This is a genomic window from Ignatzschineria sp. PL_is040, assembly GCF_055813795.1.
Window position 1 is genome coordinate 807,132 of the sequence record NZ_JBVPGU010000001.1, and the last position, 45,808, is coordinate 852,939.

The window sequence follows — 45,808 nt, forward strand, 5'->3', positions numbered from 1 at the left end:
TGAGTAAATGTAGAGGGCATCACTGTTTCCTCTCTACGGAGGAAGGTTTGATTGCCGGCTCATTGATAATTCTATTTCTGTTTTTTACACATTTAAAAACCTTACGGGCAATAGATTATTAAAGTATCTAAAGAGAAAGCGCTACAATGCAGAGATCTTATGATACAACTCGCTAACAGCAGATCTTATTTCAACCGTAATCGACATTAACCATTTTAATTAACCTTATTAGGAGCAATTTTATCGGTCGCCCGCTTTTTTAGCAGAGAGAGAAAGAGGCATTAGTTCAAAAGCCTCCACGAATCTTCTCCCGGCACCCCATTGATTTTTAAAACTTAACTGATCAAATACCTGAATAGTTAAGAAGCACTAGGGGAATCTTTTAAAAATCACTATTGGAAAATTACCACTATAAGATCTTATTAAAATGATTAAAAGAGATTATGAAATGAGATTAGTTGTTAACGCAGGAATAAATATTACCTATAGGTCGTGATATTAACCGTTAAGTGTTAATCTCATCATAACTACACTCACTAACAAAAAGGGCCCCCTATGGAACTAGATCCGATAGTGTTAGCGCGAATACAGTTCGCAATCAATATCTCCTTTCATATTATCTTTCCAAGTATCAATATTGCACTTGCTTGGATACTCCTCTTCTTTAAACTGCGATTTGAAAAGACCAATGATCAATCTTGGTTAGATGCATATAATTTCTGGGTGAAGATATTTGCATTAAGTTTTGCCATTGGCGTTGTTACCGGTGTAACAATGAGTTTCCAATTTGGTACCAACTGGCCAGGATTTATGGAGCATGTCGGGAATATCGCAGGTCCACTCTTAGGTTATGAGGTATTAACAGCATTCTTCTTAGAAGCCACCTTCTTAGGTGTCATGCTTTTTGGCCAAAAAAGAGTCTCTCCCTTTATTCACAACTTAGCAACCTTCTTAGTTGCGGTGGGAACGACCTTCTCCGCCTTCTGGATTATCGCTCTTAACTCATGGATGCAGACCCCTGCCGGCTATGAGATGATCGATGGTGTTGCGCATGTGACAAGCTGGTGGGATGCAATCTTTAACCCCTCATTCCTGACGCGTTTAGCTCATATGTTACTTGCTTCAGGCTTAACAGCAGCTTTCTTAATTGCGGGAATCTCAGCTTATAAGATTGTTAAGGGAGATCCTTCTAAGTCGAGCCGTCGCTCACTCAATGCAGGTGTCATTATTGCGGCGATCTTAATCCCGATTCAGATCTTTGTCGGTGACCAATCAGGACTTTTAGTCTTAAAACATCAACCTGACAAACTTGCAGCGATCGAAGCTGTTTGGGAGACTGAATCTCCGATGGCATTCAACGTTATTGCCTTCCCTAATGAGGAGACCCGTAGTAACGATTTTGCACTTCAGATCCCCCATTTAGGTAGTATTATTCTTACCCACTCTCTTGATGGTAAAGTTTTAGGACTTAATGAGTTTAAAGAGCATCCACCCGTTGCGATTGTATTCTGGAGCTTTAGAATCATGGTCGGCGTTGGTCTCTTAATGTTACTCACATCATGGATTGGTGCGGTCCAGTTGATGCGTCGCAAAAAAATTGGACCTAAGATGCTCAAAGTCTTTATCGGTATGACCTTCTCCGGTTGGGTTGCGGTTCTCTTTGGTTGGTATACTACCGAGATTGGTCGTCAGCCTTGGATTGTTTACAACCTGATTAAGACAGCAGATGCCGCAGCGCCACATGGTCCTACTGTGATGATCTCATCCTTACTCATCTATTGTTTAATCTACATCTTCGTTCTTGTGAGCTATCTTGCAGTGCTCTTCTATCTCACAAACAAGACTGTTAAAAACAATATCGCTGCAGAAACACAAGGAGCATAATTATGGTTATGGATGCTGCAACAATACTTCCCGTTATCTTTGCGGGCCTAATGGCTGCCGCGGTCTTCTTCTATATCATCTTCGATGGTTATGATCTCGGCGTTGGTCTGCTCTTCCCTTTTATGAAAGAGCGTAGTGATCGCGATAAGATGGTGGCAACGGTAGACCCTTTCTGGGATGCTAATGAGACCTGGATCGTTCTTGGAATTGGGGTGATCTTTATCGCCTTCCCGAAAGCGTATGGTGATATTTTAGTATCGCTCTACATCCCTACCGTCTTGATGTTAGGTGGGTTAATCCTCCGTGGTGCTGCCTTTGACTTTAGAAATACGGCACCTAAACATCGTCAACCGATGTGGGATGCACTCTTCTGTTTTGGCGCCTATCTTGCAACCATGTCGCAAGGTATTATGATCGGCCTCTATGCAACAGGGCTTGAGCATACCATGGTTAACTGGATCTTTGCGGTCTGTGTCGGTATCGCACTCTGCTTTGGCTATGCGCTTTTAGGCTCTGCATGGCTGATCTTTAAATCTGATGGTCACGTTCGCCTCTTTGCCGCAAAAGCGATTCGTCGCTCCATCGTGTTGGCTTTCTTAGCGATCGTTTTAGTCTCATTAGCGATGCCATATACTAGCGATGCGATCTTTAAGAAGTGGTTTACTATTCCAAACCTCTACTATTTAGCGCCAATCCCACTGCTCTGCGTCATTTTTGCCTTCATTATCTTTAGAAGTCTTAAATTTATTGAGCAAGATACAACCTACAAACGTGATTGGGTCCCCTACTTTCTTGCAGTATTGATTGTATTGTGTACCTTTATCGGTTTTGGCTACAGTATCTTCCCCGATATTATTATTGGAAAACTCAATATCTGGGAAGCAAGTGCTGCACCTAAATCATTAGAATTCACCCTCTGGGGAGTTGCGATTGTTTTACCACTGATTCTTCTCTACACATTCTATGTGCATAAGATCTTCGGTGGGAAAATCCTTCACGATGAGCAGACTGGCTACTAATTAGCGAAAATAGATATTGATATATCTACAGAAGAGGAGATAAAATGATCTCCTCTTTTTTATCGAAAAATAAATTCTCCTCACACAATGCAATACCACTTATTTTCTTAAAAGATCTGTCAAAATAGCAAAGGCTGAACGCTGCCGGATTTCACTATCGCAAAATTCCAAAAATCACGCACCGGCAGTTGGTGATCTTCTATCGCCGGCACCTATTGTTTAACGGCTATTTAATCACTATTTAAAAGTTGTTTAAATCATGTTTAATTATTTTCTCGGCATTAAAAATGCCAAACTGCGGGCATGCACCAGTGAAAAGAACAAGATGGTGGGCTCCCGCCCCTCCAATACCCCTCTTAAGAATGATTCATCAAAATAGCAAATGCTGAACGCTGCCGGATCTCACTATCGCGCAGCTCCAAGAATCACGCGCCGGCAGTTGGCGATTTTCTATCGCCGGCACCTATTGTTTAACGGCTATTTAATAACTATTTAAAAGTTATTTAAATCATGTTTAATTATTTTCTCGGCATTAAAAATGCCAAACCGCGGGCATGCACCGGTGAAAAGAACAAGATGGTGGGCTCCCGCCCCTCCAATACCCCTCTTAAGAATGATTCATCAAAATAGCAAAGGCTGAACGCTGCCGGATTTCACTATCGCGAAATTCCAAAAATCACGTGCCGGCAGTTGGCGATCTTCTATCGCCGGCACCTATTGTTTAACGGCTATTTAATAACTATTTAAAAGTTATTTAAATCATGTTTAATTATTTTCTCGGCATTGAAAATGCCAAACTGCGGGCATGCACAGATGAAAAGAACAAGATGGTGGGCTCCCGCCCCTCCAAAAACTCTCTTATAGAATCAAATAACAAATAAAGAAACAGAAGCTGTTGAACTTTATTCTTTTACTGCTGAATATCACACTATCAAAAAAGCGATATATCCAAAGACATATCGCTCTTTTATCATTTTGATTACAATCTTTCTGATCATGCTGAATGATCTATGACTGAATCTGTAACTGATTCCTTCTATTTCACTCTTAATAAATTAAGATTAAACCATGATTAAATAGAAGTTAAATACAGATTAGTTACGATTCATTGCGTTAAGATCTTCATAAGCAACTAAAACACGCTTCACGAGACTCTCTTGACCTTTACGTAACCAAGCACGTGGATCATAGTAAGATTTGTTAGGACCAAATGGATCTTCAGGGTTTCCTAACTGACTTTGGAGATAGCCTTCATTCGCTTTATAGTAGTCAAGAACGCCTTCCCACGTTGCCCATTGAGTATCAGTATCAATATTCATCTTAATGACACCATAGCTAATCGCTTCACGAATATCTTCTAAACTTGAACCTGATCCACCGTGGAAGACAAAATCGAGATGTTTTGCCGGAAGATTGAACTTCTCAGAGACATATTTTTGTGAGTTATCTAAGATTTCTGGTTTTAACTCAACATTTCCTGGCTTATAAACACCATGAACGTTACCGAATGATGCCGCAATTGTGAAGTGTGGACTCACTTTGCTCAACTCTTCATAAGCATAAGCAACATGTTCTGGTTGAGTATAGAGCAGCGCATTATCCACTGAAGTGTTATCAACGCCATCCTCTTCACCACCGGTAATACCTAACTCGATCTCAAGGGTCATTCCTAATTTATCGAGACGCTTAAGATACTCCACACAAGTTGCAATATTATCTTCTAATGACTCTTCTGATAAATCAATCATATGTGAGGAGAAGAGTGGCTTACCTGTCTCTTCAAAGAATTTTTCACCTGCTTCAAGAAGACCATCAATCCATGGGAGCAATTTTCTTGCCGCGTGGTCGGTATGAAGAATGACCGGTACACCATAAGCTTCTGCCATTGTGTGAACATGTTTCGCGCCTGATACAGCCCCTAAAACAGCGGCCTCATGACCACCATATCCTGAAAGCTTCAATCCACGACCGGCATAAAATTGTGCTCCACCATTGGAGAACTGGATAATCACAGGAGAGTTAGCTTTAGCCGCCGCCTCTAAAACCCCATTAATTGATTCTGTATTGACAACATTAATCGCCGGCAATGCGAAATTATTCTCTTTAGCAATTGCAAATACCTTTCGGACATCATCACCAAAGAGTACGCCTGGTTTCACCACATCAAGGACTTTAGCCATACTACAATTCTCCTACAAATAGTTTAAAAACAGCCTTATTCTACCCCGTCTAAGCTTCTAAATCTACCTATCCTAATGCTTAATTTTCCCTAAAGAGAATCCTCTATTTTCCAAAAGAGTTCAGAAAACAGATCTCAAAATAGATCTTGAATCTACACTCAATCTCCTGCCGAAAGCAAGCATTAAAGTCGGACTCAAAATCGATACCGAATATCGATCAGTGCTGAATCGATAGATAAAAAAAATGAGCTGTAGAAAATTGCTATAACGCTACAGCTCATCTTCATTTTATCTCGCTTTTATCCCGCATCTACCTTACTTTTATCACTTCGATAGAAGGGATCATCTAACTACTTTTGCGCATTAAACTACGGTGCCACTACCAAGCCATCTTTAATAAACATCTGCCGTAGATTCTCTATCGCCTGCGCTGTTCTCTCATCATCGACAATGAGACCAAAGCGAACATATCCTTCGCCTCCCTTACCAAAACCGATGCCGGGCGCTACCGCAACAGATGCCTCTTTAATCAACTTCTCTGCAAACTTCATCGATCCCATTTCACGATAAGCATCAGGAATCTTAGCCCAAAGAAACATCGATGCTTTAGGCTTTTTAACATCCCAGCCGATCGATGAGAGTCCATCACACAATAGGTCACGTCGTGCCTGATAGCGTAGACGAACCTCTTCAACACACTCTTGCGGACCGGTGAGCGCTGCAACAGCAGCATGTTGAATCGGTGCAAAAGAGCCATAATCGAGATATGATTTAATCTTTGTCAAAGCACCAATCAAGGTTGGATTACCCACCATAAATCCGACACGCCAACCTGCCATATTGTAACTTTTAGAGAGCGTATAAGATTCAACAGCAATATCGATAGCACCTTCTACCTGTAAGATGGAGGGGGCTTGATAATCATCAAAAGAGAGATCAGCGTACGCTAAATCATGCACAATCCAGATACCATGCTCTTTTGCTAAAGCGACCATCCGCTCAAAAAAGGCTAGATCGACACACTCAGATGTTGGATTTGAAGGGTAGTTGAGAAAGAGCATCTTCGGCTTAACCGGACTATTCTCAATTGCAGCTCGAAGATTAGCTTCAAAATCATCTTCAGGACCCGCAGGAACATGAATCACAGTAGCGCCGGCAATAATCGGACCATAGGGATGGATAGGATAGGCAGGATCAGGTACTAAAACAACGTCCCCTTTATCTAATACTGCTAAGGTCAGATCCGCGAGCCCCTCTTTAGAACCGATAGTATAGATCGCTTCACGATTAGGATCTAAAGTGACTTGATACTTACGCTGATACCAATCACAAATCGCTCCTCTAACGGGAGCAATTCCTTTTGAGGCTGAATATCGATGATTGGCACCTTCTTTTGCCGCTGCTGTTAATGCATCAACAATATGCGCAGGGGTTGGCTGATCGGGATTTCCCATCCCAAAATCAATAACATCTTTTCCTGCTGCCGCAGCTTCTGCCTTTAGCTCATCAATCACACTAAAGACATAAGGAGGGAGTAGTTCAAGACGCTTGAACTCAGTAGAAGGTTGCTTTGACATGATATTCCTCATCAATAAAACAGAATAATAAAATGGTGTATAAATTGGGTGGTCTACAATTAGTGTTATAAAAATGATAGGTTCGACAGCAGTGATCAATAGACTCGAGCTCAGAGACTGACATCGATATTGACAGAGTCGATATCGACACAGCATTAATGCATTGAATTTAAATGAAATGATCTCTCAACATTTATTGAGAGCCTCATTAAATCTCATATCAGCCTTATATCAGTCTTATCTAAGGTACATATCAGTAAACCTTATATAAGGCTAAGGCTCACTCAAATCTTGAAAAGTTTCTGTTGAACGCTTTATTATTATCGAACATTAAAAAGAGGGACTCTAAATGGGAGTGCCTCTATCGCAAATTACTAGTGATTATCGAAGTTGTCAATCATCTGATAAAGACAATTTATTTTGTAAATAAATTCCCACTCAATTCTTTCCCAAAAACGACTTCCCAAAATAGAAAAAAATTGATTTTTAACGATATTCCTCGTTTGCCAAAAGAATCAAATCTCCTACTTCATAAAATAAATTAACTCAAAAAATAATCAAAAAGTGCGTTATAATACAGCCCTCGAAAGTAGATAATCTCAATAGAATCGCCCTACCCTCAAGATCATATTTGAGGCTTCGCTGGGCATCAATGATAAAAGAAAGTGAAAATGATAGATAAATTAAGAAACATAGCCATCATCGCCCACGTTGACCATGGTAAAACAACCCTGGTTGACCAACTCCTCAGAAGTTCAGGAACTTTTGGTGAGCGTGAAGAGGTTGCGGATCGCGTCATGGATTCGAACCAAATCGAAAAAGAGCGAGGAATTACGATCCTCTCTAAAAATACCGCTATCAACTGGAATGGGTACCGTATCAATATCGTAGATACTCCAGGACATGCGGATTTTGGTGGCGAAGTTGAGCGTGTTCTCTCGATGGTTGACTCGGTATTACTCCTCGTTGACTCAGTAGAGGGCCCCATGCCTCAAACCCGCTTTGTAACACAAAAAGCGTTTGCGATGGGTTTTAAACCGATCGTTGTCATCAATAAAATTGACCGACCTGGCGCACGTCCTGATTGGGTATTAGATCAAACATTTGAACTCTTCGATAATCTTGGTGCTACAGATGAGCAACTCGACTTCCCGGTTGTCTATGCATCAGGAATTAATGGCTATGCCGGACTGACTGATGATGTTCGTAGTGGTGACTTTGAGCCTCTTTTCCAAGCAATTATTGATCATGTACCTGCACCTGATGTTGAGGTTGATGCACCTTTTCAATTACAGGTTTCATCACTCGATTATAACTCTTATGTCGGAGTAATCGGTGTTGGTCGTATTAAACGTGGTAAAGTTCATAAAAATATGAACGTGACTGTTATCGATCGTGAAGGCAAAAAACGTAATGGTAAAATTCAACAGATCTTAGGTTTCCACGGCCTTAATAAAATTGAGTTTGAATCAGCACAAGCAGGTGACATCATCAGCTTTACCGGGCTCGACCCCCTCTTTATCTCAGATACAATCTGTGATCCACAACATGTCGAAGCGTTACCACCTTTAGCCGTCGACGAGCCAACCGTTTCGATGATGATTCAGGTCAACACTTCACCTTTTGCGGGTAAAGAAGGTAAGTTTGTCACCTCACGCCAAATTAAAGAGCGTCTTGAAGAGGAACTCATCCATAACGTTGCTCTTCGTGTTGAAGCAACAGATAATGCCGATGTCTTTAAAGTATCGGGTCGTGGAGAACTTCACCTCTCTGTTCTTATTGAAAATATGCGTCGTGAAGGTTATGAGATGGCTGTCGGTCGTCCACAAGTCATTATTCGTGAAGAAGATGGCGTTAAGATGGAACCCTATGAAACATTGATGTTTGATATTGAAGAGCAACATCAAGGTGACATTATGGAGCAGATGGGGAACCGTTTTGCTGAATTGCAAAATATGGTGCCGGACGGTAAAGGACGTATTCGTCTCGAATATATGATTCCTTCACGCGGATTGATCGGTTTCCAAACAGAGTTTATGACCTTAACAAGCGGTACAGGACTGATGTTCCATAACTTCGATCATTACGGTCCACTTAAAAAAGGATCTGTCGGTCAGAGAAAAAATGGTGTCTTAATCTCTAATGGGCAAGGTAAAGCGCTTGCTTATGCCCTCTTCAACCTACAAGAGCGCGGACGCCTCTTTGCAAGTCATGGAGATGAGATCTATGAAGGTCAAGTGATCGGTATTCATAGCCGTGATAACGACCTCGTCGTCAATGCGTTAAGAGCAAAGCAACTAACCAATATTCGTGCTGCCGGAACCGATGAAGCATTAACATTAACAACACCGGTAAAATTAACCTTAGAGCGCGCTATTGAATTTATCGATGATGATGAGTTAGTAGAAGTAACGCCAAAATCGATCCGTATCCGCAAGCGCTACCTTACAGAAGCGGATCGCCGTAAGCATCAACGCGCAACAAAAGATATCTAAAGGATATCTAGAAAAAGGCTAGAAGAGGGCTAAAAAAGCGATATAAAAGATAACCGGCTCTCATTAAAAGCTGATCTCTAATGATCATATTTCAACTTTGAAAAATCAAAAAAGAGATCAGAAAGCAAATTAAAACCGCTCATTCATTGATCGGTTTTTTTATTTATTAATAGGGATAACGTCTGCTAAAAATTCCATTTCAATTCAACAAGTTACATTAAAATAGATTTTCTATCCCCTTTATCCCACAACTATGATCAAGTTGTCCTAATAGTTATCCACAGAAAATGTGCATATCTCCCCAAAAAAAGGGATAACTCATCTTAACAAGAGATTCACATTTTAAAAGTTTAAAGTTGAGATCAGAAAAAACCAAAATAGATTTTGCTTATTTTTTAAGCAAATAAGGACGGATTAATCACAGGTTGAAAACCCTCTATTTCCAAGGCTTTTGAGAGTTATCGACTTTATCCCACAGCTATGATCAAGTTGTCCTAATAGTTATCCACAGAAAATGTGCATATCCCCACAACTTATCCAAAAAGGGTTTTGTTACCCCTCTTTTTAACTCTTTTAGCCTTTTATGGCTCTTCACCTCTCTTTTCCGCTCTATTAGATAGAGAACCGCTCTGCTCAATCAACGGTTAATAGCTCCCGAATCGCTTGAAAATCATTACAAAGAAGAACAATATCGATACCGGCAGAAAAACAACGATCAACCTTCTCTTTTACAGAGCCCAAATGGCTCGCTCCTCCCATATCGAGATCATCACTAATAATGGCGCCCTGAAAAGCGAGCTCCTCACGAAGATATCGGAGCCACTTCTCTGAAGAGATAACACTATTATCAGCATCGAGTGCCGTAAAGATAATATGTGCCGGCATCAATGCCTCTATGCCAGCATCAATCAACGCCCGAAAAGGTTTAAGATCTCGCTCTTCTAAGAGCGTTAAAGGCCGATCATCTTGCGCAATAGCAACATGGGTATCGATATTGACAAAACCATGCCCTGGAAAGTGTTTGGCAACACCAACCGATCCTGCCGCCCTCACTCCTCGATAAAAAGCGAGAACAAGCTCAGTCACAACGGAAGGATCATCATGAAAAGCACGATCACCAATGGCAGGATTAACGCCATAATCGATATCACAAACAGGGGCATAACTAAAGTCAACACCTACCGCGATAAGCTCTGATGCCATGATCGATCCCAGTTGATAAGCTTCAGAAAGTGCGGCTTCTCTTGATTGATCATAAAGCCTCCCTAACTCGCGCATAGGGGGCAGTTGAGTAAAGCCGTCACGAAAACGTTGGACACGTCCTCCCTCATGATCAACAGAGATCAACAGCTCAGGATTAATCCCCCGTATCTCAGCTGTTAATGCTGTCAGTTGCGGCTTATCTTGATAATTACGGCTAAAGAGTATTACGCCGGCAACATCTTTATGCGCTAGCCATCTCCTCTCCTCTGTTGTCAATTTAAGACCTGAGAGTCCGATAAAGAGTCTCTTTTTTAATGCTAACAGCCTTGATCTTATCGAAGAGACAATCTCTCCTTTCAACGCCGGATCCTCTCTATCTGCTACCGTCTTCTCCTTTCTCATGCTCTTTTTCACACTCTCTTCTTTCATCTTCTCTCCCACCCTTTTTCAAGTTTTTTTGATATCTCGTCTAATCACAACCCTGCCTGCACTCGCCGAAATCTAAAGTTCGATCGATTCTACAAGATAATCGATCTCCTCTTGTGTAAATCCTGAACGGAGACGTGCTTCAATATTAAAGGGAGGCTTTAAAGTCTGTCCATACTCTTCAATCAAGGAGAAAAAGGTCTCTTTGGGCGGTAAATCTCGATCTTTACAGAGATAACGATACCAGTGATTTCCCACCAAGACATGGGACTCCTCCTCTTGAAGGATAATTTTTAGCAGAGCAACAACCTCATCTTGACCATTGAGTGTAAGGCGCTCAATAATTCCCGGCGTAACATCTAATCCTCTCGCCTCTAAAACTCGCGGCACTAATGCCATCCGAATAAGGGGATCATGCGCCGTTCTTTCTGCAGAATCCCAGAGTCCATTATGTGCCTCATAAGCACCATAAAAAGAACCTTCTGACTCTAAATATTGCGCTAACATCCGAAAATGGCGCACTTCATCTTTCGCGACCAACAACCAATCATGATAAAACTGCGCCGGCATCTGCCGAAAACGGTAAGCGGCATCAAGCCCAAGATTAATCGCATTAAACTCGATATGACAGATAGCATGAACGAGCGCTAAAACACCTGCTTTAGAACCTAAGCGCCGGCGTGGCACCTCTTGAGGCGAAACTAAACGAGGAAGTTCAGGTCGTCCTGCAGGAATCACTCCCAGGACATCTTGATCGGGATAAGGCTCTATCTCCCCACTTAATAACTGATCATAGAGCTGATCAACCTTTTCACACTTTTCTTCAGCATCTGTTGTATAGAGCGCATCCTCTACAACCGCATAAAAATCTCTCTTTACCATCGCTCACTTAACTCGCTTATCCTGCTAACTCACAATATTGCTTCATGACTACATTGCTTCATGACTAGCATAGCTATATTCCTATATTCCTATATTGCAAATAATTTCTAGATGCTCTCTAGAGACCTTCTCCATATCCGCATCTAATCTTCCATAATGCCAATCCTATCCCTTATGAGATATCGCCAATATCCTCTTCCGGCAGATCCACCGCAAGACCAAAATATTGATGACAGAGCTGTGTGGCAACACGCCCTCGAGGCGTACGCATAATAAACCCTTCCTGAATCAAGAAAGGTTCAATCATATCTTCTAATGTTCCCTTCTCTTCACCTAAGGCCGCCGCTAAAGTATCGATACCTACAGGCCCACCATCAAATTTTTCCACAATCAGGCGAAGAAAATTACGGTCATGCTCATCTAACCCGGCATTATCGATATCGAGCATTGCTAATGCTGATCGGGCGATCTCAATGGTAATATCGCCATCTGCTTCAACCTCTGCCACATCGCGCACGCGACGTAAGAGGCGATTAGCAATTCTCGGTGTTCCACGAGAGCGACGTCCAATCTCATAGGCGCCCTCCTCAGTAATGGACGCCCCCAATAAACGCGCTGATCGTTTTACAATCTCTGTTAACTCTTGATGGGTATAGAACATTAAGCGAGATACAATCCCAAAGCGATCACGCAGTGGTGAGGAGAGAAGTCCTGCTCGCGTTGTAGCACCAATAAGTGTAAATGCGGGAAGATCGATCTTAACCGAACGCGCCGCCGGTCCCTCACCAATCATGATATCGAGCTGATAATCCTCCATTGCCGGATAGAGCACCTCTTCTACCGCAGGATTGAGGCGATGGATCTCATCGATAAAGAGAATATCGTTATCCTCTAAACTCGTTAAAATTGCGGCAAGATCACCCGCTTTTTCTAAAATAGGACCTGAGGTCTGCTTTAAACCAACGCCCATCTCATGAGCAATAATATGGGCGAGCGTTGTCTTTCCTAAACCTGGAGGACCAAAAAGCAAGACGTGATCGAGCGCCTCTTCACGCTTAACTGCTGCCTGAATAAAGATACTCAACTGCTTGCGAATCGGTGCTTGTCCGGTATAGTCTGCCAATTTTTTAGGACGAATCGCACGATCTATCACCTTCTCTTCCGCTAAGGGTTGATCACTCACTATTAACCGATCTGACTCTAACATCTATACCTCTTTCTCTACGATCATCATATCTATTTATGCATCTACTCGACTCTCTCTTCGACTCTATTGAGCTCTTCATGTCGAAAGAGATAGAATGCTCCACTAAGCGCCTATTCTAACAAAAAGGCGCATCTGAAGAGGTAATAAAAAAGAGATGAGTGCGTTACCATATTCACACATCTCATCTCTTTTAATAATTACCCGATAATCACTCAGCCGGCACTCGAGCATCTCTCACCGGAAGTTACAAATGCTAAAAGGTATAATTCACCTTTGCGTAAGCTTGATGATTATGGATCGATTCAAAGTTCTCTGATTGTACAGAAAATGCTATTAGATCCTGACGCCCTCTTAGGAGTACAACAAGATCACGCACCAGATCTTCTACAAATCGAGGCGTCTTATAAGCCATCTCTGTCACATACTTCTCATCAGGACGCTTCAATAGTGGGTAGAGTCTCGATGAGCCAACTGACTCCATCTCCATCAATAATTGATCGATATCGATCGATTCAAAACCTGCTCGGTCACGAAATTGTAACGCGATCGTTAAATGGGAGCGCTGTGAGTGTGCACTAAACTCAGAGATCTCTTTAGAACAGGGGCAAAGACTAGTTACCGGCGCCATAAGACGTAATTCATAGTGCGATTTTCCGGGATCTGAATGGTTCGATTCAGCTACAATTTCACAATTGAAATCCATTAGGCTCTTTGCCTGAGAAACGGGTGCAGTTCGAGTAAAGAAGAGCGGAAATTTCAACTCTATCTGCGCTTTCTCTGCATCTAATTTCTCTTCTAAAGAATTTAATAAGGTCGTTACACGTTCAAGTGAAAAAGGCTTCTCTAAACGATCCCACACCTCAATAAAGCGAGACATATGGGTCCCTTTTCGCTCTTTTTGCAATGTTACTGTAAAGGCCGCTTCCATTACACTATGTTGAGATTGCCCCCCATTACTAAACTCAATGGGAAGGCGCAAGCCACTGATTCCCACTTGTGAAATCTCTACATTGCGCTCATCTCCATAGGCCTGCACATCTTTAATAGCAGTTACATCTCCGTTTGTCACAAAATCTCCCTATTGCTTAGCTTTCATCACTGCAATTAATCTTCTAATAAATACTCGACTTAAGTCATCTGCAAGATCGCGTCTAATCGCGGCCTCTGCTGTTGTCTTTGCAAGTGGCTCCTTCTCATCGATCGAGAAGTCTCGTGAACGGGTGAATCGACTCGCGGGAAGAATGATGCCTCCTTGAGAATCTGTCACCTTAATCCGTGCGAAGATATCGGTTGTATAACTTCGTCGCGCACCATTTAAGCTACTTGCTGTTACCCGTGTATCATATCCCTCATCAATATCGATAATGAGATCGGCATCTTCCCGATTATTCACAAATCGTAACTCAGAACCGAGTTGTCGCTTAAGATAAAACTCCACACTATCCCGAGAGTATGCAGGACCATTATTCTCTACAAATGCAGTCCGATACGCTTCTGGAAATGAGACATTTCCTCGCAAATGGAAACCACATCCTGCTAATACCATCATAAACCCCAATATTAGAAGGGCTCTTCTACCTATCTCTGATCTCATTATCCGTTACCTGCTATAGGGTATAAAACAACTTGATTAAAATCAAAGTTTACCTGTTTTTTACCGCTCAATTTTTACTCATCTTTACCACGACATTGAGTGAGATAAAAGTGAGACTCCATCAACGACACAATCATCTCCTCAAAAAGTGGTGATCTCCCCCTCTTTTTAAAAAGGAAGTTCTGCGTATTATAGCGGATCGAGTAGGAGATCTCTCTCAATAAATTTAGCCAATTCTTAAGTCGTTCCTATAACAGCCTTTGACAAAACTGTTATAATCTACCCTCTTTCATATAGGCTATTATTAGAACTATGGATAAACACACCATACCGAAAGCTTCTGACCACAAGTTATTAGCAACAGGTATCTTTCTTGCAAAAATGATTGCGCATCTCCCCCTCCCTTTTCTCCTCTTTCTAGGAAGAATAGCCGGCAGATGCTCCTACTATATTGCTAAAAGTCGACGTAAAATCATTCAACGAAATGTTGAACTCTGCTTTCCTGAGCTCGATCATGCTGCACAAAAAAAGTTAGTCAAAGAGAACTTTCTCTCTATGGGAATGGCGATTTTTGAGGTGATTATTGCGTGGTATATGCCCAAAAAACAGCTTGAAAAACATCTAGTTTATGAAGGATTAGAGAATTTAGAAGCTTTTGAAAAGAGTGGCAAGGGTGCGCTTCTCCTGACGCTTCATATGACACCTTTAGAGCTAGGCGGTCGAGCGATCTCCTTTAAAACAAAAGTTCGTGGCATGTATCGTCCGCATGAAAATGAGTATTATGAGTATGTACAATATAAGGGACGTTTTGATCAATCTGGTTTAGAGCCGATCACCCGAGATGAGACCCGTAGAATGATTAAACTCCTTCGAAGTGGCGATCTGATCTGGTACGCTCCTGATCAAAATTATGGTAGTACCGATCATGTCTTTATCCCCTTCTTTGGCGTTAAAGCGCTCACTATTACCGCAACTTCAACCCTCTGCCGTTTAGGAAAAGCAGTGGCCCTTCCTTACTATGTGATCCGTAAAGGTAATCGATACCACATCAAAATTTTACCCATGCTTGAGAACTTTCCGACCAAAGATCTTAAAGCAGATACGCTTCGAATCAATCAGATGTTTGAATCTTGGATTTTAGAAGCGCCGGAACAATATCTCTGGGCTCATCGCCGTTTTAAGACTCGCCCTAAAGGGGAGCCTGATCTCTATAAAGATCTCTAGAGAAAAGATCTCTAGAGAATAAGATCTATTGAAGCGCTCTAGAGTAGAGATATAGAGATAAGAACAACCCAATTGACCTTCAGCAATTGACCTTCAGAAAAGAGCGCTCTGAAATCAGCCGATAAGATCGATATTAGTAGAACCTGTGATAGGTCAATATCTCATCCCCATATCACTGTAGTATCGTGGGAATATTGTGAAAAGATCATGAAAGGATCGTAGGAATATCGCAAAATATCGCAAAAATGTCGTAAGAATATTATTAAAAATAGAGGATAAAGTATCCCTGATATGGAATCAGGCTAACTCTTCATCCTTTTTTTAGGTATAATCGCAACTTAGAAATTATTTTAGCTCAACGCTATTTGCGATTGCAGCACGATCGCTAAATGGGACTTCAAAATAGAAACTCCCATGTTGGGCGATAACTCTAACTCTGTACAATTTCATAGGATTTAATTAGACGTGACAAGAATTACAACACAATCAAGCTTCACTTATGATGAGCTTATCGAATGCGCAAAAGGCAACCTTTTTGGAGAAGGAAATGCACAACTTCCGATGCCACCGATGCTGATGATCAGTCGCATTGTCTCCATCACTGAAGATGGTGGTAAATATGGTAAAGGCTCCATCACTGCTGAACTTGACCTTAGTCCTGACCTCTGGTTCTTCCCTTGTCATTTTATTGGTGATAGCGTTATGCCGGGTTGCTTAGGATTAGATGCAATGTGGCAACTTGTTGGATTTTATCTTGGCTGGATGGGCGGAAAAGGTCGTGGACGCGCACTTGGCGCCGGCAATGTAAAATTCACAGGACAAGTTCTTCCATCTGCGAAGAAAATCACTTACAACATCCATATGAAGCGTGTTATTTTAAGATCTTTAACCATGGGTATTGCTGATGCAACGATGGAAGTTGACGGCAAAGAAATCTACGTAGGAGAAGATCTAAAAGTTGGCCTTTTCACGCAGACAGACAACTTTTAATTTTTTGGAGGAATCTTATTCATGAAACGTGTTGTTATAACAGGCCTTGGTATTGTGTCGAGCATCGGCAACAATAAAGATGAGGTCTTACAATCGCTCCTCAATACACAATCTGGAATCAAGTTCTCAGAAGAGATGGCTGAACTTGGTTTTCGCTCGCATGTTCATGGAGCGATCAATATTGATTTAGCATCTCAGATCGATCGTCGTCACTTCCGCTTTATGGCAGATGCAGCGGCTTATGCTTATATTGCAATGAAAGAGGCGATCGAAGACTCAGGCTTAACTGAGGAAGAGGTCTCAAATCCGCGTACAGGTTTGATTGTTGGCTCTGGCGGAGCATCAACTAAGAACCAGATCGATAGTATCGATATTTTACGCAAAAATGGCGCTACAAAGCGTATCGGCCCCTATATGGTAACAAGAACCATGGGATCAACCGTTTCTGCTTGTTTAGCGACACCATTTAAGATCAAAGGTTTGAACTACTCCATCAGCTCAGCATGTGCAACTTCCATCCACTGTATTGGTAATGCTTATGAGCAGATTCAGATGGGGAAACAGGATGTTGTTTTTGCTGGAGGCGGTGAAGAACTCCATCCTTACATGAGCGCAATGTTTGATGCAATGGGCGCTCTCTCTTCAAAATATAATGATCGCCCTTCTGTGGCATCCCGCGCTTATGATAAAGATCGTGATGGCTTTGTGATCTCTGGCGGTGGCGGTATCGTTGTTGTTGAAGAGTTAGAACATGCGCTTAAGCGTGGCGCTAAGATCTATGCTGAAATTACAGGCTATGGTGCAACTTCTGATGGTTACGACATGGTTGCTCCAAGTGGTGAAGGTGCTGAACGTTGTATGCGTATGGCGCTAGAAACGGTCGATGGTGAAATTGATTACATCAATACACACGGCACCTCTACACCCGCAGGCGATATTCCTGAAATGAAAGCGATTGCAAATGTCTTTGGCGATAAAATTCCCCCTATCAGCTCTACAAAATCGTTAACAGGTCACGCACTCGGTGCAGCCGGCGTTAATGAGACGATCTACTGTCTCTTAATGATGCAAAATAACTTCATCACAGAGAGCGCACATATCGATGAAGTTGATCCTGCACTAGTGGACTTCCCGATTGTTCGTAAGCGTATTGATGATGCGAAAATTGATCATATCCTCAATAATGGTTTCGGCTTTGGAGGAACAAACTCCTCACTCGTATTGAGCCGTTATAAAGGTTAGAGCTTGATAAGTGCTTAATGAGAATTCAATGAGAGATGAATCTAAGAGCGTTGCTACTTAAAGACTCTCTCACTCAATAGAAGAAGAGCCCATCTATTAAAGATGGGCTCTCTTTTTTCTATCACTAGCGATCTATTCGCAGATAGGAGTTAAACTTATAGCTAGACTTATAACTAGACTTAAAGCTTAACTTAAAATTTAACTAAAGCACCGGGAAGGCAGCGGTATCTGCTATATATTGATCCACTCGCACCTCCATCGCCTGCTTCTGCTCTTCATCCCAAGCGAAAGCTTCTGCCATCTTCGCAATAACTGCATGCTTTTCCTGCTTAACAGCATCGATATTGAAAAAGAGATTCCCTGTTCGACGAATCAAGAAATCATCAGGATAGAGAATGCCTTCATAATTGAGCGCATACCAGAGTCGAAGTGCCGTAAGCCGCGATAATTCAGGCGTATCTTGGTAGGGAGTTTCTTTAAAGTGATCAAAAAGAATCTTAGAATTTGTCCCGTAATAGCGTGCAATAAAGTGGCTCTCGGCCTCATTTAAACCCGCATCGATTCCATATTGAGTCTGCGCTTTAACATAAGCAGGAAATTGTGCCGATCCTCCCACATCCCCCCCTGACACAGGCAGATGCTTTGTTCGGCAGCCGGCAAAACTTAAATTGTAATCTCGCTTTAAAACGTCACTTAAACGATCGACGATCTCCTCAGCCATATGACGATAGCCCGTTAATTTACCTCCGGCAATCGTTAAAAGACCGGTATCAGATTCCCAAATCTCATCTTTTCGCGAGATCTCCGATGGATTTTTCCCCTCTTCCCAAATAAGCGGGCGAATGCCAGCCCATGAAGATTCAATATGCTCTTTACCTAGTTTGATAGTTGGGAACATATAGTTCACTGCATCTAAGATGTAATCCCGATCTGCCGCTGTTGCAATAGGATGCGCTTTATCGGCCTCATAGACTGTATCCGTTGTTCCGATATAGGTTTTACCATCACGCGGAACTGCGAAGATCATTCGTTTATCATTCTCAGTATCGAAGTAGACCGCTTGTTTAAGAGGAAAGTGTGCTTGATCCACCACTAAATGGATCCCTTTTGTTAAACGTAGATGCTTATTATTGGCCTTCCCACGATCGAGCTTCCGCATCTCATCAACCCAGGGGCCTGTCGCATTGATCACCTTTTTCGCCTTGATCGTAAGAGCGTGATCCGTCACAAGATCAGTTGCTTCTATACCGCTGACGCGGTTTTTATCATCGTAGAGAAAGTGGGTCGCTTTTGCATAATTGAGTACTGTAGCACCCAGCTCTATCGCTTTCTTCATCACCTCAATCGTTAAGCGCGCATCATCTGTACGATACTCAACATAGTAACCGGCACCGATCAATCCCTCTTGCTTTACAAGAGGCGCTTTTTTAATGGTCTCTTCTCGACTCAACATCGTTCGGCGCTCATCCCGTTTTACGCCGGCTAAAAAGTCATACATCATCAGACCGATAGAGGTGGAAAATGGACCAAATGTCCCCCCCTTATGAAGAGGAAGCAACATCCACTCCGGCGTTGTCACATGTGGACCATTCTCATAAACTACGGCTCGTTCACGGCCAGAATTACGGACTACAGAGATCTGTAACTGCTTTAAGTAACGTAAGCCGCCATGAATCAGTTTGGTAGAACGGCTACTTGTCCCGGCAGCAAAATCTTGCATCTCTACTAGAGCGACCTTCATCCCTCTCTGTGATGCATCTAACGCAATTCCGGCACCTGTAATTCCGCCACCAATGACCACAACATCATATGTTTCCGCTTCGAGCTTCTCAATAATTTCTTGTCGATCTAAAGCTGAAAACCTCATAAGTTACTCCTTTTGATACATCACAATGTATCGATATTCAAAATGAGAGAAGCAGTAGATCTTCTACCACTTCTCAAAGATCTATTTTATCGCACTCTGATCACTCGCACGAATCAACTTTAAAAGCTTGGGTTGCTTTAATTGCACACTTCCAGCCGCGATAGAGTCCTTGGCGAGTCTCATCATCCATAACAGGTTGATATTTCTGATCTAAAGCCCAGATCTGATCAATCTCATCTATGGATTCCCAATAACCGACAGCAAGCCCGGCAAGATAAGCGGCACCAAGCGCCGTTGTTTCACTAATCTTAGGTCGATCAACCTCTACCCCTAAAATATCACTCTGGAACTGCATCAAAAAGTTATTGAGGGAAGCGCCACCATCGACTCGTAATGAGCTAAGCTCAAGCCCAGCATCTTGCTCCATCGCTTTTAGAACATCACACGCTTGATAAGCGATCGACTCCAATGTCGCACGGATAAAGTGCTCCTTCTCTGTTCCTCGGGTAATACCAAAGATCGCTCCACGCGCATCGGGATCCCAGTAAGGGGTTCCTAAGCCCACAAATGCCGGCACAACATAGACACCATTGGTGGAATCGACACGATTTGCATATCCTTCAGAGAGATCTGCTCGCTGAAACATTCTCAACCCATCTCTAAGCCATTGTACCGCCGACCCTGCAACGAAGATCGATCCTTCTAGCGCATATTGGACTTTACCATCGATCCCCCATGCTAATGTCGTCAATAGTCCATTATCGGAACGAACCTGCTTCTCTCCTGTATTCATCAACATAAAACAGCCCGTTCCATAGGTATTTTTAGCCATTCCCTCTTTAAAACAGGCTTGCCCAAAGAGTGCTGCTTGCTGATCCCCAGCAGCTCCCGAGATTGTCACCTCTTCCCCAAAAAAGTGTTGCGGTGATGTTGTTCCATAAATTTCTGAGGAGGAGCAGACTTTTGGCAAAATAGATGCCGGCACATTGAGAAGCTCAAGTAACTCTTCATCCCATTTCAGATCATAGATGTTATACATCAAGGTACGACTTGCATTGGAGTAATCGGTCACATGCGCCGCCCCTCCTGTCAATTTCCAGATAATCCAAGTATCGATCGTTCCAAAGAGTAACTCCCCACGTTCTGCACGCTTACGTGCGCCCTCGACTCGATCTAAAATCCAAGCAGCTTTTGTTCCGGAGAAATAGGGATCAATCAATAAGCCCGTCTTTGCTCTAAAGGCCTCTTCATGCCCTGCTTTTCGCAATGAATCACAGATCTTTTCTGTCTGTCTCGATTGCCATACAAGCGCATTATAGATCGGTAACCCCGTTACTTTATCCCAGATAACGGTGGTCTCTCGCTGATTGGTAATACCGATAGTTGCAATCTGCTTAGGACTGATACTATTTTCCGCTAAAACTTCAGTAATTACCGATAAGACAGAGGCCCAAATCTCTGTTGGATCATGCTCGACCCAACCTGGCTGAGGGAATATTTGCCGAAACTCTTTCTGAGATGTCCCTTTGATATTTCCTATTTTATCGAAGATAATTGCGCGGGTACTTGTGGTTCCTTGGTCAATTGCCATTACATACTTTTGCATAGCGGCTCCTTTTATCGATTCTATTATCATGATGAGATCTCAAGCCAATATTATTGCGCGTTAAAGAGCAATCCTCATCACTCTACTCATTACTTTTTTACTTCTTTTACTTCTTTTACTTCTCTTATACTTCTTTCTGCTTCTTTTTTGCTTCTTTTTGTTTTCACTTTCACTTCTATTCTCTCTCGATACCGATCACTATCGATTACTATCACTCACTCTCACTAGTGTCGGTAGAGTAGCGCCTAATACCATTAATATTGATCAGGACTAACCTCCAAAGAGTCTGCTTTTTCCCCTCTTTTTCGAGCATAACGAAGAAGCGCCCACATAGCGCCCACCCCAATCATAAGCCAAATGAGACTCTCAAAAATCCCCATCGTATTACCGGCACCTTCTCGATAGAAGAGTCCGTAGAGCCCTGCTCCTAAAATTGTCCCCACCATTGGCCCTAATACAGGTACAAATGCATATCCCCAGTTTGAATCTGTCTTCCCGGGAATAGGCAGTAATGCATGCATAATTCGAGGCCCTAAATCACGAGCGGGGTTAATCGCATATCCTGTTGTTCCCCCTAAACTAAGACCAATCGCCATAATTAGGAAACCAACAACGACAGGTTGCAATCCACCGGTAAACTCATTAATACCGACAAAAAGAATGGCAAACATTAAAATGGCAGTACCAATAATCTCGGAAATAACGTTATTGGGATAATCCTCAATTGCCGGCGTTGTACAGAAGATATCTCGCTTTGCAATCGCATTTTCTGTCACCGCAAAGTGTGGCTTAAAGTGGCGCCAAACAAGGTATGCCCCTAACATCGCTCCTAACATCTGTCCGATGATATAGCCGATAACATGAACCCAAGGAAACTTTCCGGCAATCGCTAATCCCACCGTTACTGCAGGATTAAAATGCCCACCACTATATTTCCCAACCGCATAGATTGCGAGCATTACGGCAAATCCCCATCCCATAATAATCACAATCCAACCACCACCAGCCGCTTTTGACCGATTGAGGACGACGTTTGCAACAACACCTCCTCCAAAAAGAATCATCACTGCGGTTCCTATCAGCTCTGCTATATAACTTGGCATATTCTCTCCTCTCAATGAATTCATAGATAAATACTCAATCGACCACTAGTTATCGATTCCCCTGAGTCTTTTCCCTCATTTTATTTTTAATACAAATTCAATTTTGTTATTTAAATTTTACTTTCTATAAAGAAACATGGATTAACGATAGCAAAACTGCGGAGCCCCTTCCTGATCTACTTCAAAAATTCCTTATAAATTTCTGCCTAAAATTTCCGCGAAAAAGAGATAAAAAAGGCCCCATAGCTTTAATATCGCTATGGGGCCTTCTCAATCTTTTACTCCTAAAATAGGGCTTGATGGATGTATGATACTTTCTTTAGATACCTTGACCTAAAATCTTGCCATTCACCTCAACACCGTAGAGGTTCACACCATCATTGGCATGATACTTCTCACGAGTCTTCTCTACTGAACCATCAATGATTCGAGGATCTTGGGGGCGTTCATGACTATTCATAAATGCCGCTACATCCCATGCTTCTTGATCAGTTAATGATCCCCCTTTACCTAATGGCATATTAGCCTTGATAAAGTCCGCAGCTGTGTTGATACGATGCATTCCCGCACCCCAGTTGAAGGAGTCTGGTCCCCAAAGTGGTGGGAAGACATAGTGATCATCCACTTTCTGACCTAATCCATCATTACCATGACAAATTGCGCAATTCTCTTTATAGACAATCTCGCCTCGCTCAATGCTATAACCATCCTTCGGTTGAGACACTTCAGGATAGCCACGACCTGGGAGCGATACCCCTGTTGGCGCCCCTTTTGCTAACCAATAGGAATAGGTGATCAATGCAGTCATTGCTTCACTATCTGCCGGTGGCGGGGTTCCATTCATACTAAATTCAAAGCATCCTTGAATTCGCTCCGCATAAGTATTGACCTTATCATTCTTACTACGATAAGCGGGATACATCGTATAAGCACCCCATAATGGCGCAGCATTGGGCATCTTTCCCTGATCCATGTGGCAGTTAACACAATTCATACCATTGCCCACATATTCAGGAACTTGACGTTTTGTATCGATAAAGATCGCCTGCCCTTTACGAATCATGTCACCAAAAGCATTATTAGGAATTTCACTATCACTAGGCGGCTGATGATATGTTTCACCCTCTGCTTTTTTAGGTGCTTGAGGAAGCTGTGATTGATCTTCCATTGAGACAGGTGCTGTCTGTGCTAAGAGCGCTGGTGAAAAGAGAAGTGCCAGCGTCGATGCTATCAAAATCTTTTTCATATCTTATTTCCCCACCGTTCCTAAATTTGAAAAATAGGTCGCAACTGCTTGAATCTCATCTTCATTAAGAGAACGCGCAATATGCCCCATAAGATCATTCTCATCATTCTTACGCGTTCCATTTTTCCATGCATTCATCTGGTTAATAATGTAGAGCTGACTCTGACCTGCTAATTTAGGGAAAGCATCGCCAACACCGACACCGGCAGGGCCGTGACAAGCAATACATTCGGGAATATTGCGGCTCCAATCTCCACGAAGTGCTAATTGGCTCCCAACATCTGTCGGTTGTGTTGAACGAGGAATATTAGGAACATTAGGTGCCGGTAAGTTCTGCATATAGAGCGCCACTTCTGTAATCTCATCTTCAGAAAGCGCTTTTGCAACACCATCCATAACAGGATGTGTGCGGTTCCCCTCTTTAAAATCATTGACCTGCTTTGCAAGATAGACCGCTGATTTTCCGGCAACACTTGGATATCCTGCCGCAGCTAACCCTTCGCCATTCATGCCATGGCATGTCATACAAGCGATGGCCATTGGGTTTTCACCCCCCTTCATATAGATCTTCTCCCCTTCATCTGCATTGCTGACAAACGGCAACAGACTCAAGAGAGAGAGATAAGTCATCTTCTTTATAAACTTCATATTCCCTCTTCTATTTTTGCTCTATAAAATGATCGATATAACAGATTTCACCTCTATTTTTCCGGCACTTTTACCTCTATCGACCATCTAACTTTCAACACTAGATGTTAAAGTTGATCGCGAAAAGGTAAAAGCAACAGAAACCACTAAAAGGCATAAGAATCTGTTATCATCTCTTTTTATCTCTTTTTTATGAGTTTTTATAATTGATTGATAAGTTTTTTGTTTATTAACTACTTATTTATTAACTACTGGTTTATTAACTACTTGTTTAGAAACCACCTACTTACAGGTTACCTATCTATGAGATATCGCTATAAATAGTGTTGCTATAAACGAGTGCTGTTATCTAGTGCTATTATCTAGTGTTGTTATAGATATGGTTGTGAAGATACCGTAGTGATATCAACCGGATATCTTTAAGATTGAATTCTTGCAACTTGAATCTATCAGTGAACAATATCAACCCACAATTTAACGAATAGATATCTCAATGCCAACTCAATGCCAACTCAATACCAATCCAATACTAGCTCAATACCTAATAAACACTTTCTGCATCTAAAATTGCAGCGATTTTTTTTATCATTATAGTTCTCTCTGTTGCTCTCTATATCACAACAGAATTCCCTAATATTACTGATAGGAATGCTTTTAAAAATATGCTCTTTTGCTAAAAAATGAGGATCAATCGATGAAGATCGATCGTAAATCAGAAAAGATATTATATATTTGTCACAATCCTGATCTCAATCATATCAAAAAAAGATAAAAAAGCCTGAATGACCTAATGTCAAACAGGTTATCTCTTTGAAATATAATGTAACTAGCTGTTTTAAAGCTCAATGTTTTGTCAAAAATTTAAGAGAATTGACAATTGAATCGATCCATCAATTAAATGATTGCTTTCCAACACTTTTCATCGAAAATCATCGATCTTTATCTACTTCTATTACTCTTTAATTGTTCTTTGTAATCGCTCTTTGTAATCGCTCTTCGCGACACTCAAAATGTTAGGCTGAGTCTTAAAACTTACATCAACTACTCTCGATGGTAAGGATGATTATTAATAATGCTCCAAGCTCTAAAGAGTTGCTCTGCCACTAAAACCCGCACCATAGGATGGGGTAGCGTTAATTTAGAGAGTGAGATCGATTGTTGAAAAAGCGCCTTAATCTCTGGTGAGAAGCCTTCAGGTCCTCCCACTAAAAGTGCCACATCTTGCCCCGATTGCATCCAGGACTCCAAGCGCTTACTCAGATCCATTGTTGTCATCTCACGACCGACAACATCAAGACCGACGATCAAGGTATTTTTAGGGATCGCCTTTAAGAGCTTCTCCCCCTCCTCTTTAAGGATACGTTTGACATCAGCATTCTTTTTGCGCACGAGTGCCGGCACTTCGATCAGTTTCAATTCAACATCATGTCGAAGGCGCCCGGCATACTCTTCAAATCCCATCTTGACCCAGTTGGGCATATTGCTACCTACAGCAATAAGATAGACAATCATTCTTTCGATTCCTATTTACAGATCCATCTCTATGCATCAGCGCGCATAAAGATCTTTTCGAGATTATAAAAATCACGTTTCTCTTCTGTTAAGAGATGAAGAACGATATCTCCAAAATCGATTAATACCCAATCAGAAGCGGCATTGATACCCTCTACACCGATCGGTTTAATTCCCTCTTTGAGCATTACCTCTTCTGCCTTACGCACTAAAGCTTTAAGGTGTGGCCCTGAGTTTGCAGAGGCGATCACAACCCAATCGGCATAACTCACAAGACCCTCTACATCAAATGCCACAGGATTAATTGCTTTAATCTCATCTAATCCTGTCACTAATTTATCTTTCACTTCAGCGATCATACTTATTCCTTCTGATTAATAACTTCCGCTATTGTAGTGAATTTCCGCCTGTTGAACAAATAGGAATTTAGTTCCATAATAAAGACTCGCTTATTTGTCACATCTAATCTACTAAAGGGACATCAACTTATGAGTCAATTTGACGAATTATATCGCGACGCACAGAAATATATTCCAGGTGGCGTCAACTCCCCCGTTCGCGCTTTTAAACAGGTTGGAGGCGCCCCCGTCTTCTTCAAGAAAGGGGAAGGTGCTTATGTCTATGATGAGGCAGGCAAAAAATATATTGACTATGTCGGCTCATGGGGGCCGATGATTGTAGGTCATGCACATCCTGAAGTGATTGAAGCTGTCATGGAGACGGCAAAAAATGGACTCTCATTTGGAGCCCCTACTGTTTCAGAGACAGTACTTGCTAAAAAGGTATTAGAGCTTGTTCCTTCGATGGATCAGGTTCGAATGGTCAGCTCAGGAACTGAAGCGACCATGAGCGCTATTCGCCTAGCAAGAGGCTATACCGGCCGCGATAAAATCGTAAAATTTGAAGGTTGCTACCACGGACATTCTGACTCTCTATTGGTCAAAGCAGGTTCTGGCCTTCTTACATTTGGAGAGCCCTCTTCTCCTGGTGTTCCTGCTGACTTAACACAACATACCATTGTCATTGAATATAATAACCCAGAAGCAGTAAAAGAGGCTTTTGCAAAGTATGGTGATGAAATTGCTTGCGTTATCGTAGAGCCCATTGCCGGCAATATGAACTGTATTCCACCACAACCAGGTTTTTTAGAGACCATTCGTGAGTGTTGCGACCAACATGGCGCGCTCTTTATTATCGATGAAGTGATGACCGGTTTTCGTGTCGATAAACATTCGGCGCAAGGTCTCTATGGCGTCACCCCCGATCTCTCCACTTTTGGGAAGGTGATTGGTGGCGGCATGCCGGTCGGCGCTTTTGGTGGTAAAAAAGAGATTATGGATCATCTCTCCCCTAATGGAGCTGTCTATCAGGCAGGAACGCTCTCTGGAAACCCCGTTGCGATGGCAGCAGGTATTAAAACCTTAGAGTTGATCTCAAAAGAGGGCTTCTATGAAGATCTCAAAGCGAAGACCGATTATCTCATCGATGGCATCAAAGCCGTTTTCGCTAAACATCAACGCCCACTCTCGACAAATCATGTCTGTGGAATGTTTGGCCTCTTCTTCACCAATGATGAAGTCAAGAGCTATGCTGATGCCACAAAATCGGATATCGACTTCTTCCAGAAGTTCTACCACGGACTTCTTGAAGAGGGGATCTATCTAGCACCTAGCGCATTTGAAGCGGGATTTCTCTCTAGCGCACATAGCTATGAAGATCTTGATGAGACAATTGCGGCAATGGATCGCGTTCTAACGAAAATGGCTCAATAATCATACTTCAATAATCGTGCATCAATAATCATATCGATTGTGTAACAAGCACTTAAATAGAGATAGAGTAAAGGAGCGACGCTACTATTAGCTATCGCTCCTCTTTCTATCTCTTCCCATAAAATGGGACGTATGAAAGATCGATTCTATCTCGATCGCGATACCTCTCTAACAAGTATCTATTTAAAAACATCTATTCAACCAATATCTATCCCCTATTGCTCAGAGGCATACTTTATGAAACAACCTAACTGGATCGCCCCCTCTATCCTCTCCGCCAACTTTGCTAAATTAGGCGAAGAGGTCGATGCGGTTTTAGCTGCGGGCGCTGATATCATCCATTTTGATGTGATGGATAATCATTATGTCGAGAACTTAACTTTCGGACCGATGATCTGTCAGGCTCTTCGAGATTATGGAGTGACAGCGCCTATCGATGTTCATCTAATGGTCTCCCCTGTAGATCGTATGATTGAGGCATTTGCAAAAGCAGGCGCAACCTATATCACTTTTCACCCCGAAGCATCTCTACATGTCGATCGCTCACTACAACTTATCAAATCATTGGGATGCAAAGCAGGTTTAGTCCTCAACCCGGCAACACCCATCTCACTTCTCGATCATGTTTGGGAGTATCTCGATATGGTGTTAGTGATGAGTGTCAATCCTGGATTTGGGGGACAGAAATTTATCCCTTCGAGCTTAGAAAAATTAAAGACTTTACGCGCAATTATTGATGACAAAGGCCTCGATATCCGGCTTGAAGTTGATGGAGGCGTCAACTTGCATAATATTAAAGAGATCTCAGAAGCAGGTGCAGATACCTTTGTTGCCGGCAGTGCAATCTTTAATAGCGGTACAAGCTATCAAGATATTATTGGTAAAATGAAAGCGCAGTTAAAGTAGAGCTTTTAAAAACTTAAGAACTTAACAACTTAAAAAACTTAAGAAACTTAAGAAGCTCTCAAAATGTCTAGCGACTGTTTTATTTTTGCTATTGAGTTATTCCTCTTCTGAATACTGCTTTACTATTTATCAGTAGTTCATCGATAGCCCAACAATAGCATACTAGCAAGCGCGCCATTAAGCATTCCCAAAATGTATGAGGAATCGCTATCTTTACCCCCTCAATATCAGCGTTATCTGAATCTTTTGAGGGGGTTTATTAATGCTTAAAAATCTAATTATTACTGCATTTCAACAAGAAGCTTCCGATCTACATCTCTCTGCTAATCGGCCCGCTTACCTTCGAAAAGGAGGAAAGCTCCTCCCCTTAACGGAGAAAAAGATCTCCAAAGAAGCCTTAACTTCGGCGCTTCTCATGATCCTATCAGAGAGAGAGAAAGAGATACTACAACGCACCGGTGCTATCGATTTTGCTTATACCTTTTATCCTGACAAAAAGAGTGATAAGAATAGAAGCTCTCCTTACCGCCTCAGAGGACACTACTTTCAAAATCTTGGTGGATTAACTGCGATCTTTCGCTTAATTCCCGATAAAATTCGAACGCTTCAAGAGATCTATGCCCCGCCTATCTGTAAGCAACTACTGCAACAAAAGAGTGGTTTAATTCTTATTACTGGCGCAACAGGCTCGGGAAAATCCACGACACTTGCCGCGATGATTGAAGCGGTGAATCGATCGATGGAGAGACATATTATCACTATCGAAGATCCTATCGAACAGCTCTACCGACCTCAAAAATCACTCATTGAGCAGCGTGAATTACATCGTCATACCCCCAATTTTGAAAATGCTTTAAAAAATGCACTGCGAGCAGATCCCGATATTATACTTATCGGCGAATTACGGGATAAAGCCTCCGTTCATCTAGCGCTACAGGCAGCAGAAACGGGTCATCTTGTCCTCTCTACGCTTCACACCAATAGCGCGCCGAAAGCGATCGATCGCCTCTTAAGTTACTATCAAGAGTCGGAACGGGAGATGGTCCGTATTCAACTATCGGAGACACTCCTCGCCGTCATTGCACAACAATTGATCAACATTGAACAAAATATCTTTGCTCTTTACGAGGTGATGGTGATCAATTCCGCGATTTCACACCTTATTCGAGAAAATAAATTAGCGCAAATCACTAGTAATATCGAGACGGGGCGTGAAAGTGGAATGCAAACTTACCGTCAACATCTAGAATTCTTACAAAAAAGTGGTATAATTTCCGACTTGTTAGCCAAAAAGGCACACAATTTACTTTAATCCCGATATTTCTATGAGTGAAAGATCACTCCAATTATTGCAATTGGCTCCGCTTTCCTCTATAATTCGTGGGTTCAGTCCGCACAAAGTTTTTCTAGCTGGCGGCCGGGGTTAATATTACAATTAAGATCAAGGTTATTAAGCATGAGCAAAGTATGTCAAGTAACTGGGAAAGGGCCAATGTCTGGTAATAACGTTTCCCACGCAAACAATAAAACACGTCGTCGTTTCCTCCCTAACCTTCAGGTACATCGCCTTTGGGTTGAGAGCGAGAATCGCTTTGTATCTCTTCGTATCTCTCCAGCTGGTCTTCGTACCATCGACAAAAAAGGGATTGACGCAGTATTAGCAGACCTTCGCGCTAAAGGCGAAAAAATCTAAGGAGTAGGTCATGAGAGAAAAAGTTAAATTAGTATCTTCAGCAGGTACAGGTCATTTCTATACGACCACAAAAAACAAACGTACTACAACTGAAAAGTTAGAGTTCAAAAAGTACGATCCAGTAGTTCGTAAACACGTTCTATACACTGAAGCCCGCTTAAAATAATCCAGTATTAACCGGTCTCAGCAAAAAACTAGCTTTCGAGCTAGTTTTTTTTGCTTTAAAGAAAAGGTATTCCCTCAGTTAGAGGCGACTATAGGTGAAGTTAATGCTATAATTTTGAGTAATTTTATACGCTTATCAACCTCTTTAGAAAACTTTAAAAAACTTTGGAAACAGTAGATGAAACAGAGCTATCAACCAGAACAGATTGAAAAAAAATGGTACCAATTTTGGGAAGAGAACAACCTCTTTAAAGCAAATGGCGATCAGACGAAAGATCCCTACTGTATTGTCATTCCCCCACCGAATATTACCGGCAGCCTCCATATGGGGCATGCATTCCAAGATACGATCATGGATCTTCTGATCCGTTATAACCGAATGCTTGGCAAAAACACCCTTTGGCAGCCGGGAACGGATCATGCCGGAATCGCTACTCAGATGGTGGTTGAACGCCAATTAAATGGTAAAGGACAAACACGCCACGATCTTGGTCGTGATGCTTTTATTGAGAAGATCTGGCAATGGAAAGAGGAATCAGGTGGCAATATCACCCAACAACTTCGCCGCATGGGAGCAAGCCCTGATTGGAGCCGTGAGCGTTTTACTATGGATGAAGGGCTCTCTGATGCAGTACAGAAGGTCTTTATTGAACTCTATAAAGAGGGATTGATCTATCGCGGTAAGCGTCTTGTCAACTGGGATCCTATCCTCAAAACGGCCGTTTCTGATATCGAAGTGGAATCGAAAGAGGAAGAGAGCTCAATGTGGCATCTTCGCTACCCTATTGCCGGCACTGACGAATATATCGTTGTTGCAACCACTCGCCCTGAGACGATGTTAGGCGATAGCGCTGTTGCTGTTCATCCTGAAGATGAGCGTTATGCAAAATATATCGGTAAAATGATCGATCTCCCCTTCTGTGATCGTCAAATTCCGATTATTGCCGATGATTATGTTGATCCTGAATTTGGTACAGGGTGTGTCAAAATTACCCCGGCACACGACTTTAATGACTATGAGATGGGAGTTCGTCATCAATTACCGATGATCAATATCTTCACCGATGATGCAGCAATTAATGATGATATGCCGAAAGCTTATCGCGGACTAGATCGCTTCGATGCTCGTAAAAAGATTGTTGCTGATTTTGAAGAGGCAGGACTCTTAGAAAAAATTGAACCCCATAAGCTGATGATCCCTCGCTGTGATCGGACCAATCAGATTGTTGAGCCCTACCTAACTGACCAATGGTTTGTCGATGCCAAAACATTAGCAAAACCTGCCATTGAAGCTGTTAAAAATAAGGATATTAAATTTATTCCTCAAAACTGGGAAAACACCTACTTTGAATGGATGAATAATATTCAAGATTGGTGTATCTCGCGTCAACTCTGGTGGGGGCATCGTATCCCTGCTTGGTATGATGATGCCGGTAATATCTATGCCGGTAAAGATGAAGCGACTATCCGTGAAGAGTATCAACTCGATCAGTCGGTTCAACTACGTCAAGATGAAGATGTGTTAGATACTTGGTTCTCCTCTGCACTCTGGCCCTTCTCTACATTAGGATGGCCCGATCAGACTGAAGAGCTCAAAACTTTCTACCCCACCTCGGTTCTTGTAACGGGTTTTGATATTATCTTCTTCTGGGTTGCTCGAATGATCATGTTTGGACTCCACTTTATGAAAGAGATCCCCTTTAAAGAGGTCTACTTCCATGGTTTAGTCCGTGACCAAGATGGTCAAAAGATGAGTAAATCTCGCGGAAATGTCCTCGACCCGATCGACTTAATTGATGGTATTGATCTTGAATCTCTGGTTGCTAAACGCACAACAGGCCTTATGCAACCACAGATGGCACCAAGAATTGAAGAAGATACTCGTCGCCACTTCCCCAATGGTATTAAAGCCTTTGGGACCGATGCGCTTCGCTTCACCTTTACCTCACTTGCAACCAATGGCCGCGATATCATCTTTGATGTTGGCCGTATTGAAGGATATTCAAACTTCTGTAATAAGATCTGGAATGCTTCTCGTTTCGTCTTTATGAATGCAGAAGGTGAAGAGGTCCGCAAAGATGAGAGTAAACTCTCCCATATCGACCGCTGGATCAACTCTCGCTTAAGCGCCATGATTAGTGAGGTAAGACGCCATATTGAAGGATATCGTTTCGATCTGGCAACACAAGCGATCTACGATTTTACATGGCATGAGTTCTGTGACTGGTACCTTGAATTGACAAAACCAATTCTCAATGGTGATCATTACAGCAATGAAGAGAAAGCAGCAACTCGCTATAACCTACTCTCGGTATTAGATGCGCTTCTCAAGACGCTTCATCCCTTTATGCCCTATATTAGTGAAGAGATTTGGCAGAAGTTGACAGAGATTGAGCCGAGCTTCAAAGAGAAAGTGAGCATCTCCGTGATGCCATTCCCAGAGGCCAAAGAGCGAGATCTTAAGCTTGAAGCAGAAATTGAGTGGTTACAAAATGTTCTCTTAGCGGTTCGCCGAATTCGAGGCGAGATGAATATCTCTCCAAGCAAAGCATTAGATGTTCTCTATGAGAATGCCTCTGAACAAGATATTGCAAATATTAAGAAAAATATGCCCTTCTTTGAGCGAATGGGACGCCTCTCTAGTATGACACAGGTAGAGGGTGATGCGCCAGAATCAGCAATTGCCGTCATTGGGAAAATGCGCCTGCTGATTCCTCTTGCTGGATTAATTGATAAAGAGCAAGAGCTCAATCGCCTCAATAGAGAGATTGGCAAAATTGAGCCCTTAATCACGGCGCTGAGCAAGAAATTAGCCAACCCTGGCTTTACAGAGAAAGCACCTGCTGCTGTTGTCGAAGGGGAGCGTGCTAAATTACTCGATGCCGAAAATCAATTACAAGAGCTCAAAGCACAATTAGAGAAGATTAAAGCACTCTAATCATCACTCATCTATCGATCACTCTATATTGAGTGCTCTATTGAGGTCGTGATTAGCCGAGCATAAAGGAGAAGAGCAACCGATTAAGGTTGCTCTTTTTTTATGGATCATCTACTCTAAAATCTCTTTAAACACTCTTTAAATACTCTTTAAAGAATATTTAAAGAGTATTTAAAGAGTATTTAACCCCTGCTCAAATAGGGCTTAAATAGAGCTTAAATAAGAATTCAATAGAATTTAAACAGAATTAAAATAGGATTGACTTAACGTTAAGATCAATTCACCACTCCCTTTGAAGCGCAATTTTTTCTAGACTCATCATCCTAAAAATAATATTCTAGAGAGTCTTTTTGCCATCAATATATAAAGCGTAAGGAGGAACCATGAGCTTTATTAACTGGCTAATCGGTCCATTAAATGATTTTATCTGGTCCTATATTTTAGTCGCCTTTCTTCTGATCCTTGGGATCTACTTCACCATCAAAACCCGCTTTATCCAGATTCGCCTCTTTAAAGAGATGTTTCGATTAACGGTGGAAAAGAATCCTGGAAATAATGGCGTTTCTGCATTCCAAGCCTTCACAATCAGTGCGGCAAGTCGCGTTGGAACAGGCAATATTGCCGGCGTTGCTTTAGCTATTGCCATCGGTGGACCGGGCGCCGTCTTCTGGATGTGGATCATTGCGCTTATCGGTATGTCTACTGCATTTATCGAATCCACCTTAGCACAGGTCTATAAAGTTAAAGATGGTGATAACTTTCGTGGAGGACCAGCATATTACATGAAGAAGGCGCTGGGTTGGGAAAAACTAGGGGTTATCTTCGCTATTCTTCTAACCATTACTTTTGGTTTTATCTTTAACTCTGTTCAATCAAATACTATTGCACAATCATTTAGTGCCGTTTTTGGTATCGATACTATTGCCATTGGCGCACTCTTAGTAATCGCTACCGGAGCAATTATCTTTGGTGGGATCCGTCGCGTTGTCCATTTCACACAGATCTGTGTTCCTATTATGGCACTCTTTTATGTCGGAATTGCCCTCTATGTCGTTATCACTAATATTGAGCAAGTACCGGAGATGTTTATGTTAATCATCAATAGCGCCTTTGGACTCAAAGAGTTTGCCGGGGGTGGTTTAGGCGTTGCGATTATGCAGGGCGCTCGTCGCGGGCTCTTCTCAAATGAAGCGGGTATGGGTTCTGTCCCTAATGCAGCGGCAACCGCAAATGTCTCCCACCCTGCAAAACAGGGATTAGTACAGAGCCTTGGTGTCTTCTTCGATACGATTATTGTCTGTTCTGCCACCGCCTTTATTATCCTCCTCTCAGGCCTCTATATTGGAGAAAATGGGGGAAATGGTGTCGTATTAACACAAAACTCCCTCGCGCAACAGGTGGGCGAATGGGCGCAATACTTTGTAGCACTCGCAATCCTCTTCTTTGCCTTTAGCTCTATTATTGGTAACTACTACTACGGAGAGACCAATATTGAATTTATCAAAAATAGTTCAACCGCTCTACTCTTCTATCGTCTCTTAGTATTAGTGATGGTAATGTTTGGCGCTGTAATGAGCATGGGCGTTGTCTGGAGCTTAGCGGATCTCTTTATGGGTGCTATGACCATTATTAACCTTGTGGTGATCTCCATTCTCGGCAAAGTTGCATTCCAGGTCGCTAATGATTATTACCGCCAATTAAAAGAGAAGAAAAACCCCACATTCCGAGCAGAAGATATTCCCGGGCTGAAAGGTGCTGAGTGTTGGGAATCCTCTATGGAAGAGCAAAAATAATCATTAAAACCCAATATTAAATCTGTACATATTTAAATTGGTACATATTCAAGCAACACAAAAAGAGGAAGTGAATGATCACTTCCTCTCTTTTTATCTTTTTATCTTTTTATCTTATGAGATCTATAAGATCTTCTGCTCTTTATAGATCTCTTAGCGCTGATTTTAGCACCTATTCTATCTAATATTGACTACTCTTCATCATCCATCATTCTACTCCCACTCTATTGTAAACAAGACATTTTTATCTTTTATATTCAATGGCTTATTTTCCTGCTAATTGGTAATACCATGAAAAATACCATGCTCAGAAAAGGCTTAACAATATTTTGAAAAATTGCCTACTGAGCGCTGCCGCACAGCTCCATAGGCCGCTTTCCTGGCTTTGCTTCCAGATGTATGCTATTCTGCTCCTGCAGCTAATGGATCACCGCAAACAGGTTACTCGCCTGGGGATTCCCTTTCGACCCGAGCATCCGTATGAGACTCATGCTCGATTATTATTATTATAGAAGCCCCCATGAATAAATCGCTCATCATTTTCGGCATCGTCAACATAACCTCGGACAGTTTCTCCGATGGAGGCCGGTATCTGGCGCCAGACGCAGCCATTGCGCAGGCGCGTAAGCTGATGGCCGAGGGGGCAGATGTGATCGACCTCGGTCCGGCATCCAGCAATCCCGACGCCGCGCCTGTTTCGTCCGACACAGAAATCGCGCGTATCGCGCCGGTGCTGGACGCGCTCAAGGCAGATGGCATTCCCGTCTCGCTCGACAGTTATCAACCCGCGACGCAAGCCTATGCCTTGTCGCGTGGTGTGGCCTATCTCAATGATATTCGCGGTTTTCCAGACGCTGCGTTCTATCCGCAATTGGCGAAATCATCTGCCAAACTCGTCGTTATGCATTCGGTGCAAGACGGGCAGGCAGATCGGCGCGAGGCACCCGCTGGCGACATCATGGATCACATTGCGGCGTTCTTTGACGCGCGCATCGCGGCGCTGACGGGTGCCGGTATCAAACGCAACCGCCTTGTCCTTGATCCCGGCATGGGGTTTTTTCTGGGGGCTGCTCCCGAAACCTCGCTCTCGGTGCTGGCGCGGTTCGATGAATTGCGGCTGCGCTTCGATTTGCCGGTGCTTCTGTCTGTTTCGCGCAAATCCTTTCTGCGCGCGCTCACAGGCCGTGGTCCGGGGGATGTCGGGGCCGCGACACTCGCTGCAGAGCTTGCCGCCGCCGCAGGTGGAGCTGACTTCATCCGCACACACGAGCCGCGCCCCTTGCGCGACGGGCTGGCGGTATTGGCGGCGCTGAAAGAAACCGCAAGAATTCGTTAACTGCACATTCGGGATATTTCTCTATATTCGCGGTTCAGCAGGCATGTCCCCTTTGAGGGCGACCCGACGACAGGATAATCGACCTTATGGTGCGCAAATATTTCGGCACAGACGGTATTCGTGGCAAAGCCAACGAAGGCGCGATGACGGCGGAAACCGCCTTGCGCGTCGGCATGGCGGCTGGCCGTGTCTTTCGTCGCGGTGACCACCGCCATCGTGTCGTGATCGGCAAGGATACGCGCCTGTCGGGCTATATGCTTGAACCCGCGCTCACAGCCGGTTTCACCTCGATGGGCATGGACGTATTCCTTTTTGGCCCGCTGCCGACAACGTATAGGAAGAATAAACGCCCTTTTCACCCAAGTCCAACAGCTTTGGACCGCAGTTGACTCTTTCGACACCCCTGCGATGCAACCCAATCCGGCTGACGGGGAGCCAGCAACGCTGAAAATTTACCCTCCTCTTTCCCACTAGCGGCTCCTTTTCCGACAACCAGCACGGCGGATCCCTGCCGCGGCGCTGTGAACGCAGCATTTTGATTGGTATCGTTGGCCTTCAGGCTCGTCAGTCAAACAGACCCAGGAGCAGCTCAGCCGGTGGCGCCCGGCTTTCGGGTAACGCCCTGGTCCCGCTGGTTTCGGCTTTGTGCTTCAGGTGATCAAGGATCTGCTTGATCACTATAGGGTCTTCAATGCAGGCGATGACTTTCATGGCGCCGCCGCAGCCGCTGCAGGTCTCGATGTCGATATTGAAAACACGCTTGAGCCGTTGCGCCCATGTCATCGACGCTCGCCGTTGTGCTGGTGTTGCCGGTTCATCAGCCACCCTGACCTTGTTGCCCCTGCCCCGTTTTGCCGGCGTGACCAACGCCCGGTGCCGACTGTTGGGTGCGAACACCCCGTGGAAGCGGGTTAGGTTGACTCTGGGCTTCGGTACCAGGGCGGCCAGCCTTGCAATGAAATCCAATGGTTCGAAAATGACGTGCGTGGTGCCGTCCCGGTACGGCGTCTTGAGCTGGTAGCGCACGTTGCCGCCTCGTGTTAACGACAGCCGCTTCTCGGATACCGCCGGGCGGCTGATGTACCGGCACAGCCGTTCGAGCTTCTTGCGTTCATCGGCCCTGGCCGCCACGCCGGCGTGCAGGCTGGACCCGGCTACCTTGCCAATCCCGTCACCGAACGGATCACCACTGGTCGGCAGAGTTTGCAAAGTGAACACCTTTCGCCCCGCCTGTGAACCGACAGCGATACGGTAAGTGATCGAGTGCCCCAGCAGGGGTGTCATCGGGTCGTCATCCACCGCATCCGAGGCCAGATAGCTGTTTTCGACATCCCGTTCCAGCAGGCCTTGCCGTTCCAGATAGCGACCCACCCGGTGGGCGATGGTGTGCGTCAGCTGGGTGAGCTCTGGGCTGGTCGGCGCCTTGACCCAGCGGAAACGCGCTGAGCCGTGGGATTGCTCGACATACACACCGTCGAGAAACAGCATGTGGAAGTGAACATTCAGATTGAGCGCCGATCCAAAACGCTGGATCAGGGTGACGGCACCGGTCTTGGCCGCTTGGTGGGTATAGCCCGCTTTCTTGACCAGATGCGTGGCGATGACGCGGTAAACGATGCCCAACACCCGGCCCATGACCTCCGGCCGGCTGGCGAACAGAAAGCGCAATTGAAAGGGAAAGCTGAGTACCCATTGGCGCATGGGCTGTACGGGCAGAACCTCATCGACCAGTAGCGCGGCGCTTTCGGCCATACGCCGTGCGCCACAACTAGGACAGAAGCCCCGACGTTTGCAGCTGAACGCAACCAGGTGCTCAGCGTGACACGACTCACAACGCACCCGCAGAAAGCCGTGTTCGAGACGGCCGCATTTGAGGTAGGCGTCAAACTCGCGTTGCACATAACCGGGCAGTTCCCTGCCCTGCGCCGCCAAATGGGCAGCGAACGTCGGGTAGTATTCTTCGACGATCCGATAGAGCAGGGTTTGCTCGGGCCGGTGACGCTGGTAACGACCAGTGTTCTCGTCCCGGCTGGCCATCCTGGCCGCCACTTGGGGCATGATCCGCATCCTTGCGATACTGTGTTTTTATACAGTTTATCGCTCAGCTGCGAGATATTGAAGTCTCAGCTGTGATGCCAGCCAGTGCCAGACATTGCCTGTGAGTGCCAGTCACTCCCACTCAATCGTCGCCGGCGGTTTAGAGCTCACGTCATAGGTCACGCGAGAGACACCTGAGAGCTCATTGATGATGCGGTTGGAGACTTTCTCTAGCAAGTCGTAAGGCAAGTGTGCCCAGCGCGCGGTCATAAAATCCACGGTTTCTACTGCGCGCAGTGCAATAACCCACTCGTAGCGCCGACCATCACCCACTACGCCGACTGATTTAACTGGCAGGAACACAGCGAAGGCCTGACTGGTTTTGTGGTACCAGCCCGCCGCACGCAACTCTTCGATAAAGATCGCATCGGCTTCACGCAGTAAATCAGCATATTCTTTTTTGACCGCACCGAGTATCCGCACGCCCAAACCTGGCCCTGGGAAGGGGTGGCGATAGACCATATCGTAGGGCAAGCCCAACTCGAGACCGATCTGCCGCACTTCGTCTTTAAATAGCTCTCGCAAGGGCTCGACTAATTCTAGCGCCATATCATCGGGCAAGCCGCCCACGTTAACTATCATGGTTGGTTAACAGCTGAAGCCGGTAAAAATGTGGCGCATTTAAGCCCTGAGCAACTCGATAGCATACTAACTGATGGCAGCAGAGACAAACTAGAGGCTTTAATCGCAGAAGATTTAGCGCTTAAGCCCCAAGTGGATTCTTTGGTTCAAGTTGAAACAATACTACGCTACCGTATGTATTTAAAAACGCTGCTTAATAACTTTGTAAACCTGACTGATTTCTACTCACCCGATATCCGCTCAATTTTTGAAGCTGGTACCCTGTATTTAGACGGCAGAGCTTGCGAATTATGTATTGAAGTACATGATATGGCTAAACATGCGACTTTAGCTGGGTTGAGTAAATGCTTTTTAGCCTACTGTTTGTGTACCCGTAAAGATGGCGCTAAGAAAACGATTGTCGCGGCCTTTACTGGCGGCTCAACGACAGCAGCGCCGGCAGAAGCTTTTACGCATGTCAGAATTATTATTGGTATGATTCTGGGGCTGTGTGTTTCTCGTATTTTGATGGGCATTGGCCGCTATATTCAGCATCCTGGTAAACTGGTCGTCTATCCCGTGCATCTTGCATGGGTTGGTTTTATTCTTTTATCTGTGGTGCATTTCTGGTGGTTGGAATTTAATTTACGTATCATTACGGTTTGGACATTTGAAAAATATCTATTTGTGCTGTTTTACGCCGGTCTTTATTTCTTAATCAGCACCTTATTGTTTCCTGATAGCATCGATGAATATAACGGCTACCGTGATTATTTCATGTCGCGCCGTAAATGGTTTTTTGGACTGCTGATTGTTCTTTGTATCACGGATATGATCGATACACTGTTGAAAGGCTGGAGCCATTATGAGCTTTATGGCCCTGAATATCCGATACGAGCAGTGGTTTTTATTATTCTATGTCTGATTGCTATCAGTACGAAAAACCTGAAATTTCATACATTCTTTGCGGTCGCCGCAGTGATTTATCAGGTGACTTTTGCTCTAAGGCATTTTGTAATTTTGAATTAGATAATAATAAGTGATGAGTTCGCTAATTGATGTTTTTGCTATTTTTTATATTAAAAGCGGCACAAGATTTAATGATGGAAAATTTGATATGAATATGCGCATTCGTTTGATTGCAGGTGCAATCACTGCACTCGTCGTAGGATTTGGCTTTATGGCCTATGATAAATATACAGGCCGTGAATGGGTTGTCTCACCTGAACAGATTGAAGTAGCTCAAAACAGCGGCCAAGCCGGTGTTGAAACACGACCGGGCACTGTTGCGGTGCTTGCAATCCGCCGTGAAGATGCAGATATTTTGCCATTTAAATGGCTTGGCTATGGTTTGGTTGCAGGCTTTTTTGTTGTCTATTCGACACGCAAACCAAAAGCTGCACCAAAAGCATAATTTTCAAGGCTATTATTTTAAAAGCCTCGCTTTTGCGGGGCTTTTTTATGTTGTATCTGCTATAAGCTATTTTGTGGCTTTCTTCACTTCCAGACCAGAAATTAAAGCATCCAATCCATATTCAAAGGCAAAATCGGCGCCTTCCGAATCGAATGTATTAAAGGCCCGCGTGAGAAACTCTGATGGCTGCGCAGGGGCTTCTTTTGAGGCTTGTTTGCGTTCAGAGCTATCTTCGAGCGCTGCTTGCTGTTCACTGACAGAACCCGTCGTGTAATGACTGACAATCACTAATGCCCGTACGGCATCGATTTTTAACAACAAAGTTTTTCCCATCGAAAGTTTTGTTTATGTTTTCTAGCTTTAATTTTAACATTTAGCTTTTCCTTATCTGCCGTTTATCTATTTTCTGTTATTTTGCTTTCTATTTCTATGAATCTTTTCTAAACTAGACTCATGTTCTAACATTCTTTTATACGAATTGTTAACTAAAACTTTTTTATCCTTGCTTACCATGTTCGAATTATAGAGTTTAAACATTTTTAGCCAAAATTCATAACTCCAATTACTTATATTTGAATCATCATTAATTCGGCTTTCTTTTAAAATTATTTTTTGTTGCTTATAACTAAAAATTCGTTTTGTTTTTTCTTTAAATGTAACTCCCTTTTCTAAAAAGACAAAGGCTAAAAAATCTTTCCAAGCATGCCTGTCTTCAAGGTTTATATCTGTAAAGTCTTTATAAGAAAATTGGCCCAAAATAATGTTTGCGTTTGGAGCTGGCTTAAAATCAAATTTGCTAAATCTATGCAATATGTTAGTTTTGAAAAATGGTTTATATAATAAAGATTTATAAGACTCCTTGTAAGATGGTGCACCCGCATACTTTAAAAAAGGTTCATATTGCATAATTAAAAAAGTATCTAAGGGTGGGTTCTCACTATCTAACAATTTATTTAAAATACTTGCCGTTATGTTAAATGGAATGTTTGAAAAAACTTTATAATTATGGTCTGGTAAATTGTATTTTAAAAAATCGGCTTCAATAATAGACACATTTGAACTTTTAAATTCATGGCTCAACTTATCAGCCAATACACTATCGAACTCAATAGCAGTAACGGCTTTGCAGATTTTGCTTAATGCCTTGGTTATTATGCCTTTTCCAGGCCCAATCTCAACAACAAAATCCTCCTTAGTTATATTGCTTTTAAAAAGCAAATCTTCGACTAATTTAGTATTATGCAAAAAATTCTGTGAGTCTTTAATGTTGAAATTTTTGTTTTTTATTTTAGTGTTTTTATTCATATCCATATATTACAATTATAGACTGATTTTGTCAAGTAAGAATTGTTTTGATTTATGTATAATTCCTACAAGTTCGGAAATTTAAAAATGAAAGAAGCCTGAAATTATCAGGCTTCAAGCTTGTAAGATTTTTAAGATTATATTCTGCTATAACAACAAGTTTAAAAAGCGTTTATTATTCAGCCTGCGCTCTATAAAATACCGCAACTACATTAGATATTAAATGCACAACTTGTAATACCCATATAATAGCATTAAAAATTTGATGTTCTAACGGCAAATTTCTCATTAATAAACTCATTATCAAAACCATAATTGAGATGGTTACTATCTGAATAATGTATAATGGCTTGTTTTTTCTATTACTTGATTTTTTTATAAAATTATTAATTAATAAACCACCAAATAAAAGCAATAAAATTGGTATTATTAACAGAAAGTAAAAATCAGATCCTGTTTTAGGATTATTAATAACTACAAAGATAATTAAACCCAGTGCATTTAATAGTGTTAAAGCAATTTGAGTAATAGCTAGCCCCGGAATAAACACATTATTAACGTATAGGAAGAATAAACGCCCTTTTCACCCAAGTCCAACAGCTTTGGACCGCAGTTGACTCTTTCGACACCCCTGCGATGCAACCCAATCCGGCTGACGGGGAGCCAGCAACGCTGAAAATTTACCCTCCTCTTTCCCACTAGCGGCTCCTTTTCCGACAACCAGCACGGCGGATCCCTGCCGCGGCGCTGTGAACGCAGCATTTTGATTGGTATCGTTGGCCTTCAGGCTCGTCAGTCAAACAGACCCAGGAGCAGCTCAGCCGGTGGCGCCCGGCTTTCGGGTAACGCCCTGGTCCCGCTGGTTTCGGCTTTGTGCTTCAGGTGATCAAGGATCTGCTTGATCACTATAGGGTCTTCAATGCAGGCGATGACTTTCATGGCGCCGCCGCAGCCGCTGCAGGTCTCGATGTCGATATTGAAAACACGCTTGAGCCGTTGCGCCCATGTCATCGACGCTCGCCGTTGTGCTGGTGTTGCCGGTTCATCAGCCACCCTGACCTTGTTGCCCCTGCCCCGTTTTGCCGGCGTGACCAACGCCCGGTGCCGACTGTTGGGTGCGAACACCCCGTGGAAGCGGGTTAGGTTGACTCTGGGCTTCGGTACCAGGGCGGCCAGCCTTGCAATGAAATCCAATGGTTCGAAAATGACGTGCGTGGTGCCGTCCCGGTACGGCGTCTTGAGCTGGTAGCGCACGTTGCCGCCTCGTGTTAACGACAGCCGCTTCTCGGATACCGCCGGGCGGCTGATGTACCGGCACAGCCGTTCGAGCTTCTTGCGTTCATCGGCCCTGGCCGCCACGCCGGCGTGCAGGCTGGACCCGGCTACCTTGCCAATCCCGTCACCGAACGGATCACCACTGGTCGGCAGAGTTTGCAAAGTGAACACCTTTCGCCCCGCCTGTGAACCGACAGCGATACGGTAAGTGATCGAGTGCCCCAGCAGGGGTGTCATCGGGTCGTCATCCACCGCATCCGAGGCCAGATAGCTGTTTTCGACATCCCGTTCCAGCAGGCCTTGCCGTTCCAGATAGCGACCCACCCGGTGGGCGATGGTGTGCGTCAGCTGGGTGAGCTCTGGGCTGGTCGGCGCCTTGACCCAGCGGAAACGCGCTGAGCCGTGGGATTGCTCGACATACACACCGTCGAGAAACAGCATGTGGAAGTGAACATTCAGATTGAGCGCCGATCCAAAACGCTGGATCAGGGTGACCGCGCCCGTCTTGGCCACTTGGTGGGTATGGCCCGCTTTCTTGACCAGGTGCGTGGCAATGACGCGGTAAACGATGCCCAGCACCCACCCCATGATCTCGGGCCGGCTGGCAAACAGGAAACGCAGCTGAAACGGGAAGCTCAACACCCACTGACGCATGGGTTGTTCAGGCAGTACTTCATCAACCAGCAAGGCGGCACTTTCGGCCATCCGCCGCGCCCCACAGCTCGGGCAGAAACCGCGACGCCCTGGGCCTCGGCCGCCAGGTCGGATAGATCGACCACGCCAGGGACGGCCAGGCGTGCGCCTTTGGCCTGTATCGAGGCCACCAGGCGCTCGGCCTCGGGCAAAGGTAGGCGGCTGATGCGGTCGATCTTCTCGGCAATGACCACCTCGCCGGGCTGTAGGTCGCCGATCATGCGCAGCAGCTCAGGCCGGTCGGCGCGTGCGCCGGATGCCTTCTCACGGTAGATGCCGGCGACGTAGTAGCCGGCGGCCTTCGCGGCCGTAGTGATCGCCTCTTGGCGTTCCAAGTCCTGCGCGTCGGTGCTGACGCGCAGATAGACCCGCGCCACCATCGGCGCGGCTACTGGCTTCGTCCTGCGCATACTTGCGGGCTCCTTTGGGCATACTCAAATGCACCCATCTTATGTCATTTTCAGAAGACGACTGCACCAGTTGATTGGGCGTAATGGCTGTTGTGCAGCCAGCTCCTGACAGTTCAATATCAGAAGTGATCTGCACCAATCTCGACTATGCTCAATACTCGTGTGCACCAAAGCGAGGTGAGCATGGCGACGGACACCCCACGGATTCCAGAACAAGGCGTGGCCACTCTGCCTGATGAGGCTTGGGAGCGTGCGCGCCGTCGTGCGGAGATCATCAGTCCGTTGGCGCAGTCGGAGACGGTCGGGCACGAAGCGGCCGATATGGCGGCTCAGGCGCTGGGCTTGTCTCGGCGCCAGGTATACGTTCTGATCCGGCGTGCCCGGCAAGGCAGCGGCCTCGTGACGGATCTGGTGCCCGGCCAGTCCGGTGGAGGTAAAGGTAAGGGGCGCTTGCCGGAACCGGTCGAGCGCGTCATCCACGAGCTACTGCAAAAGCGGTTCCTGACCAAGCAGAAGCGCAGCCTAGCGGCCTTTCACCGCGAAGTCACTCAGGTGTGCAAGGCTCAAAAACTGCGAGTGCCGGCGCGCAATACCGTGGCCTTACGGATCGCTAGCCTTGACCCGCGCAAGGTCATCCGCCGGCGGGAAGGCCAGGATGCCGCTCGTGACCTACAAGGTGTGGGCGGCGAGCCTCCTGCCGTGACCGCGCCGCTGGAGCAGGTGCAGATAGACCATACGGTCATCGACCTGATCGTGGTCGATGACCGCGACCGGCAACCTATTGGCCGCCCGTACCTGACCCTCGCCATCGACGTGTTCACCCGCTGCGTGCTCGGCATGGTCGTCACGCTGGAAGCGCCGTCTGCCGTTTCGGTTGGCCTGTGCCTCGTGCATGTCGCCTGCGACAAGCGCCCTTGGCTGGAAGGACTGAACGTGGAAATGGATTGGCAGATGAGCGGCAAGCCCTTGCTGCTCTACCTAGACAACGCGGCCGAGTTCAAGAGCGAGGCCCTGCGCCGGGGTTGCGAGCAGCATGGCATCCGGCTGGACTATCGCCCGCTGGGACAGCCGCACTATGGCGGCATCGTGGAACGGATCATCGGCACGGCGATGCAGATGATTCACGACGAACTGCCGGGAACGACCTTCTCCAACCCTGACCAGCGCGGCGACTACGATTCCGAAAACAAGGCCGCCCTGACGCTGCGCGAGCTAGAGCGCTGGCTCACATTGGCGGTCGGCACCTACCACGGTTCGGTGCACAACGGCCTGCTCCAACCGCCGGCCGCGCGCTGGGCCGAGGCCGTGGCGCGTGTCGGCGTACCGGCCGTCGTCACACGCGCTACTTCGTTCCTGGTCGATTTTCTGCCGATCCTCCGGCGCACGCTGACCCGCACCGGCTTTGTCATCGACCACATCCACTACTACGCCGATGGGCACTGTTGCAAATAGTCGGTGGTGATAAACTTATCATCCCCTTTTGCTGATGGAGCTGCACATGAACCCATTCAAAGGCCGGCATTTTCAGCGTGACATCATTCTGTG

33 protein-coding genes and 7 pseudogenes are annotated in these 45,808 nt (G+C 44.4%); 19 read left to right on the forward strand and 21 right to left on the reverse strand.

The window, feature by feature from the left end:
- The first annotated feature begins 555 nt into the window (after positions 1–555).
- Positions 556–1,884, forward strand: coding sequence for a cytochrome ubiquinol oxidase subunit I (locus AC0SAP_RS03385; RefSeq protein ID WP_473382937.1), 1,329 nt, complete (start codon positions 556–558; stop codon positions 1,882–1,884).
- Between the two features lie 2 nt (positions 1,885–1,886).
- Positions 1,887–2,903, forward strand: coding sequence for a cytochrome d ubiquinol oxidase subunit II (locus AC0SAP_RS03390; RefSeq protein ID WP_473382938.1), 1,017 nt, complete (start codon positions 1,887–1,889; stop codon positions 2,901–2,903).
- A gap of 1,094 nt (positions 2,904–3,997) precedes the next feature.
- Here the strand turns inward: AC0SAP_RS03390 and fbaA are convergent.
- Positions 3,998–5,083: a class II fructose-bisphosphate aldolase gene (gene fbaA / locus AC0SAP_RS03395; RefSeq protein ID WP_286480779.1), complete on the reverse strand. Its 1,086-nt coding sequence runs from the start codon at positions 5,081–5,083 to the stop codon at positions 3,998–4,000.
- Positions 5,084–5,451: 368 nt separating this feature from the next.
- A complete protein-coding gene (locus AC0SAP_RS03400) occupies positions 5,452–6,660 on the reverse strand; it encodes an aminotransferase class I/II-fold pyridoxal phosphate-dependent enzyme (RefSeq protein ID WP_473382940.1) in 1,209 nt (402 codons plus the stop codon).
- 671 nt (positions 6,661–7,331) lie between these two features.
- Here AC0SAP_RS03400 and typA point away from each other — a divergent pair.
- Positions 7,332–9,155: a translational GTPase TypA gene (gene typA / locus AC0SAP_RS03405; RefSeq protein WP_109235863.1), complete on the forward strand. Its 1,824-nt coding sequence runs from the start codon at positions 7,332–7,334 to the stop codon at positions 9,153–9,155.
- Positions 9,156–9,788: 633 nt separating this feature from the next.
- Here the strand turns inward: typA and nagZ are convergent.
- The 5 genes from nagZ to AC0SAP_RS03430 all read right to left on the reverse strand — a co-directional run bounded on the left by nagZ (position 9,789) and on the right by AC0SAP_RS03430 (position 14,467).
- Positions 9,789–10,787, reverse strand: a complete 999-nt coding sequence (nagZ, locus tag AC0SAP_RS03410) for a beta-N-acetylhexosaminidase (RefSeq protein WP_473382942.1) — start codon at positions 10,785–10,787, stop codon at positions 9,789–9,791.
- Between the two features lie 72 nt (positions 10,788–10,859).
- Positions 10,860–11,666, reverse strand: coding sequence for a ferritin-like domain-containing protein (locus tag AC0SAP_RS03415; RefSeq protein ID WP_473382943.1), 807 nt, complete (start codon positions 11,664–11,666; stop codon positions 10,860–10,862).
- 172 nt (positions 11,667–11,838) lie between these two features.
- Positions 11,839–12,873 carry a Holliday junction branch migration DNA helicase RuvB gene (ruvB, locus tag AC0SAP_RS03420; RefSeq protein WP_473382945.1) on the reverse strand — a complete coding sequence of 345 codons (1,035 nt, stop codon included), beginning with the start codon at positions 12,871–12,873 and terminating at the stop codon, positions 11,839–11,841.
- A 253-nt stretch (positions 12,874–13,126) separates the two neighbouring features.
- The gene (gene folE2 / locus AC0SAP_RS03425; RefSeq protein WP_473382946.1) at positions 13,127–13,942 is read right to left on the reverse strand and encodes a GTP cyclohydrolase FolE2; all 816 of its coding nucleotides are present in this window, start codon (positions 13,940–13,942) and stop codon (positions 13,127–13,129) included.
- A 9-nt stretch (positions 13,943–13,951) separates the two neighbouring features.
- Positions 13,952–14,467: an LPS-assembly lipoprotein LptE gene (locus tag AC0SAP_RS03430; protein ID WP_473382947.1), complete on the reverse strand. Its 516-nt coding sequence runs from the start codon at positions 14,465–14,467 to the stop codon at positions 13,952–13,954.
- Positions 14,468–14,779: 312 nt separating this feature from the next.
- Between AC0SAP_RS03430 and lpxL the strand changes: the two genes are divergently transcribed.
- The 3 genes from lpxL (at position 14,780) to fabB (ending at position 17,923) form a co-directional block, all read left to right on the forward strand.
- A complete protein-coding gene (gene lpxL, locus AC0SAP_RS03435) occupies positions 14,780–15,691 on the forward strand; it encodes an LpxL/LpxP family Kdo(2)-lipid IV(A) lauroyl/palmitoleoyl acyltransferase (RefSeq protein ID WP_286480834.1) in 912 nt (303 codons plus the stop codon).
- Between the two features lie 474 nt (positions 15,692–16,165).
- Positions 16,166–16,681 carry a 3-hydroxyacyl-[acyl-carrier-protein] dehydratase FabA gene (gene fabA / locus AC0SAP_RS03440; protein ID WP_094567352.1) on the forward strand — a complete coding sequence of 172 codons (516 nt, stop codon included), beginning with the start codon at positions 16,166–16,168 and terminating at the stop codon, positions 16,679–16,681.
- Between the two features lie 21 nt (positions 16,682–16,702).
- Positions 16,703–17,923 carry a beta-ketoacyl-ACP synthase I gene (fabB, locus tag AC0SAP_RS03445; RefSeq protein WP_109235870.1) on the forward strand — a complete coding sequence of 407 codons (1,221 nt, stop codon included), beginning with the start codon at positions 16,703–16,705 and terminating at the stop codon, positions 17,921–17,923.
- Positions 17,924–18,125: 202 nt separating this feature from the next.
- Here the strand turns inward: fabB and AC0SAP_RS03450 are convergent, their stop codons facing one another.
- The 7 genes from AC0SAP_RS03450 to rsfS all read right to left on the reverse strand — a co-directional run bounded on the left by AC0SAP_RS03450 (position 18,126) and on the right by rsfS (position 26,264).
- Entirely contained in the window at positions 18,126–19,790 is a 1,665-nt protein-coding gene (locus AC0SAP_RS03450) for a glycerol-3-phosphate dehydrogenase/oxidase (RefSeq protein WP_473382949.1), read from the reverse strand.
- A gap of 100 nt (positions 19,791–19,890) precedes the next feature.
- Complete coding sequence (glpK, locus tag AC0SAP_RS03455) at positions 19,891–21,396, reverse strand: glycerol kinase GlpK (RefSeq protein WP_473382950.1); 1,506 nt, start codon at positions 21,394–21,396, stop codon at positions 19,891–19,893.
- 254 nt (positions 21,397–21,650) lie between these two features.
- The gene (locus AC0SAP_RS03460) at positions 21,651–22,499 is read right to left on the reverse strand and encodes an MIP/aquaporin family protein (protein ID WP_094566923.1); all 849 of its coding nucleotides are present in this window, start codon (positions 22,497–22,499) and stop codon (positions 21,651–21,653) included.
- A 319-nt stretch (positions 22,500–22,818) separates the two neighbouring features.
- A complete protein-coding gene (locus tag AC0SAP_RS03465) occupies positions 22,819–23,745 on the reverse strand; it encodes a c-type cytochrome (protein ID WP_473382952.1) in 927 nt (308 codons plus the stop codon).
- A 3-nt stretch (positions 23,746–23,748) separates the two neighbouring features.
- Positions 23,749–24,393 carry a c-type cytochrome gene (locus tag AC0SAP_RS03470; RefSeq protein ID WP_094566921.1) on the reverse strand — a complete coding sequence of 215 codons (645 nt, stop codon included), beginning with the start codon at positions 24,391–24,393 and terminating at the stop codon, positions 23,749–23,751.
- A 1,041-nt stretch (positions 24,394–25,434) separates the two neighbouring features.
- Positions 25,435–25,905, reverse strand: coding sequence for a 23S rRNA (pseudouridine(1915)-N(3))-methyltransferase RlmH (gene rlmH / locus AC0SAP_RS03475; protein ID WP_094566920.1), 471 nt, complete (start codon positions 25,903–25,905; stop codon positions 25,435–25,437).
- Positions 25,906–25,934: 29 nt separating this feature from the next.
- On the reverse strand, positions 25,935–26,264 hold the full coding sequence (gene rsfS, locus AC0SAP_RS03480; protein ID WP_094566919.1) for a ribosome silencing factor: 330 nt from the start codon (positions 26,262–26,264) through the stop codon (positions 25,935–25,937).
- Positions 26,265–26,393: 129 nt separating this feature from the next.
- On the opposite strand from rsfS, the gene hemL reads away from it, so the two are divergent.
- From hemL to AC0SAP_RS03525, 9 genes and pseudogenes are all read left to right on the forward strand, one after another.
- Positions 26,394–27,677, forward strand: a complete 1,284-nt coding sequence (gene hemL / locus AC0SAP_RS03485; RefSeq protein WP_473382954.1) for a glutamate-1-semialdehyde 2,1-aminomutase — start codon at positions 26,394–26,396, stop codon at positions 27,675–27,677.
- Between the two features lie 237 nt (positions 27,678–27,914).
- On the forward strand, positions 27,915–28,583 hold the full coding sequence (gene rpe, locus AC0SAP_RS03490; RefSeq protein ID WP_094566917.1) for a ribulose-phosphate 3-epimerase: 669 nt from the start codon (positions 27,915–27,917) through the stop codon (positions 28,581–28,583).
- Positions 28,584–28,845: 262 nt separating this feature from the next.
- Positions 28,846–29,895, forward strand: a complete 1,050-nt coding sequence (locus tag AC0SAP_RS03495) for a type IV pilus twitching motility protein PilT (RefSeq protein WP_473382956.1) — start codon at positions 28,846–28,848, stop codon at positions 29,893–29,895.
- A 144-nt stretch (positions 29,896–30,039) separates the two neighbouring features.
- The gene (rpmB, locus tag AC0SAP_RS03500; RefSeq protein WP_094566915.1) at positions 30,040–30,276 is read left to right on the forward strand and encodes a 50S ribosomal protein L28; all 237 of its coding nucleotides are present in this window, start codon (positions 30,040–30,042) and stop codon (positions 30,274–30,276) included.
- A gap of 10 nt (positions 30,277–30,286) precedes the next feature.
- The gene (rpmG, locus tag AC0SAP_RS03505; RefSeq protein WP_026879695.1) at positions 30,287–30,442 is read left to right on the forward strand and encodes a 50S ribosomal protein L33; all 156 of its coding nucleotides are present in this window, start codon (positions 30,287–30,289) and stop codon (positions 30,440–30,442) included.
- A 177-nt stretch (positions 30,443–30,619) separates the two neighbouring features.
- Entirely contained in the window at positions 30,620–33,379 is a 2,760-nt protein-coding gene (locus tag AC0SAP_RS03510) for a valine--tRNA ligase (RefSeq protein ID WP_473382958.1), read from the forward strand.
- A gap of 383 nt (positions 33,380–33,762) precedes the next feature.
- Positions 33,763–35,172: an alanine/glycine:cation symporter family protein gene (locus AC0SAP_RS03515; RefSeq protein WP_473382960.1), complete on the forward strand. Its 1,410-nt coding sequence runs from the start codon at positions 33,763–33,765 to the stop codon at positions 35,170–35,172.
- A gap of 520 nt (positions 35,173–35,692) precedes the next feature.
- Positions 35,693–36,508, forward strand: coding sequence for a sulfonamide-resistant dihydropteroate synthase Sul2 (gene sul2 / locus AC0SAP_RS03520; RefSeq protein WP_001043260.1), 816 nt, complete (start codon positions 35,693–35,695; stop codon positions 36,506–36,508).
- A gap of 86 nt (positions 36,509–36,594) precedes the next feature.
- Positions 36,595–36,837: pseudogene (locus AC0SAP_RS03525) on the forward strand (phosphoglucosamine mutase); the annotation flags it as partial.
- A gap of 235 nt (positions 36,838–37,072) precedes the next feature.
- Here the strand turns inward: AC0SAP_RS03525 and AC0SAP_RS03530 are convergent.
- Both AC0SAP_RS03530 and AC0SAP_RS03535 read right to left on the reverse strand, forming a co-directional pair.
- Positions 37,073–38,566, reverse strand: coding sequence for a transposase (locus AC0SAP_RS03530; RefSeq protein WP_473382964.1), 1,494 nt, complete (start codon positions 38,564–38,566; stop codon positions 37,073–37,075).
- 111 nt (positions 38,567–38,677) lie between these two features.
- A pseudogene (locus AC0SAP_RS03535) lies at positions 38,678–39,178 on the reverse strand (GMP synthase (glutamine-hydrolyzing)); the annotation flags it as partial.
- 39 nt (positions 39,179–39,217) lie between these two features.
- Between AC0SAP_RS03535 and AC0SAP_RS03540 the strand changes: the two are divergent.
- Both AC0SAP_RS03540 and AC0SAP_RS03545 read left to right on the forward strand, forming a co-directional pair.
- Positions 39,218–40,195 carry a hypothetical protein gene (locus AC0SAP_RS03540; RefSeq protein ID WP_362816142.1) on the forward strand — a complete coding sequence of 326 codons (978 nt, stop codon included), beginning with the start codon at positions 39,218–39,220 and terminating at the stop codon, positions 40,193–40,195.
- A gap of 88 nt (positions 40,196–40,283) precedes the next feature.
- Positions 40,284–40,580 carry a hypothetical protein gene (locus AC0SAP_RS03545; protein ID WP_192580997.1) on the forward strand — a complete coding sequence of 99 codons (297 nt, stop codon included), beginning with the start codon at positions 40,284–40,286 and terminating at the stop codon, positions 40,578–40,580.
- A gap of 66 nt (positions 40,581–40,646) precedes the next feature.
- Here the strand turns inward: AC0SAP_RS03545 and AC0SAP_RS03550 are convergent.
- From AC0SAP_RS03550 to AC0SAP_RS03570, 5 genes and pseudogenes are all read right to left on the reverse strand, one after another.
- Positions 40,647–40,886: pseudogene (locus tag AC0SAP_RS03550) on the reverse strand (TetR/AcrR family transcriptional regulator C-terminal domain-containing protein); the annotation flags it as partial.
- Positions 40,887–40,979: 93 nt separating this feature from the next.
- Positions 40,980–41,885 (reverse strand): 23S rRNA (adenine(2058)-N(6))-methyltransferase Erm(42), encoded by a 906-nt coding sequence (gene erm(42) / locus AC0SAP_RS03555; protein ID WP_092594005.1) that lies wholly within the window; start codon positions 41,883–41,885, stop codon positions 40,980–40,982.
- Positions 41,886–42,060: 175 nt separating this feature from the next.
- Entirely contained in the window at positions 42,061–42,435 is a 375-nt protein-coding gene (locus AC0SAP_RS03560) for a hypothetical protein (protein WP_473382966.1), read from the reverse strand.
- Between the two features lie 242 nt (positions 42,436–42,677).
- Positions 42,678–43,901: pseudogene (locus AC0SAP_RS03565) on the reverse strand (IS91-like element ISCR2 family transposase); the annotation flags it as partial.
- A pseudogene (locus tag AC0SAP_RS03570) lies at positions 43,895–44,263 on the reverse strand (recombinase family protein); the annotation flags it as partial. The pseudogenes AC0SAP_RS03570 and AC0SAP_RS03565, both read right to left, overlap by 7 nt.
- A gap of 43 nt (positions 44,264–44,306) precedes the next feature.
- On the opposite strand from AC0SAP_RS03570, the pseudogene AC0SAP_RS03575 reads away from it, so the two are divergent.
- Positions 44,307–44,372: pseudogene (locus AC0SAP_RS03575) on the forward strand (EAL domain-containing protein); the annotation flags it as partial.
- Positions 44,373–44,446: 74 nt separating this feature from the next.
- Positions 44,447–45,697, forward strand: a pseudogene (locus tag AC0SAP_RS03580) (DNA-binding domain-containing protein); the annotation flags it as partial.
- Positions 45,698–45,808 lie beyond the last annotated feature (111 nt).

Excerpts from the sequence above, each read along its gene's own strand:
- AC0SAP_RS03430 (WP_473382947.1), bottom strand. The coding sequence starts at position 14,467 with ATGAGATCAGAGATAGGTAGAAGAGCCCTTCTAATATTGGGGTTTATG.
- AC0SAP_RS03470 (WP_094566921.1), bottom strand. The coding sequence starts at position 24,393 with ATGAAGTTTATAAAGAAGATGACTTATCTCTCTCTCTTGAGTCTGTTG.
- nagZ (WP_473382942.1), bottom strand. The coding sequence starts at position 10,787 with ATGAAAGAAGAGAGTGTGAAAAAGAGCATGAGAAAGGAGAAGACGGTA.
- AC0SAP_RS03450 (WP_473382949.1), bottom strand. The coding sequence starts at position 19,790 with ATGAGGTTTTCAGCTTTAGATCGACAAGAAATTATTGAGAAGCTCGAA.
- rpe (WP_094566917.1), top strand. The coding sequence starts at position 27,915 with ATGAAACAACCTAACTGGATCGCCCCCTCTATCCTCTCCGCCAACTTT.
- fbaA (WP_286480779.1), bottom strand. The coding sequence starts at position 5,083 with ATGGCTAAAGTCCTTGATGTGGTGAAACCAGGCGTACTCTTTGGTGAT.
- AC0SAP_RS03390 (WP_473382938.1), top strand. The coding sequence starts at position 1,887 with ATGGTTATGGATGCTGCAACAATACTTCCCGTTATCTTTGCGGGCCTA.
- glpK (WP_473382950.1), bottom strand. The coding sequence starts at position 21,396 with ATGCAAAAGTATGTAATGGCAATTGACCAAGGAACCACAAGTACCCGC.
- rpmB (WP_094566915.1), top strand. The coding sequence starts at position 30,040 with ATGAGCAAAGTATGTCAAGTAACTGGGAAAGGGCCAATGTCTGGTAAT.
- AC0SAP_RS03460 (WP_094566923.1), bottom strand. The coding sequence starts at position 22,499 with ATGCCAAGTTATATAGCAGAGCTGATAGGAACCGCAGTGATGATTCTT.
- AC0SAP_RS03510 (WP_473382958.1), top strand. The coding sequence starts at position 30,620 with ATGAAACAGAGCTATCAACCAGAACAGATTGAAAAAAAATGGTACCAA.
- rlmH (WP_094566920.1), bottom strand. The coding sequence starts at position 25,905 with ATGATTGTCTATCTTATTGCTGTAGGTAGCAATATGCCCAACTGGGTC.
- AC0SAP_RS03385 (WP_473382937.1), top strand. The coding sequence starts at position 556 with ATGGAACTAGATCCGATAGTGTTAGCGCGAATACAGTTCGCAATCAAT.
- AC0SAP_RS03495 (WP_473382956.1), top strand. The coding sequence starts at position 28,846 with ATGCTTAAAAATCTAATTATTACTGCATTTCAACAAGAAGCTTCCGAT.
- AC0SAP_RS03530 (WP_473382964.1), bottom strand. The coding sequence starts at position 38,566 with ATGCCCCAAGTGGCGGCCAGGATGGCCAGCCGGGACGAGAACACTGGT.
- typA (WP_109235863.1), top strand. The coding sequence starts at position 7,332 with ATGATAGATAAATTAAGAAACATAGCCATCATCGCCCACGTTGACCAT.
- AC0SAP_RS03465 (WP_473382952.1), bottom strand. The coding sequence starts at position 23,745 with ATGAAAAAGATTTTGATAGCATCGACGCTGGCACTTCTCTTTTCACCA.
- rpmG (WP_026879695.1), top strand. The coding sequence starts at position 30,287 with ATGAGAGAAAAAGTTAAATTAGTATCTTCAGCAGGTACAGGTCATTTC.
- AC0SAP_RS03415 (WP_473382943.1), bottom strand. The coding sequence starts at position 11,666 with ATGGTAAAGAGAGATTTTTATGCGGTTGTAGAGGATGCGCTCTATACA.
- AC0SAP_RS03515 (WP_473382960.1), top strand. The coding sequence starts at position 33,763 with ATGAGCTTTATTAACTGGCTAATCGGTCCATTAAATGATTTTATCTGG.
- sul2 (WP_001043260.1), top strand. The coding sequence starts at position 35,693 with ATGAATAAATCGCTCATCATTTTCGGCATCGTCAACATAACCTCGGAC.
- hemL (WP_473382954.1), top strand. The coding sequence starts at position 26,394 with ATGAGTCAATTTGACGAATTATATCGCGACGCACAGAAATATATTCCA.
- rsfS (WP_094566919.1), bottom strand. The coding sequence starts at position 26,264 with ATGATCGCTGAAGTGAAAGATAAATTAGTGACAGGATTAGATGAGATT.
- ruvB (WP_473382945.1), bottom strand. The coding sequence starts at position 12,873 with ATGTTAGAGTCAGATCGGTTAATAGTGAGTGATCAACCCTTAGCGGAA.
- AC0SAP_RS03400 (WP_473382940.1), bottom strand. The coding sequence starts at position 6,660 with ATGTCAAAGCAACCTTCTACTGAGTTCAAGCGTCTTGAACTACTCCCT.
- AC0SAP_RS03545 (WP_192580997.1), top strand. The coding sequence starts at position 40,284 with ATGAATATGCGCATTCGTTTGATTGCAGGTGCAATCACTGCACTCGTC.
- fabB (WP_109235870.1), top strand. The coding sequence starts at position 16,703 with ATGAAACGTGTTGTTATAACAGGCCTTGGTATTGTGTCGAGCATCGGC.
- lpxL (WP_286480834.1), top strand. The coding sequence starts at position 14,780 with ATGGATAAACACACCATACCGAAAGCTTCTGACCACAAGTTATTAGCA.